The following is a 54933-nucleotide window of genomic DNA, read 5'->3' on the forward strand; positions in this document are numbered from 1 at the left end:
ACCAAGCTCGGCGGCCACCCGCGCGACGTTGATGCCGCCGCCGCCGGGATCGGCGCTTGGCGTGTCACAGCGCAGCTTCGGCCCGGCCACCACGCGATCCGTGGTGGTCGACAGATCGAGCGCGGGATTGAGCGTGACCGTCAGAATGTCTCTCATATGGCGGAGAATACACGGCTTGGACACCGCGCCAAGGGCCGCGAACTGGACAAACCGCCGCGCTTGTGAAATTGCCAGCCGCGTATGCAGGAGGCTAGCATGACCACCACCCGTTTCGCACCGTCGCCCACCGGTCACATCCATGTGGGCAACCTCCGCACCGCGCTGTTCAACTACCTGATCGCGCGCAAGGCCGGCGGCACCTTCATCCTGCGCATCGATGACACCGATGCCGAGCGCAGCAAGGAAGAATACGTCGACGGCATCAAGCGCGACCTCGAATGGCTCGGTCTGCACTGGGACAAGACGGAGCGACAGAGCGCGCGGCTGGACCGCTACCATGCCGCCGCCGACGAGCTGCGCGCCCTGGGCCGTTTCTACGAGGCCTTCGAGACGCCGACCGAGCTGGACCTGAAGCGCAAGAAACAGCTCAACATGGGCAAGCCGCCGGTCTACGACCGCGCCGCGCTGGAGCTGTCCGAGGCCGAGAAGGACGCCCTGCGTGCCGAGCGCGGCAACGGCGTCTGGCGGTTCAAGCTGGACCAGCAGCGCATCGACTGGACCGACGGCATCCTCGGCGACATCTCGATCGACGCCGCCTCGGTGTCGGACCCGGTGCTGATCCGCGGCGACGGGCAGATCCTCTACACGCTGGCCTCGGTGGTCGACGACATGGACATGGGCGTCACCAACATCGTGCGCGGCTCGGACCACGTCACCAACACCGCGACGCAGATCCAGATCATCGAGGCGCTCGGCGGCACGCCCCCCGGCTTCGCGCACCATTCGCTGCTCACCGGCCCGCAGGGCGAGTCGCTGTCCAAGCGCCTCGGCGTGCTGTCGATCCGCGACCTGCGTGAGGCGGGTGTCGAGCCCGAGGCGCTGCTGTCGCTGATGGCGCGTCTGGGCTCGAGCCAGCCGGTCGAACTGCGCCTGTCGCTGGACGAGATCGCCGAAGGCTTCGAGCTGAGCCAGTTCGGCGCCGCCCCGACCAAGTTCGACGAGCAGGATCTCTACCCGCTGACCGCCCGCAAGCTGCACCAGCTGCCACTCGAGGCGGTTGCACCCCAGCTCACCGAGATCGGCGTGCCCGAGGGCAAGCAGGCGGCCTTCTGGAACGTGGCGCGCGAGAACATCGTGACCCGCAAGGAGATCGCCGGCTGGTGGGAGCTGTTCCGCGACGGCGCCGAGCCGCTGATCGCCGACGAGGATCGCGACTTCATTGCCGAGGCGATGGCGCTGCTGCCCGAAGGCCCCCACACCACCGAGACCTGGGGCGAATGGACCAAGGCGGTGAAGGAAGCCACGGGCCGCAAGGGCAAGGGCCTGTTCATGCCGCTGCGCAAGGCCCTGACCGGGCTCGAGCGCGGGCCGGAGATGGCGGACGTGCTGCCGCTGCTCGAGAAGATACCGGCAAGAGACCTGGCGAAGTAAGCGCCGGGCTATCGAGATGCGAAAGGCGGACCCCCGGTCCCGCCTTTTTCATGTTTGCTTCGTCGCGCAAGCCCGCCCCTCTCGCGCTGCACGCTTAGAAGCCGCCTCAGACTTCCTGCCGCTTCGCCTCCAGCCAGCGCCGGTCCGCCTCGACTGTCAGCGCCGCCTCGGCATGGGCAAAGGTGTAGTCGCGGGTGATCTCGGCCGCCACGGCCAGCGCGGGCCACTCCGCGCGGCCCAGCACCTTCATCGCCGCGAGTACGCTGGCGATCACCTCGGGCCGCGCCGCGCCGTCGCGGATCAGCGGGTAGAAGCCGTCCTCCAGCAGGTGCGCGGGATTGAGCGGCGCCATCTGCACGTGCGGAAAGTCCGGCGGCGCGTGCTCCGGGCGGCCAAGCTTCATCAGCATTCGCTCCAGCCGCTGGACCACGTCGATCGCCGTGCCCGGATCGTTCACCGCGGGCGAGAGGGCGCGGATGGCGATCTCGTTCATCACCATCACCCCGTAGCGCGCGTCCTGCTCCATGGTACGCGCCGCGCCGACAGTGAAACACTCGGCGATCTCCTCGGGGGCCACATGGCCGCCCGCGACCAGTCCCAGCGGCATGCCTGGCACCAGATGGGCTCCCGGATGGGCGATCACCCGGAACATTGCTTCGGAGGCCGCCAGCTTCTCCTCCAGCGCCTCGAGGTTGATGTATTGCACGTAGCCGGCGGCTTTCGCCGGCACCTCGATTGCGTCCGACGGCAGCGCATGCTCGGGACGGGCGGCGCCCAGCGAAGGGCGCGCCATCGCCCGCTCCAGCGGGGGCAGCGCGCTTTCCACGACCCGCTCGAGCGTGTGGTCCATGCTGCCCATGACGCTCAGGTGGCCGATCCAGCGCAGCATGGCGAGGATCACGGCGACGATGCAGGCAATGGTCAGGAAGAAGATCACCACCGCCGATTCTTCCGAATAGAGCCCGGCGTTGAACAGCACGAGCGCGGTCAGAGAGAAAAGAAAGGTGCCGGTGAAGGCGGCCAGCGCGGTCTGCGCGGTGGTGTCCTGCAGATGCAGCCGGTAGGCGCGCGGTGTCGCCTGGCTCGCCGCCGACTGGAAGGCCTGCACCATGACCGAGAGCGAGAAGGTGGTGACAGTCAGCATTGTCGTGGCAAGGATCGACAGGATCGGCGTCACCGCGTCCGCGCCGAAACGGTCCTTCATCCAGTCCGGTATCAGCGACTGGAAAAGCGGCGCCACCGCCACTGCCAGCAAAGCCAAAACAGCTCCGAGCAGCACCCTCACCCCGAGCCGCTTCGAAATACGGTAAAGCAGCAGCAGCCAGCGTGGGGTCATCTGGCGAGCACCCGCGCGCCGAGCCCCGAGAGCGCCGCATCGACAAAGGCGCGCTCATCGTCCGTCAGGCTTTGCGCCCGCGGGTATTGCGGCGCGGCGCGGTCATTGAGGATAGGCGCTTCCCAATTGGCGGTGGTGGCAAGGAAGCGCTCGGCGCCCGCCGCACCGAACTCACCGAGATAGCCCTGCAGCACCACGTCGAGGTAGCTCAGCAGGACCGGGTGCGCGGCATCGGGGGGCAGGCGGTCGCGCTCGGGAACGACGTAAATCGCCAGTTCCTCCACCCGTTCGGCGGGGTGGCGCACATCCTGCAATGCATCGGTCCGGTCGTAACAGGCCTCGCGCAGGTCAAGCGCGGCCCAGCCCGCGTCATCGACGGGGGCGATCAGACCCTCGATCTCGCAGGAGGGATCGCGCACCACAGTCAACAGCGACACTGGCCGTCCCGGCACCTGCGCCCAGACCCTGCGCCAGCCCGAGGCCGTGGCCCGGTGCGCCGGGTCGAACCCATGCGTGCGGCGATTGACGAGAGACCCATACCCGAAGAAATAAGATGTGCTCATTCCGCGCTTTTTCTCAGACCCAATTGATATGTGTCAATTCAACCTTTGCCCGAACCCTGTACTTAACCCGCCAATCATTCAAAGCGAGGATATTTCCCGTGCGTGTGACGAAGAGAACGAATATCGCGATCCGTGTCCTGATGCACTGCGCGGCAAACAGCGGGCGTCTGGTCACCAAATCCGAGATCGCCAGATGCTGCAATGCCTCTGAAAACCATCTGGCACAGGTCATCAACCAATTGGCACAGCTCGGGTATCTCAGCACACACCGCGGCCGGAACGGCGGGCTGGAGCTTGCGCGCCCAGCCAGCCAGATTCAGATTGGCGAAGTGTTCCGGACGCTCGAATCCCCGGTGCCGCTGGCCGAATGCTTCGCCGATGCCGACAACACCTGCCCGCTTACCGAGGCCTGTCGGCTGCGTCTCGCGCTGTCCGAGGCGGCGAATGCCTTCTACGCCACGCTCGATCCGATCACGCTTGACGCGCTTGTCTGCGACAACGCCCCGTTGATCGACATCCTCGTGCCGGGCAGGGCCTGCTCGATCCCGCGCGGCACGGCCACGCTTGCGGCGGCTGCGCAAGTATAATAGTTTCCGGCCCAGCGCGATGGGAGAACCGGCTTGCCGGTGCCGAAGGAGCAACCGCCCCGGAAACTCTCAGGCCACAGGACCTTCGCGGCAGTTGAAAACTCTGGAGAGAGGCGCGCGAAGCGCCCGCCGAAGGGATAACGATCTCAGGCGAAAGGACAGAGGGGGCATTTCGGGCACGGGCGGGATCCGTGCGGGGAATGTCCGGGGGCTCTGCGCCATTCCGGGCCGAGAGGATCGGGGAGCGCATGGACGAGCTGAAACGCACGCCTTTACACGATTTGCACGTCGAGCTGGGCGCCAAGATGGTGCCCTTTGCCGGTTACGAGATGCCGGTGCAGTACAAGCTCGGGGTGCTCAAGGAACATCTTCACACGCGCGAGAAGGCCGGGCTGTTCGACGTCAGCCACATGGGGCAGGTCATCCTGTCCGGCGAGAGCGTGGAGAGCATCGCGCTGGCGCTGGAATCGCTGGTGCCGGTGAACATCGCCGGGCTGGCCGAGAACCGTCAGCGCTATGGCTTCTTCACCAATGACGCGGGCGGCATCGCGGACGACCTGATGATCGCCAACCGTGGCGATCACCTCTTCGTCGTGGTCAACGCCGCCTGCAAGACCCAGGACATGGCCCATATGCGCGCCGGGCTCGAGCCCAAGGGCGTGACGCCCCGGCTGCTCGGCGACCGCGCGCTGCTGGCGCTGCAGGGTCCGGCGGCCGAGGAGGCTCTGGCCACGCTCAACCCCGCGGTGCGCGAGATGCGCTTCATGGATGTGGCGACGGTCGTGCTTGTCGGTGCCGACTGCTGGATCTCGCGCTCGGGCTACACCGGCGAGGACGGCTTCGAGATCTCGGTGCCCGAGGACAAGGCGGTCGAGCTTGCCCGCGCCCTGCTGGCGCATGAGGATGTGGAGCCCATCGGCCTTGGCGCGCGCGACTCGCTGCGGCTGGAAGCCGGCCTCTGCCTCTATGGCCACGACATCGACAGCACCACCACCCCCGTCGAGGCGGCGCTGACATGGGCAATCCAGAAGATCCGTCGCAGCGGCGGAGCCCGCGAGGGCGGCTTCCCCGGTGCCGAGAAGATCCTCGCCGAGTTCGACGGCGGCGCCCGCCGCGCCCGCGTTGGTCTGCGCCCCGAGGGGCGGGCCCCGATGCGCGAAGGCGTGGAGATCTTTGCACAAGAAGAGGGCGGCGCCCCGATCGGCCGCGTCACCTCGGGCGGATTCGGGCCGACCACCGGCGCTCCGATCGCCATGGGCTATGTCGATATTGACCACGCCGCCCAAGGCACCCAGCTTTTCGGCGAGGTCCGCGGCAAGCGCCTCGCCGTCGAAGTGGCTGAGATGCCCTTCGTCACCCAGACCTACAAACGCTGACACAGACAGGGACAGCACGATGAAATTTACCGAAGAGCACGAATGGCTCCGCGTCGAGGGCGATCTGGTCGTCGTCGGCATCACCACCCACGCCGCCGAGCAACTCGGGGACGTCGTCTTCGTGGAACTGCCGGAAGAGGGCACCACGGTCAGCAAGGACGACGAGGTGGTGGTGATCGAGTCGGTCAAGGCCGCCTCCGACATTCTCGCCCCGCTCGACGGCGAGATCGTCGAGGTGAACAGCCCGCTCGCTGACGAGCCGTCGAAGGTCAACGACGACCCCGAGGGCGAGGCCTGGTTCTTCAAGATGAAGATCGAGGACCTCTCGGCGCTCGACGACTACATGGACGAAGCCGCCTACAAGAAGTTCATCGGCTGATGTCCCCGTGCCCTGCCCCGCCGCGCCGCGCGGCGGTGCCGCAGGGGCGGAGCACATTTGAAGAAAGATGAAAGGGGCAGGGCCTTACCTTGCCCCCAAGCCCTGCTGAATCTGCTGTTTTGGGACAGAACCTCATGGCCTTCACGCCCACAGACTACCTGCCGTATGATTTCGCCAACCGTCGCCACATCGGGCCGTCGCCCAAGGAGATGGCGCAGATGTTCGAGGTGCTTGGGGTCAAGGACCTCGACGCGCTGATCAAGCAGACCGTCCCCGCCGGCATCCGCCAGGCCGAGGCGCTGGAGCTTGGCAAGCCCATGTCCGAGCGCGAGATGCTCTGGCACATGCGCGAGGTCGCATCGAAGAACAAGGTTCTGACCTCGCTGATCGGCCAAGGCTACCACGGCACCGTCACCCCGCCGGCGATCCAGCGCAACATCTTCGAGAACCCCGCCTGGTACACCGCCTACACACCCTACCAGCCCGAGATCAGCCAAGGCCGCCTCGAGGCGCTGCTGAACTACCAGACCATGGTCTCGGATCTGACCGGGCTCGAGATCGCCAACGCATCCTTGCTCGACGAGGCCACCGCCTGCGCCGAAGCGATGACCATGGCGCAGCGCGTGGCGAAGTCGAAGGCCACCGCCTTCTTCGTCGACGAGAACTGCCACCCGCAGAACATCGCGGTAATGAAGACCCGCGCCGCGCCGCTCGGCATCGAGATCATCGTCGCCAGCCCGGACGCTCTCGAGGCCGAAAAGGTTTTCGGCGCGATCTTCCAGTACCCCGGCACCCACGGCCACGTCCGTGACCTCTCCGCCGAGATGGAGGCGCTGCACGCAGCCAAGGCGATCGGCATCGTTGCCGCCGATCCTATGGCGCTCTGCCTGCTGAAAGAGCCCGGCGCGATGGGCGCCGATATTGCCGTGGGCTCCACGCAGCGCTTCGGCGTGCCGCTCGGCTACGGCGGCCCGCACGCCGCCTACATGGCCACCCGCGATGCCTACAAACGCTCCATGCCCGGGCGCATCGTCGGCGTCTCGATCGACAGCCACGGCAACCGCGCCTACCGGCTTGCCCTGCAGACCCGCGAGCAGCACATCCGCCGTGAGAAGGCCACCTCGAACGTCTGCACCGCGCAGGCGCTGCTGGCGGTGATGGCGGGCTTCTATGCGGTGTTCCACGGCCCCGAGGGTCTGAAGGCCATCGCGCAGCGCATCCACCGCAAGACCGAGCGGCTGGCGCGCGGTCTGGAAGAGGCCGGCTTCAAGGTCGAGCCCGAAACCTTCTTTGACACGATCACCGTGGATGTCGGCCTGCTGCAGCAGGGCGTGCTGCGCGCCGCCGTCAAGGAGGGCGTCAACCTGCGCAAGGTCGGCGAGACCCGCGTCGGCATCACGCTTGACGAGACCACCCGCCCGGCCACCATCGAGGCGGTCTGGCGCGCCTTCGGCCTGCTGCGCAAGGACGAGGATTTCGCCCCGCGCTACCGTCTGCCCGAGGCGTCGATCCGCACGAGCAGCTACCTCACCCACGAGGTCTTCCACATGAACCGGGCCGAGACCGAGATGATGCGCTACATGCGCCGCCTCGCGGACCGCGACCTGGCGCTCGACCGGGCGATGATCCCGCTCGGATCGTGCACCATGAAGCTCAATGCCGCCGCCGAGATGATGCCGGTGAGCTGGCCCGAGTTCGCCGGTCTGCACCCCTATGTGCCGCAGGATCAGGCGCTCGGCTACAAGCAGATGATCGACGATCTGTCGGACAAGCTCTGCAAGGTCACCGGCTATGACGCCTTCACGATGCAGCCGAACTCCGGCGCGCAGGGCGAATATGCCGGGCTGCTCACCATCGCCTCGTGGCAGCGCGAGCGCGGCGAGGGCCAGCGCAATGTCTGCCTGATCCCGGTCAACGCCCATGGGACCAACCCCGCCTCGGCGCAGATGGTCGGCTGGAAGGTGGTGCCGGTCAAATGCGACGAGAAGGGCTCGATCGACCTCGCGGACTTCCGCGCCAAGGCCGAGCAGTACTCTGATACGCTGGCGGCCTGCATGATCACCTATCCCTCGACCCACGGTGTCTTCGAGGAGACGGTGCGCGACGTCTGCGCGATCACCCATGAGCATGGCGGGCAGGTCTACATCGACGGCGCCAACATGAACGCCATGGTGGGCCTGTCGCGCCCCGGCGATCTGGGCGGCGACGTCAGCCATCTGAACCTGCACAAGACCTTCTGCATCCCGCATGGCGGCGGCGGACCCGGCATGGGGCCGATCGGCGTCAAGGAGCACCTGGTGCCGCACCTTCCTGCGCACCCGCTCGAGGATGGCATCGCCGGGCCGGTCTCGGCCGCGCCCTACGGCTCGCCCTCGCTGCTGCCGATCTCCTGGGGCTATATCCAGATGATGGGCGGCGAGGGGCTGACGCAGGCGACGCGCGTGGCGATCCTCAATGCCAACTACATCGCGACCCGCCTCGCGGGGGCGTACGAGGTGCTCTACACCGGCCACGAGGGCCGCGTGGCGCATGAGTGCATCATCGACATCCGCCCCTTCGCCGACAGCTGCGGCATCACCGTGGACGATGTGGCCAAGCGGCTCATCGACTGCGGCTTCCACGCACCGACCATGAGCTTCCCGGTCGCGGGCACACTTATGATCGAGCCGACGGAGTCGGAGACCAAGGCCGAGCTCGACCGTTTCTGCGACGCCATGCTGGCGATCCGCGAGGAGATCCGTGCGGTGGAAGAGGGTAAGGCCGATCCCGAGAACAACCCGCTGAAACACGCGCCGCACACCATGGAAGACCTCGTGCGCGACTGGGACCGGCCCTACAGCCGCGAACAGGGCTGTTTCCCGCCGGGCGCCTTCCGGGTGGACAAGTACTGGCCGCCGGTCAACCGGGTCGACAACGCCTGGGGCGACCGCAACCTGACCTGCACTTGCCCGCCGATGAGCGACTACGCCGAGGCAGCAGAGTAAGCCGGAAAAAGCGAGGGGCGCGGTCCATCGGGCCCGGACCGATTGCGGCGCACGTCACGACCCCCGCGCGCAGCGGGGGGTTTTCGCACCGGAGCCAAGCCGAAGGCTGCAACGCAAAAGGGCGGGACCTCGGTCCCGCCCTTTCTTGTGTCGCCGCGCGGCCTCAGCTTGCGGAGGGCGCCTCGAGCAGGAAGGCGAAGGCGTCGCGGATGCGCTCCCAGGTCTCCTTGTTGGAGGCACAGAGCAGGACCCCGTCGCGCAGCTTGGCGTTGTACTCGGAGCCGTCCAGCATCGCCACATGACCGCCCGCGCACCGCGCGATCAGCGCGCCCGCGGCGTGGTCCCAAGGGGTGAGCCGGGCCGAAAAGTGGAAATCCACCGAACCTTGCGCGAAAAGGCGGAACTCATGCGCCGAGCAGCGCAGCGTATGGCTGCGCTCGAAGAGCGGCAGCACGGCGCCGACCTCGGGCCGCTTGTCCTCGGGCATCAGGTAGAAGGGAATGAAGCCCTGAAGGTCCGACAGCTGCCCGCCCGGCGAAACGCCAAGGCGGCGCGTCAGGCGGCGCTTGGGCAGGAACATCTCCGCCGGGCCTCCGGTCTCGGCGATCACCACGTCGTCCATGATCGGATCGTAGATCATCCCGAAAACCGGCACGCCGAAGCGTGTCGCCGAGAGGATGATCCCGAAGGTCGCCAACCCATGCGCGTAGTTCCAGGTGCCATCCACCGGGTCGATGGTGAAGGCCAGCTCCGCATCGCCGATGCGGTCGCGGATCTCGGGGTGCTCGGCCACGGCCTCCTCGCCGACGATGAGCGCGTGCGGATACATGCGCTGCAGGCCTCGCGCGATCATCGCCTCGGCACCCTTGTCGGCGGCGGTCACCAGATCCTGCCGACCGGTCTTTTCCGAGATTTCCGACGGGTCGAGCGCCCGGAAGCGCGGCAGGATCTCGGCCCGCGCTGCGCGGCGCAGCAGGTTGAGGATGCTGGTCCTTTGCGCCGGGGTGATCGGGGCCGAGATCGGCATAGGCAGGGAATCGGTCATGGGGCAAGTCCGTTCGTTTCAGCCAGGGGTCGGCACTGACCTGCCAGCCCCTGCCCCGAGGTTCAAGCCGCTTACTCGCGCGCGCGCAGAACCCGCGCAGGTCTTGCCGACAGCGGCCGCCAGGCGAAGGCGAGGCCGGCCAGCAATGTCGCCAGCGCGCCACCGAGGATGATCGCGATGGCCGAGCCCCACATGATGCTGAACTCGGTCTCCATCAGGAAATGACTCACCGCCCAGCCTCCGAGAATACCGGCGACCAATGCGACACCGCCCGCCGCCGCCCCGAGCAGCGCCGAGCGCAAGGCGAAGCTCTGCAGAATGCGCGCGCGTGAGGCGCCGAGCGTCTTCAGCACGGCCGCCTCGTAGCTGCGCGCCGCCTCGCCGGCCGAGGCCGCGCCGATGAGCACCAGGAAGCCGGTCAGCAGCGTCGCCGCCGCGCCCCAGCGGATCGCCCCCGCCACGCCTTCGAGCAGCTCCGAGACCCGGTCGATGGCGTCGCGCACCCGGATCGCGGTGATATTGGGATAGGCATCTGCCAGGTCGCGCAGAATTGCCGCCTCTGCCTGCGGCTCGGCGTAGACCGTCGAGATCCAGGTGTGCGGCGCGCCGGCCACCGCCGAGGGGTTGAGTGACATCACAAAGCCGATCCCGGCGGTCGAGAAATCCACCTCGCGGAAGCTGGTGATCGTGGCGGTGATGTCGCGGCCGAGGATGTTGAGGGTGATCTGGTCGCCGAGCTTGAGGCCAATCTCCTCGGCCTCCTCGGCGGCGAAGCTCACCTGCGGCGGGCCGGCGTAATCCTCGGGCCACCATGCGCCCGCCGTCACCTTGGTGCGCTCGTCCGGCTGTGCGGCGTAGGTAAGGCCCCGGTCTCCACGCACGACCCAGTGGCCACCCGCCACCTCGCGCGCGTCCCGCCCGTTGATCTGGGTGAGCACCCCGCGCAGCATCGGCGCCGTGTCAACGCGGCTGACGGCGGGGTCGTCCGCGAGCCGCTCCGTGAAGCCGTCGATCTGATCGGGCTGGATGTCGACGAAGAAGTACGAAGGTGCGACCGCGGGCAGGTCGCGCGATATCGAGGCGCGCAGGTTGCCGTCGATCTGGCCAATGGCGGCCAGCACCGTCAGCCCGAGCCCCAGCGAAAGCACCACCGAGGCAGCTGTCTCGCGCGGGCCGCCGATGGCCGAGAGCGCCCACCGCAGCGCCGGGCGGCCGCGGGACAGCGGTGCGGCGCGATGCGCCAACCAGCGGATGCTACCGGCGGCAAGCGCCAGGATGACCAGTGCCGCCATCAGGCCGGCCGCCGTCCAGAGGGTGATCTTGCGGTCCCCCGAGAAGAGCGTCGCGGCGCCGACCAGCAGAGCCAGCAGTACCAGCGTGGCGATCACGTAGCGCGGTGCGGGCAGCCCCCGGGCGCTGTCGAGCGCGTCGCGAAAGAGCGTTGCGGCGCGCACCTCCTCGGTCCGGGCCAGCGGCCAGAGGGTGAAGAGCAGCGCTGTCAGCACGCCGTAGAGCGCGGCCTCGGCCAGCGGGCCCGGGTAGATGGTGAAGAGCACCGGCACCGGCAGCGCGCTGGCGATGAGCGGGCCGAAGAGCAGCGGGATCCCGGCCCCGAGGACCAGCCCCAGCGCGATGCCCACCAGCGACAGCGCCCCGATCTGCAGGAAGTAAGTGAGGAATATGGTGTTGCGCGAGGCCCCCAACGTGCGCAGCGTCGCGATCACCGAGGTCTTGCGCGCGAGATAGGCGCGCACCGCCGCCGATACGCCGATACCGCCAACCGCCAGCCCCGACAGGCCGACCAGCACGAGGAAGCGCCCGAGCCGCTCGACAAAGCGCGCGATGCCCGGCGCCCCGTTGCGCGAGTCGCGCCAGCGGATGCCACCTTCGCGGTAGCGCTCCGCCGCCTCGGTCTTCAGCGCCTCGAGATCGCTGCCGGGCGGCAGCCGCAGCCGGTATTGGCTTTCGTAGAGCGAGCCAGGGGCGAGGAGTCCGCTTCCCTCCAGATCGCCCGTGCGCACCAGCGTGCGCGGGCCGAGCCCGAAGCCGTCCCCCGCGTCATCGGGCTCTCGCAGGATCACCGCCGAGAGGGTGAAGGCCTGCGTGCCCAGCTTGAAACTGTCGCCCGGCGCAAGCCCCAGCCGGTCCGCCAGCACCGGCGCCATGACGGCCCCCGGCAGCGCGCCTCCGTCCAGCGCCTGCGAGAGCGGCATCGGCGGGTCGAGCACCATCTCGCCCAGAAGCGGGTAGGCGTCGTCCACGGATTTGACCTGCGTCAGGCCCCTCTCGGTCTCGCCATCCCGTGTGACCGTGGCCATGGACCGGAAATCGGTGACGACCGAGATGTCGGTCGAGATGCCCTCGAGCCAGCTCAGCTCCTCGTCGCTGGCGAAGCGATAGGTGAACTCGGCCTGCGCATCGCCGCCAAGCAGCACCGCGCCCTGATCGGCGAGCCCCGCCTCGATGGCGGTGCGCACCGAGCCGACCCCGGCGATGGCGGCGACACCGAGTGCGAGGCAGGCGATGAAGATGCGGAAGCCATGCACGCCGCCGCGCAGCTCGCGGCGGGCGAAACGGGCAGCGGTGGCCAGACTCATCGCGCCGCCCTCATTCGGCGGCCCGGGCGCGCGCGGCCGCGGGGTCGATCCGGCCGTCGGTGAGCCGCACCACGCGGTCGCAGCGCTCGGCCAGCCGGTTGGAGTGGGTGACCAGCACCAGCGTCGCACCGTGATCGTCGCGCAGCCCGAAGAGCAGGTCCATGATCGCCTGCCCGGTGCTGCCGTCGAGATTGCCGGTCGGCTCATCCGCCAGGAGGATCTGCGGCCTTGGCGCCGAGGCGCGGGCCAGCGCCACGCGCTGCTGCTCGCCCCCCGACATCTGCGAGGGGTAATGCCCGGCGCGATGCCCAAGGTTGACCCGCTCCAGCTCGGCCTCGGCCCGGGCAAAGGCATCCTTGTGTCCGGCCAGCTCGAGCGGGGTCGCGACATTCTCCAGCGCGGTCATCGTCGGGATGAGGTTGAACGATTGGAACACCACGCCCATGTGGTCGCGCCGAAACCGCGCCATGCGGTCTTCGTCCATGCCGGTGAATTCCTGTCCCAACACCGACACCCGCCCCGTCGTCGCGCTTTCCAGACCTCCCATGATCATCAGCAGCGAGCTTTTCCCCGAGCCGGACGGCCCGATCAGCCCCAATGTCTCGCCCCGTGCGACCTCCATCGAGATTCCGTGAAGGATTTCGACCGGTCCGGCATTGCCCCTGAGGCTGAGGGTGACATCATGCAGGGCAATCACGGGATCGGGCATCGAAAGGGCCTTTCGGGAAAATGGCACGTTCACTGACATATGGGGGCTTTGCCCCGCTCAGCAAGGCTGCGGCCTGCCTTGCCTTTCTGCTCGCCCCCCTGCCCGCCTCGGCGATGGAGATCCTGGCCTTGGGCGACAGCCTGACTCAGGGTTACGGGCTGCCGGCGTCCGACGGGCTGGTGCCGCAGCTTCAGAGCTGGCTGCAGGCGCGGGGCCACGAGGTGACGGTGGTCAACGGCGGCGTGTCCGGCGACACCACGGCGGGTGGGCTATCGCGGGTCGCCTGGTCGCTCACCCCCGAAATCGACGCGATGATCGTGATGCTGGGCGGCAACGACATGATGCGCGGGATCGATCCGGCCACCTCGCGCAGCAACCTCGATGGCATCCTCAAGGAGGCGCAGGCCCGCGATCTGCCGGTGCTGCTGGTGGGGATGACGGCGCCCGGCAACTTCGGACCAGAGTACAAGGCGCAGTTCGATTCGATCTACCCCGAGCTGGCCGAAACCTATGACGCGCTGTTCTACGCGGATTTCTTTTCCGGGTTGCGCGAAGGCGGCGCGGCGCCGGCGAACCTTGGCGCGGTGATGCAGCCAGATGGCATTCATCCAAATGCCGAAGGGGTGAAACGGGTGGTTGCGGCGCTTGGCCCGAGCGTCGAGGCGCTGATCGCCGAAGCCGAGGACAGATAGCCCGGCAGCCGGACACCCGTGTCTTTCGGTAGTTGTCTTGCGGCCGTCGCAGGCCCTACCGGTGAAGGCAGCGCGCGCGGGTCACGCGCAACGGCGTCATGCAAGCGCGCGGCTCAAGAGCGGACGATCACCGCCTCGTCAGACCCGGCGTCTCCGCCGCGCAGAGACGCACAGAGGATCGGAAGCAGCCCCGAAACGAGGCTGACAGAGAAGTAGAGACCCAATGCGCTCAGCGCAGAGGTATCAAGGAACAACCATGCAAAAAGGCCGCAGAAGGCACCCAGGGTGCTGCCGGCCAAGAGAGCCACAATCGCCATAGACTTACCCTTCGAATTCTTTTGATTGCAGGGGTCCCGGACGTCCGGGCCGCTGATTATGGTCTGATCTTGCTGGCGGATTCGGGCCTGAATATGGCATCCCGCGCGTCAAACCGCGAAAATTTCCGTTCAAATCAATATGCTAAAAGTGCATCTGACTATTCTTTGGGTGACGGTCCCTGCCGGGACCGCCTCCTGTTTCGGGCCACGCGCTGCCGCGTGGCGAGCGCTCAAATCACCGTCACCTTCGTGCCGACGGGAACCCGCTGGTAGAGATCGATGACGTGCTCGTTGATCATCCGGATGCAGCCGTTCGACACCGAGCGGCCGATGGTGCCGGGCTGCGTCGTGCCATGGATGCGGAAGAACGTATCGCGCCCGTTCTGGAACAGGTAGAGCGCGCGCGCGCCCAGCGGGTTGCCGGGGCCGCCGGGCTCTACATAATCGTTGTCCTTGAACTTGGCGTAAGTCTGTGGCTCGCGCTCGATCATCTCGTTGGTCGGGCGCCATGTCGGCCATTCCTTCTTGACCTGGATGACCGCCTCGCCGGTGAACTCCAGCCCCGCCTTGCCCACGCCGACGCCGTAGCGCAGCGCCTCGCCTGGCGCGGTGATGAAATAAAGGAAATGGGCGCGCGGCATGATCAGAATCTGCCCCGGCTGCATGTCGCTGCGCATGCGGACGGGCTGCGGCGCGAATTTCGGATCGAGCGCGAAGGCGGACGTCGGACCTGCGGCGGCCAGAAGCGCCCCTGCGCTGGCCGTGGCGACGAATTTGCGACGGGTGATCATGGGCACCTCTCCAGTTTGGTCGTAAGGCATAAGGATTCTGTTTCCGCTGCGCATAAAATCAATGGGAAACGGTCAGGGGGATTGTCACAATTGCGCGGAGAACACATATCAGTTGAAATGAATGTATGGAGATCGAGAAATGGTCAAGCTTGTCTGCCTTGAGTGTGGTCAGACCAACCGGGTTCCGCAAGAGCGTCTCGACGCCGGCCCCAAATGCGGCACCTGCGGCGCCGCGCTGATGGACGGAAAGGCGCACGAGATCGACGCCGATACGCTGGCCAAGGCGATCCGCACCGACGAAGCGCCGCTGGTGGTGGACTTCTGGGCGCCCTGGTGCGGCCCCTGCCGGATGATGGCGCCGGAATTCTCCAAGGCCGCCACCGCGCTGAAGGGCAAGGCCCGGTTGGTCAAGTTGAACACCGAGCAGCACCAGAAGGCCGCGGCGCAATTCGGCATCCGCGGCATCCCCACGCTCATCGCTTTCGGCAAGGGGCGCGAGGCCGCGCGGCAATCCGGTGCGCTGCCCGCCGCGAAGATCGAGGCCTTTACACTGCGCTCTCCGGAAGGGCGCTGAGCGCCAAGACCCCGCGCGCCGCGGCTAGTTCTTCGGCGCGTTGGCGTTTCGTCCTGCCAGCATGACACTGATCGTATAGGCAGCCTGCGGGTCCATTCCGGAAAGAATCGCGGCCGCGGCATCCGGGCGCATCCGCCCGAGGAACCCGGCGGCGAAGTCAGGCTCCATCTGCGAAAAAACCGCCGCCGCTTCGCGCGGCTTCATGTTGGCATAGACCTGCGTGAGCTGGGCGACGTCATCCTCGGCAGCGGTCTCTGCCATGGCCAGGGTGGCGCGCAGGCGCTGCTCGGTTTCTTCCATCGCGGCCAGCTTCTGATCGATGGTGCTTTCGGCCAGCTGCAGCGCCTGCTGCCGGCTGCGCAGGTCGGTCTCGCGCTGTGCAACATCGGCTTCGCGCGCCCGAAGCGCCGCAAGCGCCGGGGCGAGGTCTTCCTCGCCCATACAGGTCCCAATTGGGTCGGACCCGGCTGCCGGCCCTGACATGTCCCCCCTGCCAGCCATGACGTCCTGCTCCGCCGCCCCGTCCTGCGGCAGGTTGTCCAGCGCCTGCGCCGCACCGGCACCAAGCCGCAAGATGGCCGACACGATCATCAAGGCGCTGATGATCCCCAGGGCACCGCGCCCGCGACCAGGGATCAACTTGCGAAAGACGGCGGCCATCGTCACGCGGCGCCGCTGCGCGAGTGGCGCAGGAACACCGGCTCTGCGAAGCCCGAGTCAGCCTCCGGCTCAGGGGATTTGACCCTGCCCGAGGCAGCGTCACCCGCAGCCCCGCCCGAACTTCCGGCCACCTCCGGGAGGTCATGCATCGAGGCGATCAGCAGCTCCAGCCGATGCGCCACCTGCTCACCCCGTTCGGTCAGGTCACTCAGGGTCTCGCCGGATTTTCCCGCCGCCTGCTGCGCCGCCTCCAGCGTCCGGGTGAGATCATCGACCTGCGCCGAAAGCACCGCCACCGCCCCGCCGACGCCCTTCTCCAGGTCGGTGAAACGGGTGAGCCGCCGCGACAGGACAAAACAGTAGAATCCGGCGCCAAACGCCCCGGCCGCCAGCAGGATATCGGCAATCATCTCCATGAGGCCCTCTCAATTCAGCACAAATTCTGTCACCAGCAGATCGCGGACCCTCTCGTCTCCGGCGACCATCTGGATGCGGCGCAGCATCTGGGCACGCAGACGGATGAGCGCGCCCTGCGCCTCAACGTCGCCCGACTCGAGCGCGCGCAGATAGGTGTTCAGCACGTCGAGGATCCGCGGCATGAGCGCTTCGACCGCGGCGCGCTGATCCGGTGCCACCTCGAGCTGCGCGGTGAAGCGCAGGTGGTGCAAGGAGGTCACCGGCCCAAGCGAGGCGACGATCTGCGGCAACGCGATAAATGCGGTGGCCCCGGCGGCCTCGCCCCGTCCGTCGCCCTTCGCCTCCGTCCCCCCATGCCCCGTTTCCGCCTCCTCCCCATGGCGCTCGGCCCCGCCGATCGCAGCAGCGCCACCAAACGGAAGCATCCCCGAGAAAGCCGCGTAGAAGCCGCCACCAGCCCCGAGCAGAGCAAGCAGAAGCCCGATCAGAAGCGGAAGTTTCGTTGCTTTCTTCGGCGGCGGGTCATCCTCGCCGGCCGCGTCGGCGGTGGCGTCGGTCATGGGGCACCTCGTGTCTGGCAGGCCGCTTATAGGCGCACAGAGGCTAACCGATTATTAAGTCGGATCGGCCAAACATGCATTCATCTGACGTTCCCCGGGGCTGGCCTCCGGGGCATCCCGGCCCTCCGGCCGGAGCCGAGACGGAGGACCACTTGCAGCAGCTCGCGACAGTCTGGAACACGCTCACCCCGCGCCGCCGCGCCGTGGCCCTCGGGGCCGCGCTGGCGATGATACTGGCGGTTTTCGGGCTTGCCCGCGTTGCCAGTGCGCCGCCCATGTCGCTGCTCTACGCCGGGCTCGAGAACGGCGCCGCTGGCGAGGTGGTCGAAGCGCTGGAATCGCGCGGCATTACCTTCGAGGTGCGCGGCGGCGCGATCTTCGTACCCGACGCGCAGCGCGATGCGCTGCGTATGACCCTCGCCAGCGAGGGGCTGCCGGCGAACAGCACCCAAGGCTACGAGCTGCTTGATACCCTGTCCGGGTTCGGCACCACCTCGCAGATGTTCGATGCCGCCTACTGGCGCGCCAAGGAGGGGGAACTGGCGCGCACCATCGTCGCCAGCCCGCTCATCGCCGCAGCCCGTGTACACATCGCGAATTCCAGCGCGAATCCCTTCCAGCGGGAGGTCACGCCCTCCGCCTCGATCTCGGTCACCGTCGCTGGGCCGGCGATCACCCCGGCACAGGCGCGCGCGCTGAAATATCTCGTCGCCTCGGCCGTTCCCGGGCTCGTGCCCGAGGAGGTGGCGGTGATCGACAGCCTCGCCGGTCTCATCGGCAGCGAAGACGAGCCCGGCAGCGGCCGCAGCGCCGAAGACCGTGCGCTGGCGCTGCGCGACCGGGTGCAGCGCCTGATGGAGGCGCGGGTCGGCACCGGGAACGCCGTGGTCGAGGTCAGCGTCGACACGGTGACCGAGAGCGAGTCGATCCGAGAACGGCGCTTCGACCCCGAAGGCCGCGTCGCGATCTCGACCGACACCGAAGAAGAGAGCAACAGCGACCAGAACAGCGGCAGCCCGAATGTAACCGTCGCCTCGAACCTTCCGGACGGGGAGGCCGGAGGCAACCAGTCCTCCTCGAGCCAGAGCAGCGAGACGCGCGAACGGGTGAACTACGAGGTATCTGAAACTCTCCGCGAGATCACCCGCGTGCCCGGCGCGGTGCGCCGCTTGACCGTCGCGGTGCTGGTCAATGGCCGGTTCGAGACCGCGGCCGACGGCGCGCAGACCTTCGTGCCCCTGCCCGACGCGGAGCTCGCGGCGCTGCGCGATCTGGTCGCCTCCGCCGTCGGCTTCGACGAGGCGCGTGGCGACGAGATCACCCTGCGGTCCTTGCCTTTCGAGCGACCCGAGGGCCTGGGGACCGGCCCCATAGAGCCGAGCTGGGTCTCCATGCCGCTCGACCCGATGACGTTGATCCAGCTCGGCGTGCTCGCCAGCGTCGCGCTCATCCTCGGGCTCTTCGTGGTGCGCCCGATTCTCGCCGGGAAGGGCACTGCCGCGCCGCTTGCGCTTCCCGGCGCGGGCTCCGCACCTGAAGCGCTGAGCGGCGAAATCGAGGAGGACGACGGCTTCGCCCCGCTCACCTCGCTGGGCAGCGGACCCGATTTCGGCGGGCTCGGCATGGTCGATTTCGATTCTCCCGCCGAGGAGGATCCTGTGGACCGCCTGCGCGCCCTCATCGAAGAGCGCAAGACCGAAACGGTAGAGATCCTGCGCAGCTGGCTCGATGAGAAGGAAGAGGCGAAGTGAGCGACCTGCGCAATTTTCTCGAAGATTTCTCGCGCCGCCCCCCGAGGCCCGAGGTGACGGCGGCCGAATCGGGCACGGAGCAGGTCGACGCGCTGAAACTGGAGGCCTTCGATTCCGGCTACCGCGCAGGCTGGGACGACGCGATCAAGGCGCAATCCGAGGAATCCGGCCGGATCGCCAGCGATTTTTCGCAGAATCTCCAGGATCTCTCCTTCACCTACAACGAGGCCTACCGGCAGATGCTCGACGCGGTGACACCGCTGCTCGAGGAAATGCTACGGGCGTTGCTGCCCCGGCTGCTTCACGAGACCCTCGGGCTGCACCTGCGCGAACAGCTGAGCACCATGGCGCAGGAGATCGCGCGGCGCGAGGTGCTGATCGCCGTGGCCCCGGGCACCTCGGCACGGGTCGCCCCGCTACTTGACCAGGATTTCGGCTTTCCGCTGCGGCTCGAGGAGGACGAGACCTTGGCCGAAGGGCAGGCCGACCTGCGCTTCGGCGAGACCGAGCGACAGATCGACATGACCGGCCTTCTCGAGGAAGTGACCCGTGCGGTCGAGGGATTCGCCCATGACACCCGGAGGAGTGCAGCACATGGATGAGAGAGCCGAAGATGGCAGCCCCGCCGGGGGTGGCGCGCGCAGCACCGCCTTCACCTCTGTGCCGATCGAGATCACCGTTTCGGTCGGGCGTGCCCGCCCGCTTGTACGCGAGCTTCTGAAGCTTGGCGAAGGCTCGGTGCTGACCCTCGATCGCCGGCTCGAGGACCCGGTCGAGCTCTACGTTGGCGACAAGCTGATTGGCACCGGCGCGCTGGAGGTCACCGGGGAGGGCGAAACCGCGCAGCTCGCAGTGCGTCTGCTCGAGGTGATGGACATCCAGAGCCCGGGCTGACCATGTCCAGCCGCCGCCACGTCTGCCGTCTCGCCGCGCACCGCCTTGGGAGAGCGGGTCTAGGCGCGGGTCTGGCGTTGCTCAACCTGCTGCCGGGCGCCGCGGCGGCGCAGCAGGTCTCGGTCGATTTCGGCGCGGGTGGCTCTGTCGCCGCGGTCAGCCTGCAACTGATCGCGCTGGTCACCCTGCTCAGCCTGGCGCCCGGAATCGCGGTGATGGTGACCTGTTTTCCCTTCATCGTCACCGTACTGGCGATCCTGCGTCAGGCCCTGGGGCTGCAGCAGTCGCCGCCGAACATGCTGATCGTCAGCCTCGCGCTGTTTCTCACATTTTTCGTCATGGAGCCCACCTTCACCACCGCATGGGAGCAGGGAATCGAGCCGTTGCTCGACGAGCGCATCGAACTGGCCGAGGCGACCGAGCGCACGCTCATTCCGTTCCGCGGCTTCATGGCGGCGCGCTGCGATCCGGCGACCTTCGAGACCATGGCCGAGCTGCGACCGGAAACGTCGGGCACGTCGCTCGCACCCGACGCCCCGCTGTCGCTGCTGGTGCCGAGCTTCATGCTTTCGGAGATCGCCCGCGCCTTCCAGGTGGGCTTCCTGATCTTCCTGCCCTTCCTGATCATCGACCTTGTGGTGGCGGCGGTGCTGATGTCGATGGGCATGATGATGGTCCCCCCGGCCATCGTCTCACTCCCCTTCAAGCTCGCCTTCTTCGTCATCGCCGACGGCTGGTCGCTGCTCTCGGGCGCCTTGGTGCGAAGCTATTTCTGAAGACACCCGGCGCGCGGTCCGCGCGATCTGGCTACCGAGAGAATGACGCACACCCCGCGCCACCCCGGCGGCCCCAAAAGAAAATCCCGCGGACAGGCACCGCGGGACTAATTGGGAGGCCGGCAAGGCGGAGCAGATTACAGCCCTTCGCCCGGCGTATCTGCGTGCAGGTGGCGCTCACCGCGCGCCTTGGCGAGGGCGATCTGCTTCTGCCGCTCGCGGAAGCGCGCCTTGTCCTCGTCCGAGGTCTCGGCAACGCACTGGTGGCACGAGACGCCCTCTTCGTACTCGGGACGGGCCCGGTCCTCGGGCAGGATCGGCCGGCGGCAGGCATGGCAGAGCTCGTGCGGGCCTTCACGCAGCCCGTGCTCGACCGAGACGCGGCCGTCGAAGACGAAGCAGCTGCCCTGCCAGCTGCTGTCCTCCTCGGGCACCTCCTCGAGGTATTTCAGGATACCGCCCTTGAGGTGGTAGACCTCCTCAACGCCCTGGCTCAGCAGGTAATTCGTCGACTTCTCGCAGCGGATCCCGCCGGTACAGAACATAGCGATGCGCTTGTTGTGGAAGCGGTCTTTGTTCTGCGCCCACCACTCGGGGAACTCGCGGAACGTGGCGGTCTGCGGATCGACCGCCCCCTCGAAAGTGCCGATGGCGATCTCGTAGTCGTTGCGCGTATCGATCACCGCCACGTCGGGCGAGCGGATCAGATCGTTCCAGTCGGCCGGCGCCACGTAATGGCCGACGTTGGCGCGCGGATCGACACCGGGCTGACCCATGGTGACGATTTCCTTCTTCAGCCGCACCTTCATGCGGGCGAAGGGGCGCTCGGCGGCCTCGGAGACCTTCCATTCCAGATCGGCGCAGCCGGGCAGCGCGCGGATATGCGCGAGCACCGCATCGACCCCGGCGCGCGGGCCGGCGATGGTGCCGTTGATCCCCTCGCCGGCCAGCAACAGCGTGCCGGTGACCGAATTGGCGAGGCACAGGTCCAGAAGCGGTCCGCGCAGGACAGCGGGATCGTCGAAGCGGGTGAAGTGGTAGAGGGCGCAGACTGTGAACATGCGGGCGCATTTACGCTCAAGGGTCGAGTCGGGCAAGCGACCGGATTGCCGCAGCATTGACGCGCGCGCGGCGCGGCGCGTAAGCCTTTGGAAAATGCCCGGAGGCCCAGAGACATGCACGCGCTCATCGTCATCGACGTCCAGACCGATTTTTGCCCCGGCGGGGCGCTAGCCGTGCCCGGCGGCGACGAGATCGTCGCCCCGATCAACGCGCTGATGGACGAGGCCGACGCGGTGGTGCTGACCCAGGACTGGCACCCGGCCGGGCATTCGTCCTTTGCCAGCGCCCACCCGGGCAAGGCGCCCTATGACCTGACCGAGATGCCTTATGGCGCGCAGGTGCTCTGGCCCGACCATTGCGTCATCGGCAGCCCTGGCGCGGCGTTTCACCCGGCGCTGAACACCGACCGCGCCGATCTTATCATCCGCAAGGGCTACAACCCGGCGATCGACAGCTACTCGGCCTTTTTCGAGAACGACCGCCGCACGCCCACCGGGCTCGAGGGCTACCTGCGGACGCGGGGAGTCGAGCGGCTGACGCTCGTCGGCCTCGCCACGGATTTCTGCGTGACCTACTCGGCTCTGGATGCGGCGAAACTCGATTTCGCTGTAACCGTGCGCGAGGATCTCTGCCGTGCCATCGACCTCGACGGCTCGCTTTCGGCCGCCCGAGCGGGCATGAACGGCGCCGGCGTGAAGCTCTCGCGCGCCGCCTGAGCCAGCGGACGGGAACAATCGGTCCCGCAAGCCGTTGCCGGAAAGGCAGAAAGCGCTTGGCCCTCCCTGTCACATTCGCGTAACAGGGGCCCCGACTGCCCGTGAGGAGTGTGCGCCGTGGAAATCGCGACCCGAGTCTGGAACCACCGCTGGAAGATCGACCCGATTGTCCGGTCGCTGATCGATACCGATTTCTACAAGCTGCTGATGTGCCAGTCGGTCTTTCACAACCGGCGTGACACCCAAGTCACCTTCAGCCTGATCAACCGCTCCAGCAACGTGCCGCTGGCCAAGCTGATCGACGAGGGCGAGCTGCGCGAACAGCTCGACCACATCCGCTCGCTCAGCCTGTCACGCGGGGAAAGCACCTGGCTGCGCGGCAACACCTTCTACGGCAAGCGGCAGATGTTCCGTTCCGACTTCATGGAGTGGTTCGAGAGCCTGCGCCTGCCGCCCTATTTCCTCGAACGCGTCGGCGACCAGTACGAGCTGACCTTCGAGGGCAGCTGGCCCGAGGTCATGTTGTGGGAGATCCCGGCGCTCGCCGTGCTGATGGAGTTGCGCGGCCGCGCCGTGCTCAACCACATGGGCAAGTTCGAGCTGCAGGTGCTCTATGCCCGCGCCGCCACCAAGCTCTGGGAGAAGATCGAGCGGCTGCGGCAGCAGCCCGGCCTCAAGATCGCCGATTTCGGCACCCGCCGCCGCCACAGCTTCCTGTGGCAGGACTGGTGCGTGCAGGCGATGGTCGAGGGTCTGGGCGACGGGTTCACCGGCACCTCCAACTGCCTGATCGCCAAGAACCGCGATCTCGAGGCCATCGGCACCAATGCCCACGAGCTGCCCATGGTCTACGCCGCGCTGGCCGAGGATGACGCGGCGCTGGCCCGCGCGCCCTATGATGTTTTGGCCGACTGGCACCGCGAGCACGACGGCAACCTCCGGATGATCCTGCCCGACACCTATGGCACCGAAGGCTTCCTGAGGAATGCCCCGGACTGGCTGGCTGGCTGGACCGGCATCCGGATCGACAGCGGCGATCCCGAGACCGGCGCCGAGATCGCCATCCGCTGGTGGCAGGAGCGCGGCGAAGACCCGCGCGAAAAGCTGGTGATCTTCTCGGACGGACTCGACGAAGAAAAGATCCTCGAACTCTACCACAAGTTCGCGGGCCGGGTGCGGGTCTCCTTCGGCTGGGGCACGCTGCTGACCAACGATTTCCGCGGCCTCACGCCCGACGACCGGCTGGCGCCCTTCAGCCTCGTCTGCAAGGCAATCAGCGCCAACGGCAGGCCAACGGTGAAGCTCTCGGACAACCCCAACAAGGCGATGGGTCCGGCGGATGAGATCGCCCGCTACAAACGGGTCTTCGAGGTCGGTGAGCAGGAGCGCCACGAGGTCGTCGTCTAGGGCCACCTGCCCATTCCCGAGACTGGCATGTGCCGCGGCGTCGCGCTATGCAGGCGCGGCACTCTTAGTCTCAGGGAAGACCGCATATGGCTGGCATCGAACCGCAACCCGGCATCATGGACATCGAGCTCTACGTGGGTGGTGCGTCGCATGTGGCGGGCGTCTCGAACGTCATCAAGCTCAGCTCCAACGAGAACCCTTTCGGCCCCTCCCCGGCGGCGCAGGAGGCGGTCCGGCGCGTGGTGCACGAAATGCATCGCTATCCTTCCTCGGACCACACCGCCCTGCGCGAGGCCATCGGCGAGACCTGGGGGCTCGACCCGCAGCGGATCATCTGCGGCGCCGGCTCGGACGAGATCATCGCCTTCCTCTGCCAGGCCTATGCCGGGCCGGGGACCGAGGTGATCCACACCGAGCACGGCTTTGCCATGCACAAGATCTCGGCCATGGCCGCCGGCGCGACCCCCGTCGAGGTGGCCGAGCAGGATCGCGTGGTCAGCGTCGACAACATCCTCGCCGCCTGCACCGAGCGCACCCGGCTGGTGTTCGTCGCCAACCCCGCCAACCCCACCGGCACGATGATCGGCCTCGCCGAGCTCGAACGGCTGGCGAACGGCATCCCCGAGACCGCGCTTCTGGTGATCGACAGCGCCTATGCGGAATACGTCGAGGGCTACGATGGCGGCGCCAAGCTCGCCACTGACCGGCCCAACGTCTTCATGACCCGCACCTTCTCGAAACTGTACGGGCTGGGCGGCATGCGCATCGGCTGGGGTTACGGCCCGCAGGCGGTCATCGACGTTCTGAACCGTATCCGCGGCCCGTTCAACGTCGCCGCCCTGACGCTGACCGCTGCCGAGGCCTCGATCCGCGACACCGCCTACGTCGAGAAGTGCCGCGCGGAAAACGCCCGCATGCGCGCTTGGCTGAGCGAGGCGCTGGCCGAACACGGCGTGTCGTCGGATGCGTCCACCGCGAACTTCATCCTCGCCCGCTTCGGCTCGCAGGCCGAGGCCGAGGCCTGCGACGCCTACCTGCAGTCGCAGGGCGTTCTGGTGCGCCGCACCACCGGCTACGGGCTGCCGCAGGCGCTGCGTATCACCGTGGGCGACGAGGCGTCGTGCCGACGCGTGGCGCATCTGGTGGGGCAGTTCAAGGCCGGCGCCCGATGAGCGAGACGCAGACCTACGGAAAGGTGGCGCTGATCGGCCTCGGCCTCATCGCCTCGTCGATCTTCTGGGCGATGAAGCGGGCCGGCATGGAGAGCCATGTCACCGGCTACGCGCGCTCGGCAGAAACGCGCGAGACCGCAAAGCGCCTTGGCCTCTGCCACGAGGTCGTGGACAGCGCCGAAGCTGCGGTGAAAGACGCCGATCTGGTGATCCTTGCGGTGCCGGTCGGCGCCATGGGCCCGATCGCCGAGGAAATCGCGCCGCATCTCAAGCCCGGCTGCACCGTCAGCGACGTGGGCTCGGTGAAGAAGGAGATCATCGAGGCGGTGCGCCCGCACCTGCCCGAGGGGGTGAACTTCGTGCCGACCCACCCGATGGCGGGCACCGAGCATTCCGGCCCGGGCGCCGGCTTCGCCTCGCTCTATGACAATCGCTGGTGCCTGATCGTGCCGGACGGTGCCTCCGAGGAGGCCACGGCGAAGGTCGAGGCCTTCTGGCAGGCGCTCGGCGCCAAGACCGAGCAGATGGAGGTCGAACACCACGACCTCGTCTGCGCGGTGGTGAGCCACGTGCCGCACCTCATCGCCTACACGATGGTGGGCGTCGCCGACGACCTGCGGCGGGTCTCGGACCAGGAGGTGATCAAGTTCTCGGCCGCGGGTTTCCGCGATTTCACCCGCATCGCGGCCTCGGACCCGACCATGTGGCGCGACGTCTTCATGACCAACAAGCAGGCCACGCTGGAGATCCTCGGGCGCTTCACCGAAGAGCTCTTTGCGCTGCAACGCGCCATCCGCACCGGCGACGGGCAATTGCTCTTTGACTACTTCACCCGGACGCGGGAAATTCGTCGTGGCATCCTTCAGGCCGGTCAGGACACGGATGCGCCGGATTTCGGACGGGTGAAGGTGGAAAAATGATCTCTCGGGCAGCGGCACTGGCGGCAATGATGTTCTTCGCATCTCCGCTTTCTGCCGCGCCCGAAACCGCCCCCGATGCCTCGCTGCGTCCGGTCGCGCGCGCGCTCCTCGAGGCGCCGCAACCTGCCTCCGTCACCGTCACCGCCTCCGGCACGCTCGAACGGCCGAAAGCCAGGCCCGCACCGCTCGGCACAACGCTCGGCGATCCCGACCCTCCCGTAGGTGCCCCGGCCCTCGGTCACGGGCCCGACCCCCGCGACATCGCCCTGCGCACGGCGTTCGCCGCGCGCTCGCCGCAGGCGATCCCCAGATCGCTCCGCCCCAGCCCGCGCAGCCCCGCCATCGTCGAACAGGCGCTGGCGGTCCGCCGAGAGCGCGCCCGCGGCGCCGTCTGCGGCGATCCCGACCTGCAGGGCAGCATCATCGGGGCCGTTCCCGGGCGCATCTCGGGGTGTGGCATCGACGAGGCGATCAAGCTGCGCACGGTCTCGGGCGTCGCGCTCAGCACCCGCGCCACCATCGACTGCCCCACCGCCCGCGCCCTGAAGACCTGGGTCGAGCGCGCGCTGAAACCCGCGGTGGGTTCGACCGGGGGCGGCGTCTCAGGGCTGCGCATTGCTGGCAGCTACGCCTGCCGCTCGCGCAACAACCAGCCCGGTGCCAAGATCAGCGAGCACGCCCGGGGCCGCGCCATCGACATCGCTGCGATCCGCCTGAACGATGGCAGCGAGATCTCCGTGCTGAAGGACTGGGGCCGGAGCACCAAGGGTCGCATCCTGCGCAAGCTGCACAGCGGCGCCTGCGGTCCGTTCGGCACAGTGCTTGGCCCCGAGTCAGATCCGTTCCACAAGGACCACCTGCATTTCGACACCGCCCGCTACCGCTCCGGCAGCTACTGCCGCTGACAGGGAAATCCGGCGAAATCAGGGCAAGCATCCTCACTCCGGCGGGAGCGATTCGGAGGCAGCCGCACGAATCCGGAAACACTCCTCCGTCTTCCGCGCACATTGTCACCGGATCACCCCGAAATAAGGCCCACTTTGCGGCGAAAATTTGATAAATCGCCGTATCTTCCGCACCCTTGATGGGTGTTCCCTGCTGCTCGGGGAACCGCCTAGGAGGAGCGCACTGCCATGCGTCTTTTTTTCTATGCCGTTCTGGCGTCGCTGGCGGCCGCGCCAGTGCACGCCGACATCGCGATGGAGACCGCGCGGCTCGCACCGGGCTCGCTGCTGGTGATGCAGGACGATCAGGGCCATGTGGTCAGCCATCTCGCCCGGGGTGAGGTGGAGGGGCTGTACCGTTTCGATCTCTACGACGGGGCCACGGGGGATGCGCTCTACGCCGGGCGCTATTACACCGACACGCGCGGCGAAGTGCTGCTGAGCGTCACTGCGCAGGGCAATGTGACGCGCTTTGAACCCTATAGCTGCGCCCGCACGCTCGGCGCCTGCGAATACGACATCGTCCACGCGGACGGCCGGCGCGAAACCCGCCAGCGCGAGACCCGCGAAACCGAGGACGGGCTGGCGTGGACGGAATGGGACCGCAAGGGGCCTGTCGCCATCGGCGGCACCACGCTCGACGACCTCGGCGCGCCGCGCGAAAGCTGGCGCCGCGACCTGCGCAGCGGCGATCGCTCACGGGCCATCAGAATATCGTTGGCATTGAAATAGAAACTTAACGAATTTTCGAGAGTTTTGCAGGACGCGCTGGTCTCGCGGAGCTCAATGGCCGGAGGCGCCTTTGTTGTAACGGGTTTGGCGCGAGATCGGTCTGGCGGCGCGCACCTGCTGTCAGCCCGGAGAATGTGTAACCAGTGACGCAGGGCGGGGGAGACCCCGCCCTGTTTTTCTTGCAGGCTCAGCCTTCCTCGCCGCCGATCGCCGCGGCAAGCACCGCCCTTGCATTCTCGGAAGACCAATCGACGTCGCCGGTGATGCGTGCGACTTCCTGCCCCTCGGGGTTGATCAGCACCGTGACCGGCAGGCCCAGCACCGCCATCTGGCGCGCCAGCGCCGATTTCGGGTCGCGGTGGAGCGGAAGGTTGTCGACGCCGATCTCCTCGAAGAAGGTCTGCATCGCCGGCGGCGGGTTGCGGCCGGTGGCGATGGTCACCACCTCGAAGTCGGCGCCGCCCATATCCGCCTGCAACGCCGAGAGCGCCGGCATCTCCTCGCGGCAGGGGGCGCACCATGTGGCCCAGAAGTTCACCAGCGCCCATTTGCCCTGCAGGTCCGCCAGAGCCATGGGCGCGCCGTCGAAGTCGGTGAAGCCCGCGCTCCCCACCGGCTTTGGCGCCGCATGGAAGACCAGCTTCTTCATTTCGCCTTCCCTAAGGGCGCTTGCGGCCTCGGTATCGGCCAGCGCCGGATTTGCAAGCGCAACACCGGCGGTATAGAGGATCGCCAAGGCCAGTTTTTTCATCTTCCCTCCGGAAAGGCAGAGCATGTCGGACAAGACCTCGAACCAGATGTGGGGCGGCCGTTTCGCCGCTGGACCCGATGCCATCATGGAGGCGATCAACGCCTCGATCGGCTTCGACAAGCGGTTGGCGGCGCAGGATATTGCCGGCTCGAGGGCCCATGCGGCCATGCTCGCCGCCACAGGCATCGTGAAGACTAGCGACGCCGAGGCCATCCGGGAAGGTCTGCTCACGGTCTTGTCAGAGATCGAAGGAGGTGACTTCGCGTATTCCACTGCGCTCGAAGACATCCACATGAACGTCGAGGCCCGGCTGAAAGAGATCATCGGCGAGCCCGCCGGCCGCCTGCACACCGCGCGCTCGCGCAACGATCAGGTGGCGACCGACTTCCGTCTGTGGGTGCGCGACCAGTGCGACGCTGCCGAGGGCGGCATCCTCGCGCTGATGAAGGCGCTGCTGGGTCAGGCCGAGGCGGGCGCCGACTGGGTCATGCCGGGCTTTACGCACCTGCAGACCGCGCAGCCGGTGACTTGGGGCCACCACATGATGGCCTATGTCGAGATGTTCGCCCGCGATCTGTCGCGCATGCGCGATGCCCGCAAGCGGATGAACGAATCCCCGCTCGGCGCGGCTGCGCTGGCCGGCACCGGCTTCCCGATCGACCGCCAGATGACCGCCGAGGCGCTCGGCTTCGACCGGCCGATGGCCAACTCACTCGACGCCGTCTCTGACCGCGATTTCGCGCTGGAATTCCTGAGCGTCGGCTCGATTTGCGCCATGCACCTGTCGCGCTTCGCCGAAGAGTTGGTGATCTGGTCCTCGGCCCAGTTTCGCTTCGTGACCCTGTCGGACCGCTTCTCGACCGGCTCGTCGATCATGCCGCAGAAGAAGAACCCCGACGCCGCCGAGCTGATCCGCGCCAAGATCGGCCGCATCTTCGGCGCCAACGTTGCGCTGCTGATGGTGATGAAGGGTCTGCCGCTGGCCTATTCCAAGGACATGCAGGAAGACAAGGAACAGGTCTTCGACGCCGCCGACAACCTGATGCTGGCGCTGGCCGCGATGGAAGGCATGGTCCGCGACATGACCGCCAACGTCGCCAATCTCGAGACAGCGGCCGCTTCGGGCTTCTCCACCGCGACCGATCTGGCCGACTGGCTGGTGCGCGAGACCGGCCTGCCGTTCCGCGATGCCCACCATGTCACCGGCGCGCTTGTGGCCATGGCCGAAAAGAAGGGCTGCGATCTGAGCGATCTTTCGCTCGAAGAGATGCAATCGGTCAACGGGACCATCACCGAGGGTATCTTCGACGTCCTCGGCGTGCATAATTCGGTGGCAAGTCGAATGAGCTATGGTGGAACCGCCCCGGCCCGCGTGCGCGAGCAGGTGGCCCGTTGGAAGGAAATCCTCGGATGAGACGACTCGCCGGACTGTCCCTGATCGCCGTGACCATGCTTCTCGCTGCCTGCGAGGATCCGAACCGCGGCCCGAGGGTTCATACCGGCGTGTCCATCGGCCCCGGCGGCGTCCACCCTTCGGTGGGCGTCTCGGCGGGGCGCGGTCCTGTCCGCGTCGGCGTCGGCACCTGAGGCGCCGCGCCTTCTCTTCTCGCCTGACTTGTCGCGCCCAGCATCCTGGGCGATGGTGAACGCGCCCGCTGCTCAGGGGCGCGCAACGACCTAGAGGACGACCATGATCACCCGCAGCGTTTTGGCTCTCGGCCTCGTCGCACTGCTCGCCGCCTGCGGTGCCGACGGCCCGCCGACCCGCCCCGAACCCAAAGAGCGCCCCGCCGCATCGGGCGTCAGCGTCCATGGCACCGTGAAAATGGGCGTCGCCTATCCATGAGGCTGCGCCACCTCTGGCTTGGGCTCGCGCTCTGGGGCGCGGTTCGTCCGATGGTCTACCTGCTCGGCTGGCTCTCGCAGAACGGCTGGTCGCTGAACGGCCTCTTCGCCGCTTGGCAGGCAAATGCGGCGGTGACCGGGCTTAGCTGGGATCTGGTGATCGCCGCCGTCACGCTCACGCTCTGGATCCTCGCCGAGGTCGCCGTGCGCCGCAACTGGTCCGCGCTGCTGGCGATCCCCGCCACTTTCCTCATTGGCGTGAGCTGCGGGCTGCCGCTCTATCTATGGTTCCGCTCGCGCCCGATCTGAGCCCGGACGGCCCCTGTTCCCTTCCCACGGGTTATCCTTTATCCCGGCGCTGAAGCCCTAGGGCGGCAACAGTTATCCGGGGACCGAAATGGACCATTTCCTCTATCGCAACGGCATTCTCCACGCCGAGGACGTGCCCCTTCCAGAGATCGTTTCGCAAGTGGGCAGCCCGGTCTATGTCTACTCCACCGCGACCCTGTTGCGGCACTTCCTGCTGTTCGACGAGGCGCTGAACTGGGGGCCCCACCTCGTGTGCTACGCGATGAAGGCCGCCTCCAACCAGGCGATCCTCAAGACCCTCGCCAAGGCCGGCGCGGGCATGGATGTGGTCTCGGGCGGTGAATACGCCCGCGCCAAGGCCGCCGGCGTGCCGGGCGAGCGCATCGTCTTCTCCGGCGTTGGCAAGACCCGCGCCGAAATCCGCACCGCGCTGACAGGCGGCATCCGCCAGTTCAACATCGAAAGCGAGCCCGAGATGGAGGTGATCTCGGAGGTCGCCGTCACCCTTGGGCTGACCGCCCCGGTGACCATCCGGGTGAACCCCGACGTCGACGCCAAGACCCACGCCAAGATCGCCACCGGCAAATCCGAGAACAAGTTCGGCATCCCGATCGCCCGCGCCCGCGAGGTCTATGCCCGCGCCGCCGATCTGCCGGGGCTGAAGGTGGTCGGCATCGACGTGCACATCGGCTCGCAGCTGACCGATCTCGAGCCTTTCCGCCTCGCCTATCGCAAGGTGGCCGATCTGACCCACGCCCTGCGCGAAGATGGCCATGACATCCAGCGGCTCGACCTCGGCGGCGGCCTCGGCATCCCCTACACCCGCAGCAACGAGGCCCCGCCGCTGCCCACCGACTACGGCCAGATGATCCGCGAGGAACTCGGCGATCTGGGCTGCGAGATCGAGATCGAGCCGGGCCGCCTCATCGCCGGCAACGCCGGCATCCTCGTGTCGGAGGTGATCTACCTCAAGCAGGGCGAAGGGCGCGATTTCCTGATCCTCGACGCGGCGATGAACGACCTGATCCGCCCGGCGATGTACGACGCGCATCACGACATCGTCCCGGTGATCGAGCCCGCCCCCGCCACCGAGCAAAGCACCTATGACATCGTCGGCCCGGTCTGCGAAAGCGGCGACACGTTCGCCAAGGGCCGCACCATGCCCCCGGTCGCCCCCGGCGAGCTGGTGGCCTTCCGCTCGGCGGGTGCCTACGGCGCGGTCATGTCCTCGGAGTACAATACGCGGGCACTGGTCCCCGAGGTGCTGGTGAATGGCGATCAATTCGCTGTCATTCGCCGGAGACCGAGCTTTGAGGAAATCATAAACCGCGATACGCTCCCCGAGTGGTTGTAAGCTCTCGTTCCTGACGGGCCCCCTGCGACCACCGGACCGCAGGAGAGACCTCAGGAGACACCGATGGCCTCAAGGGACCGCGCGCCCGAAGACGTCCTGAAGCCTGTAAGATGGCAAATCCGCCTGACCCTCTGGGGCATGGCGGCGGAACGGGTCGTGCGCGCCTTCTGGCCGCTGTGGTCAGTGGTCTTCGTCGTTCTGGCCGCCCTGATGCTCGGCCTGCAGGATCTGGTGGACGTGGAATGGGTCTGGGCGGCCGGCGTGCTGGCACTGGGCGGCACCGGCTGGGCGCTCTGGCGCGGGATTCGGCGGATGCGCTGGCCGCGCCGCGAAGAGGCGATGCTGCGGCTTGACGGCACCCTGCGCGGCAGCCCGATCCTCGCCGCCCTCGACACCCCCGCCATCGGCGCCACGGACCCCGGCTCGCAGGCTCTGTGGAAGGCGCACCAAGAGCGCATGCGCACCCGCATGCTCGAGGCCCACGCGGTGCAGCCCGACCTGCGCGTCGCCCGCGCCGACCCTTTCGCCCTGCGCTACGTGGCGCTGCTGGCGCTCTTCGTCGCGCTGATCTTCGGGTCGCTGCTGCAGATGCGCTCGGTCACCGCCATGGGCCCCTCGGGCAACGGCCTCGCGTCCGGCCCGACCTGGGAAGGCTGGATGGAACCGCCGGCCTACACTCGCCTGCCGTCGGTCTACCTCAATGACATCACCGCGGCCTCGCTGGACGTGCCCGAGGGCGCACGCATCACCCTTCGGCTCTACGGCGAAGTCGGTGCACTCGATGTGACCGAGACCGTTTCGGGACGCGCGCCCGATCCGGCAGCCGAATCCGAGGCCCCTGCCGAAACGGCGCAGGATTTCGAGGTCATCCAATCAGGCGAGCTTGCCATCGACGGCCCCGGCGGCCGGTCGTGGCAGATTGCGGTCATTCCCGACACCCAGCCAACCGTTGCGCAGCAGGGCGAGATCGAGTCGAGCTACGAGGGCGACGCGCAAATTCCCTTCGCCGCCAGTGACGATTACGGTGTGGTCTCCGGCACCGCCCGCGTCGAGCTGGCGCTGGACGAGGTCGACCGCCGCTACGGGCTCGCGATCGAGCCCGAGCAACGCGCACAGATCGAGCTGCCCCTGCCGATGCCCATCGCCGGCAGCCGCACCGAGTTCACCGAGACGCTGATCGAGAACTTTTCGACACACCCCTGGGCCAACCTTCCGGTGCGCATCTCCTTCGAGGTCGCCGACGAGGCGGGCCAGACCGGCAGTGCCGCACCGCAGATCATCACCCTGCCGGGGCGCCGCTTCTTCGATCCGCTTGCCGCGGCGCTGATCGAGCAGCGCCGCGCGCTGCTCTGGTCGCGCGACAATGCCCGCGACGTGGGCCAGATCCTCCGCGCCGTCAGCTACAAGCCAGACGACATCTTCCGCTCGGCGGTGCCCTACCTGCGGCTGCGCACCATCCAGCGCCGCCTCGACGCCTTTGCCACCGACGGCATGAGCCCCGAGCAGCAGGACGAGATCGCGGGCGCGCTGTGGGACCTCGCGCTGCTGCTCGAGGAAGGTGACTTGTCCGACGCGCTGGAACGGCTGCAGCGCGCGCAGGACCGGCTGAACGAGGCGATGAAGAACGGCGCGAGCGATCAGGAGATCGCCGAGCTGATGCAGGAGCTGCGCGACGCGACCGACGACTATCTTCGCCAGCTCTCGCGGCAGGCGCAGCAGAACTCCGACCAGAACCAGCAGCAGATGGCCCAGGATCAGAACATGGTCGAGATGAGCCAGAACGACCTGCAACGCATGATGGACCGCATCCAGGAGCTGATGGAGCAGGGCCGCATGGCCGAGGCGCAGGAAGCCTTGCGCCAGCTTCAGCAGATGATGGAGAACATGCAGGTCACCCAAGGCCAGCCCGGCCAGGGACAGACCCCCGGCGAGCAGGCTATGGAGGGGTTGGGCGAGACGCTGCGCGACCAGCAGGGGCTCTCGGACGAGGCCTTCCGCCAACTTCAGGACCAGTTCAACCCCGGCCAGCAGGGGCAACAGGGCCAGCAGGGCCAGCAGCCGGGCCAGCCCGGACAGGGTCAACCCGGCGAGCAGCCCGGGCAGGGCGATGGACAGGCGCAGGGCCAGGGTCAGGGCGGGGACCAGCAGGGCGATGGCGGCACGCTCGAGGAAAACCTCGCCGATCGTCAGCAGGCGCTGCGCGACGAGTTGAACCGCCAGCGCCAGAACCTGCCCGGCGCGGGCACCGAGGCCGGAGAGGCCGCCCGCGATGCGCTGCGCCGCGCCGACGACGCCATGGACGGCGCCGAGGACGCGCTGCGGCAGGATGATTTTGCCGAGGCGCTGGACCAGCAGTCGCAGGCCATGGAGGCGCTACGCGAAGGCATGCGCAACCTTGGCGAGGCGCTGGCTCAGCAGCAACAGCAGGGTCAGGGCCAGCAAGGCATGGCGCAGGGCGGTGATCCCGGCCAGCAGCGCGATCCGCTCGGCCGCAACGCCGGCAGCAACGGCCAGCTCGGCACCGACGAGACCATGCTGCAGGGCGAGGACGTCTACCGCCGCGCCCGCGAACTGCTCGACGAGATTCGCCGCCGCACCGGCGAGGGCGAACGTCCGCAGGAAGAACTCGACTACCTGGAAAGGCTGCTGGAGCGGTTCTGACACGCTCCAGCGGCGCGCCGCCTCAGCCCTGCCCCAGCTTCGGCGAGGGCCGTGCCGACGCCAGCGGGGTCTCCGACAGGCGGATGGGGGTGCGGATGCCCGGCACGCCGTCGGCCTCGACCCGCATCCCCCGCGCGATCACCTGCGGGTTCTCGAAGACCTGATCGACCGAGTTGATCGGCCCAGCGGGCACCGTCGCCTTCTCCAGCGCGGCCAGCAGCTCACCCCGGTCCCAGCGTGCCAGCGCCGCGACCAGCGCGGGGCGCAGCAGGTCGCGATGCGCCACCCGCGCCTCGTTGGTGGCAAAGCGTCCGTCCTCGGCCAGCGTCAGCCCCAGCACGTCGCAGAGCCGGGCAAACTGCCCGTCGTTGCCCACGGCGAGGATCAGATCGCCCGAGCCGGTCGGCAGCACCTCGTAGGGCGCGATATTGGGATGCGCGTTGCCAAGCCGCCGCGGCGCCTTGCCGGTGGCAAGGTAGTTCATCCCCTGATTGGCCAGCACGCCGACGGCACAATCGAGCAGCGCCATATCGACAAGCTGCCCCTGCCCCGTGCGTTCCCGCGCCGCCAGCGCCGCCTGAATGCCGATCACCGAGTAGAGCCCGGTGAAAATGTCGGCAAAGGCCACGCCCACCTTCTGCGGCTCGCCCTCGGGGCTGCCGGTCAGGTCCATCCAGCCCGCCATGCCCTGGATGAGGAAGTCATAGCCCGCCCGCTCGGCATAGGGCCCGTCCTGCCCGAAACCGGTGATCGAGCAGTAGACCAGCCGGGGGTTCACCTCGCGCAGGCTCTCGTAGTCGAGCCCATACTTCCGTAGCCCGCCGAGCTTGAAGTTCTCGATCACCACGTCGGCATCCGCAACCAGCTCGCGCACCAGTGCCTGCCCCTCGGCGGTGCGGAAATCCGCGACCACCGAGCGTTTGCCGCGGTTCGTGGCGTGGAAATAGGCGGCTGACCGATCTCCGTCACGCTCGATGAACGGCGGGCCCCAGCGCCGGGTGTCGTCGCCCTCGGGCGCCTCGACTTTGATCACCTCGGCCCCGAGGTCGGCCAGCACCTGCCCGGCCCAGGGCCCGGCGAGGATGCGCGCCAGTTCGATGACGCGCACCCCGTGCATCGGCGGCAGCGGGGGAACCTGCATCAGAAGAACGCCTGGATGCCGGTCTGCGCCCGCCCGAGGATCAGCGCGTGCACGTCATGGGTACCCTCGTAGGTGTTCACCGTCTCGAGGTTGGCGGCATGGCGCATCACGCCGTATTCGATCTGGATGCCGTTGCCGCCGTGCATGTCGCGGGCCATGCGGGCGATATCCAGCGCCTTGCCGCAGTTGTTGCGCTTGATCAGCGAGACCATTTCGGGCGCGGCGCGGCCCTCGTCCATCAGCCGCCCGGTGCGCAGGCAAACCTGCAACCCCAGCGCGATCTCGGTCTGCATGTCTGCGAGCTTCTTCTGGAAGAGCTGCGTGCCCGCCAGCGGCTTGCCGAACTGCTTGCGGTCGAGGCCGTATTGGCGCGCCTGGTGCCAGCAGAACTCGGCGGCGCCCATGACGCCCCAGGCGATGCCGTAGCGCGCGCGGTTGAGACAGCCGAACGGCCCCTTCAGACCCTCGACATTGGGCAGCAGAGCGTCCTCGCCGACCTCGACGTCCTCCATGACGATCTCGCCGGTGATGCTGGCCCGCAGGCTGAGCTTGCCGCCGATCTTCGGCGCGCTCAGACCCTTCATGCCCTTCTCGAGCACGAAGCCGCGGATCTTGCCGCCATGCGCCTCGGACTTGGCCCAGACCACGAAGACATCGGCGATCGGCGCGTTCGAGATCCACATCTTCGAGCCCTTGAGCACGTAGCCGCCCTCGGTCTTCACCGCGCGCGTTTTCATGCCCGCCGGGTCAGAGCCCGCGTCCGGCTCGGTCAGGCCGAAGCAGCCGATCCACTCGCCGCTGGCGAGCTTCGGCAAGTACTTGTTGCGCTGCTCTTCCGAGCCATAGGCATAGATCGGGTACATGACGAGCGAGGATTGCACCGACATCATCGACCGATAGCCGCTGTCGACCCGCTCCACCTCGCGCGCGACGAGGCCATAGGCCACATAGCCCGCGCCGATGCCCCCATAGGCCTCGGGGATGGTCGAGCCGAGAAGGCCAAGCTCACCCATCTCGCGGAAGATCTCGGGGTCGGTGTGCTCGTCGAGATAGGCATGCTCGACGCGCGGCAGCAGCTTGTCCTGCGCGAAGGCATGGGCGGTGTCGCTGATCATCCGCTCTTCCTCGGTCAGCTGCTCACTGAACAGGAACGGGTCCTCCCAGTTGAACGAGGCAAGGGCGGGCTGTTCCTTGGGCTTGAGGTGGGACAGGTCGGTCATCGGGAGGCTCCTTCGGAAGGATCATGCGTTTGGCGCGCAGACTAGCGCCGCCGCGTCCCTCTGGAAAACGATTTGATTTGCTCAAGTCATGAACAAAACTCATAAGCTGCGCATGCAAGGAGGTCTCGATGCGCAAACCCTACATGCCCAGCGTCGGCGAGCTGGAAGCCTTTGTCGCCTGTGCCCGGCGCGGCACCACGACCATGGCCGCCGAGAGCCTGAACCTCACCCAGAGCGCCATCTCCCGCTCGCTCGCCGCCCTGGAAGATCGTCTCGGCGTCGCGCTTTTCCTGCGGGTGCGGCAAAGGCTGGTGCTTTCCCCGGCGGGTCAGGCCTTTTTGCTACAGGCCGAGAAGGTGCTGGGCGAGCTCGACGGCGCCGCCATGGGGGTCATGGCCTTTGGCGGGCAATCCACCGTGCTGCGTCTTGCCGTACTGCCGAGCTTTGCCCGCACCTGGCTGATCCCGCGCCTTTCCAGCTTTGCCCGCGAAGCCCCCGGCATCACGCTCGACCTCAGCGCGCGACTGCAGCCAGTGGAGTTCGCCCGCGACCCCTTCGACCTCGCGCTTATGCGCAGCCAGCATGAAACCCCCGGCACGAGTGCCGAAACCGTCGCCCGCGAGGAAATGGTGGTGGTCGCAGCCCCCGCGCTTCTCGCAGGCCGCACGGAACTCTCGGACGCCGAACTGCTCGAACTGCCGCTCTTGCAGCAATCCACCCGCCCGACGCTCTGGCTCGACTGGTTCCGCGGCAGCGACACCGACGCCCGGCGCATCCTGCGCGGCGCGCGCTTTGACCATTTCGACATGATCCTCGACGCGGCGACTGCCGGTCTCGGCGTCGGCATCGTGCCCGAGATCATCGCCCGCCCGGCACTCTCCAGCGGGCATCTGACACTTGCCGCCCCACGCCGCTTCGACACTGGCGAGAGCTACGCGCTGATCCTGCCCGAGCGCACCGCAGGCAGCGCCGAAGTCCGGGTTTTCAGGAGCTGGTTGCTGCGCGAAATCTCGGCGTGAGGCGCGGCGAGGCGCGGCAAAGAGCAACAGCCGCTTGAGCTGCGGTGCCATTCGGCACAGGCTCGCCGGGCGGCTCCGGACGTTCCCGTGGGCCATCCCCTTTCTTCAGCACGGCAGACCACCAGAAAGACAGCATGGCCCAGGAACTCACCCGCAACGCAGACACCGACGAGGCCTTCACGCTTGTCCTCAACGCGCAGGCCGTCCCCGGCTCGTTGTGGACCGAAGGCCAGAACGCCATTCTCAGCGACGCTGGCTTCGCACAAGCCGCGAACACCATCCGCGCCTGGCCCGGCTATGCCGAGACGCCCCTCGTCACGCTGCCGGCACTGGCGGCGGAGATCGGCGTCGCGGCTCTTCACTACAAGGACGAGAGCCCCCGCTTCTGCCTCGGCAGCTTCAAGGCGCTCGGCGGCGCCTACGCAGTGGCGCGGCTGCTTCAGAAGGAGCTCTCGACCCTGCTCGGCCGCGCGGTGACCATGGAGGAGATCACCGCCCGCGCGATCCCCGAGGCCGCGCGGATCACCGTCTGCTGCGCCACCGACGGCAACCATGGCCGCTCGGTCGCCTGGGGCGCGCAGAGCTTCGGCTGCGGCTGCGTGATCTTCATCCATGCAACCGTCTCCGAGGGCCGCAAGGCCGCCATCGAATCCTTCGGCGCCGAGGTCCGCCGCACCCCGGGCAACTACGACGACTCCGTGCGCGAGGCGCAGGAGGTGGCCAGCCAGGAAGGATGGTTCGTGGTCTCCGACACCTCTTATCCAGGCTACATGGACGTGCCGCGCGACGTCATGCAAGGCTACGAGCTCATGGCCGCCGAGGCGTTCGACGCCCTGCCCGCGCCGCCCAGCCACATCTTCGTGCAGACAGGGGTCGGCGGCATGGCCGCGGCGGTCACCGCCCAGGCGGTGCGCCGCTACGGCGCGGACCGCCCGAAGGTCGTGCTCTGCGATCCCGACCGGGCCGCCTGTTTCCTCGCGTCCTACCGGAGCGGCGCGCGCACCGCGGTGCACGGCGATCTGGACACGCTCATGGCCGGGCTTGCCTGCGGCGAGGTCTCGGCCCTCGCTTGGGAGATCCTGCAGGATCACGGCGATGCGGTGATCGTGCTCACCGATGCCGCCGCCATCGACGCCATGCGCCGCCTCGCCTTCCCCGAGGGGGGTGATCCGGCACTGGTCGCGGGCGAGTCGGCCGTCGCCGGCGTCGCCGGGCTGCGCCTCGCCATGACCGACCCCGAGGCCCGCGCCCTGCTGGGTCTCGACGAAGCCTCCCGCATTCTCACCTTCGGCACCGAGGGGGACACCGATCCCGAGCTCTACGCCGAGCTCGTCGGTGCCCCGGCCGCACAGATCCGCGCCCAGCAAAGGACCACGCCATGAGCCGCAAGTTCACCGTCGCCGCCGCCCAGCTCGGCCCCATCGCCCGGGACGAGCCGCGCAGCTCGGCCGTCGCCCGGCTCTGCGCGATGATGCGCGCGGCCAAGGCGCGGGGCGCCAGCCTCGTGGTCTTTCCCGAGCTTGCGCTCACCACCTTCTTTCCGCGCTGGTACATCGAGTCCGGAGCCGAACTAGACCAGTGGTTCGAGACCGAGATGCCGAGTGCCGCCACCGCACCACTCTTTGCGCTGGCCCGCGACTTGCGGATCGCCTTCCATCTCGGCTACGCCGAGCTGACCCCGGAAGGACGCCGCTTCAACACGGCCATCCTCGTTTCGCCCAGGGGTGAAATCCTGGGCAAGTATCGCAAGATCCACCTCCCCGGCCACCGGGAGAACGAGCCCTGGCGCCCCTTCCAGCACCTTGAAAAGCGGTACTTCGAAAAGGGCGACCTCGGCTGGCCGACCTTCGACATGCTTGGTGGCAAGCTTGGGATGTGCATCTGCAACGACCGCCGCTGGCCAGAGACCTGGCGCGTTCTGGGTCTCGGCGGCGCCGAGCTGGTCTGCCTGGGCTACAACACCCCGATCCATTTCGCTCCGGCACCCGAGCATGACCACCTGCAGTATTTCCACAACGAGCTGTCGGTCCAGGCGGGCTGCTACCAGAACGGCACCTGGGGCGTTGCCGTGGCCAAGGCGGGGCTCGAGGAATGCTCGGTGCTGATCGGCGGCAGCCTCATCGTTGCCCCCACCGGCGAAATAGTCGCCAGGGCTACGACCTCGGGCGATGAGGTGATCACGGCAGAGGTGGACCTCGATCGCTGCGCCGAGATTCGCGCCAATGTCTTCAACTTCGAAGAGCACCGCGAACCGCAGGACTACCTGCCGATCACCGCGCCCAAGCCAGACCGCCGCGCGGCGGAATAGCGCGGCTCCGAAGGGGCGTTCTAGAAATGAGAAGACGCGGAAGGCGCGCGCGCCCCCGCGTCTTCTAGGTCGAAGTATGCCGGGGGAGAAGCGCCCAGCGCCTCGGCGGCGAAACCCCCGTGGTCGTCGTCTGCGCGAGCGAGGCTCAGTAGCCGTAGAAGAACCCGGCGTTGTTCGCGAGGATGATGCGGATCGCGTAGATCCCGATAAGCGTCACCAGCGGCGCGAGGTCGAGCCCGCCCATCGGCGGCAGCACCCGGCGGATGGTGGAGTAGATCGGCTCGAGCAGCCGGTTCAGCCCGTCCCAGATCTGCGCGACCAGCGGCTGGCGCAGGTTCAGCACCTGGAAGTTGATGAGCCAGCTCATGATCACGTGCGCGATGATGATGAACCAGATCACGTCGAGGATCAGCATCAGGATCTGGAACAGCGATTGCATACGGGTGCGCCCTTTGTGAGTAAAACCGACCCCAGACCTAGGCAGCCTGGGCGCAAAGCTCAAGAGTGCCGCGAGGTCGTGGTTGACGCTGGCGTCACCCTGCGACCCCTTTGCCCCGAAAGGAGCGCCCATGTACCCGTTTCTGCGCCTCGCCAAGCAACAGTTCCTTGTTCGGAACGCCCCGCCGCTCGCCACCGGAGAGACCAGCGTGACCCGCCATATCTGCTGGCCCTGGGATCTCGACATGTTCGCCGAGCTCAACAATGGCCGGGTCCTGACGCTCTATGACCTCGGCCGGATGCCCATCGCGAAGCGCAGCGGCCTTCTGGCGCTGCTGAAGCGCGAGCGCTGGGGGTTTGCCGTCGCCGGCGCGACGGTGCGCTATCGCCGGCGGGTCAAGCTCTTCGACCGCATCGAAATGCGCAGCCGGGTGATCGGCTGGGACCGGCGGTTCATCTACATCGAGCAGGGCATGTGGAAGCGCAACGGCGAGTGCGCCAGCCACGCGGTGTTTCGCACCGCGGTGACTTCGGGCGCCGGGATGATCGCGCCCGAGCGCGTGATGGAGCTCCTGGGCCTCGAGACCGCCTCGCCGCCGCTGCCACTCTGGGTCGCCTCGTGGATCGAGGCAGAGGACCAGCGCCCCTGGCCGCCGATGCAGGAGTTGGTGCCCGCGCCGCTGCCGCTGGCCGCCACCGGGGAAGACGCCGCCTGAGCCCGGCCGCGCCGGGAGTGCCTTGCCTTGTGCGCCCGCCGCCTGTTCTATCGCCGCGAGGGCAATGACAGGGCAGATCGGGGCGAAACGGGCATGACGACGGACGGGACAGCGCAAAAGGCGCTCCGCAGGCGTATCTGGGGATGGTTCTTCTTCGACTGGGCCAGCCAGCCCTACAACACGCTACTGATCACCTTCATCTTTGCCCCCTACGTGAAGGAAATAATGGGCGACGGCAGCGCGGCCCAGGCAGCCTGGGGTTTCGGCATCGGCGCGGCGGGCCTCGTCATCGCCCTGCTCGCGCCGCTGCTCGGAGCAGTGGCCGACAGCGGCGGCCACCGGCTGCGCTGGATTTGGCTGTTCTCGGCGCTCTACATGGTCGGGTCCGGGATGCTCTGGTTCGCCGCACCAAGCGATTTCAACCTCAGCGTCACGCTGTTTTTCTTCGCGCTCGGCCTGGTGGGCATGGAGTTCGCCACGATCTTCACCAACGCCATGCTGCCGGACCTCGGCCCGCGCGAAGAGATCGGCCGGATCTCGGGCAACGGCTGGGCCTTCGGCTACCTCGGTGGGCTGATTGCACTGGCGTTGATGCTGGCGCTCTTCGCCGAGAGCGCCGCCACCGGAAGAACCTTGCTCGGGATCGACCCGATCTTCGGCCTCGACGCCGCCCAGCGCGAGGGCACCCGCGCTGTCGGCCCGCTCACCGCGCTGTGGTACGCGGTCTTCATGATCCCCTTCTTCCTCTGGGTGAAGGAGCCCAAAACCACCCCCCGGAAAGGGGCCGTGCGTCGGGGTTTGGCGCAACTCAAGGACACGCTGTCACGGCTGCCTCGCCGCCCCTCGCTTTTCGCCTATCTCGCCTCGTCGATGTTCTACCGCGACGCGCTCAACGGCATGTACGCCTTTGGCGGCATCTATGCCGCGGGGGTGCTGGGCTGGTCGGTGGTCGACACCGGGGTCTTCGGCATCCTTGCGATCATTTCCGGCGCGCTCTTCGCCTGGCTCGGCGGCAAGGCCGACGCCAAGCTTGGACCAAAACCGGTGATCACCGGGATGATCGTCCTGCTGACGCTGGTGGCCATCGCCATCGTGCTGGTCGATCGGGACCGCATCTTCGGCCTGGCCGTCGCCGACGGCTCGAAGCTGCCCGACCTCGCCTTCTACCTTTTCGGCGTGCTGATCGGCGCCGGTGGCGGCGTGCTGCAATCGGCCTCGCGCAGCATGATGGTGCGGCAGGCGGATCCGGCGCGCATGACCGAGGCCTTCGGGCTCTACGCGCTCTCGGGCAAGGCCACCTCCTTCCTCGCGCCTCTGCTCATCGGAACGGTCACCGCGTTGAGCGGATCGCAGAGGATCGGCGTCACGCCGCTGATCGTCCTTTTCGTTCTGGGTCTGTGTCTGTTACGCTGGGTTAAACCAGACGGAGATCGAGCAGAATGATCCGCACCCTGACCCGCCTCACCCTGGCCTCCACGCTTGCCCTGGCCTTGGCCTCGTGCAGCGATGACAGGCCCGCCCCGCGTGCAACCAGCACCGACCAATTGCCCAAGGTCACCGGCGTCATCTCATCAAAGAGCGCCAAGCAGCTCTTTGGCGCGCAGGACGTGTCCGCACGGCTTGCCCCGGCTGCCTACGGCTCCTATTCCAAGGGCTGCGTCGCCGGTGCCCAGCAGCTGCCCGAGACCGGGCCCACCTGGCAGGCCATGCGCCTGTCGCGCAACCGCAACTGGGGACACCCCGAGCTGATCGGTTTCGTCAAGGACCTGTCGCGCAAGGCCGCGCAGCTCCCCGGCTGGAACGGGCTCTATGTCGGCGACATGAGCCAGCCGCGCGGCGGGCCGATGACCTCGGGCCACGCCAGCCACCAGATGGGCCTCGACGCCGATATCTGGATGCGCCCCACCGACAGCCTGCAACTGACCCGCCAGCAGCGCGAGGATCTGTCGTCGATCTCCATGCAGCGCGCCTCGGGCGCCTATGTGAACGACAAGTGGACGCCGCAGCACCACGCGCTGTTGAAAGCCGCGGCGCAGGATCCGCGGGTCGCGCGGATCTTCGTCTTCCCCGGCGCCAAGGTGCAGATGTGCAAGGACGAGACGGGCGACCGCGCTTGGCTGCGCAAGATCCGCCCCTGGTACGGGCATCACTATCATTTCCACGTGCGCCTGAACTGCCCGCGCGGCGACGCCAGCTGCGTCGAGCAGACCCCGCCCCCCGCGGGCGACGGCTGCGCTGACGCACAGGCCTGGGTGAACAACATTCTCAACCCCCCGAAACCCGATCCCAACGCGCCGAAGGTGACCCCCAAGCCCAAGCGCGACCTAGTGATGGGAGACCTGCCGGCCCAATGCGCCTCTGTCCTCGCCGCGCGCTGAGCGCTGCGCACATCGCGGCGCTCACAAGCGTCCTGGCAGTCTCGGCCTGCGCCGAAACGCCAGAGACCGCGCCCGGGGCGCGCTATGTCGGCGCCCACACCTGGCACAATTCCCATGACCGCTTCGGCGGTTTCTCGGGGCTCGAGGTCAGCGAGGACGGCCGGCAGTTCACCGCGATCAGCGACCGCGGCAGCATCGTCATGGGACGCTTCGAGCGCGCCGGAGGCCTGGCAGACGGCGCGATCACCGGGCTTGCGGCGACACCGGTGGAGAAGCTGCTCGACGAGACCGGCACGCGCATGCACCCCGATATAGACGATGCCGAGGGGCTGGCCATCGGGACGGACGGGCGCCTCTACGTCTCCTTCGAAGGCCCGCCGAGGGTCCACGCCTCCGAGCGCTACGACCGCCCGGCGACCGTGCTGCCGAAGGGGCCGTTCTACCGGCAGCTGCAGATGAACTCGGGCATGGAGGCGCTGGCCATCGACGCACGGGGCCGGCTGCTGACCCTGCCCGAGCGCTCCGGCCAGCTCACCCGCCCCTTCCCGGTCTGGCGGCTCGAGGAGGGCGCCTGGAGCCATGTCTTCGACCTGCCACGCCGCGGCGGCTTTCTCGCCGTGGGGGCCGACATCGGGCCGGACGGGCGCTTCTACCTGCTCGAGCGCGAGTTCACCGGCTATGCCTTCCGCAGCCGGGTGCGCCGCTTCGACATTGCGGGCGACGAGGTACGCAACGAGCAAACCCTCTTCGAGAGCGCCCCGCTGCAGTTCGACAACCTCGAGGGGATCGCGGTCTGGAGCCCGGCGCCGGGGCGGATCCGACTGACGATGATCTCGGACGACAACTTCAAGTTCTTCCAGAAGACGCAGTTCGTCGAATACGACCTGCCGGAATCTCTTGATCGCGCGGACCTGAGCCAGTAAAGACCCGTCCGTCCGCCGGGCTGGCGGGCCGAGTTCCCCGCCACCTTGTAAAACGGGTCACCCTCATGACACGCTCCTACCTTCCCGGCATCCTTGCCATGGCCGCCACCGTGCTGGCCTCGAACATCCTCGTGCAGATCCTCTTCGGCCAATGGCTGACCTGGGGCGCCTTCACCTATCCCGTCGCCTTTCTTGTCACCGACCTGATGAATCGCCTCTACGGTGTAAGGGCCGCGCGCAAGGTGGTGCTGGCGGGCTTTGTCACCGGGGTGATCTGTTCGCTGATCGGCACGCAGGTGATGCTGCAGGGCGACGGCTACAGCTATCCTGCCGTGACACTGCGCGTTGCCATCGGATCGGGCGCCGCCTTCCTCGCGGCGCAGCTGGTGGACGTGAGCATATTCGACAAGCTGCGCGGCGGCGCCTGGTGGCGCGCGCCGCTGGCGTCGACCCTGGTCGGCAGCTCGCTCGACACGGCCATCTTCTTCTCGGTGGCCTTCGCCGGCTCGCTGAGCTTCCTCGAGCCGGGCAACGACGTGTCCTGGGCCAACGAGGCGCTGCCGCTGCTCGGCGCTGGCCCCGTCGTCCCGCTCTGGGTCTCGCTGGGGCTCGCCGACTGGATGGTGAAGCTGTCGCTGGCGATCCTCGCCCTAGTGCCCTTCCGGATGATCGTTTCGAAGGCACTTTCTTCCAGGGCAATTGCCTGAGTCTGTAAAAACGCTTTGCGGATGCGCGTTTCCGTGGCACGCTGAACTTGCGTTTTTCAAACAGCTGAAAGGAGGTGATCCAGTGTCTAGAGTCACATTGGAGAAAGGTGTCGGAACAGTTCGGAGGGCAGTGCGCTAGGGCAATCCCTGGCGTGAAGGAACCCGAATTGGCGCGACCTAACCGGCCCGCCTCCTTGACGTCTCGAATGGGTCACGCGACAGGCCGCGTGGCCCATTTCCATCCAGAAACGACCTTTCACAAACGGCCCGCGCCCCTCCGGCGCGGGCCGTTTGTGTCTCAGGCGACGAAGCTACCGGCTTGCGCGGCCCCGGCGCCGCGCTAATGTCCGCCGCATGTTGCGCATCACCGACACCATACACATCGAGGACTGGGAACTGACCGAGCAGTTCATCCGGTCCTCCGGCCCCGGCGGGCAAAACGTCAACAAGGTCTCCACTGCCGTCGAGCTGCGCTTCGAGGCCGAGCGCTCGCCGAACCTGCCCGCCCCGGTGAAAGCCCGGCTGAAACGTCTCTCCGGGCGGCGCTGGACGAAAGAGGGCGCGCTGGTGCTGCAGGTCGAGGACACGCGAAGCCAGGCCCGCAACCGCGAGATCGCCCGCGAACGCCTCGCCGAGCTGATCCGCAAGGCGCTGGAAAAGCCGCGCCGCCGCATTGCCACCAAACCAACGCTCGGGTCCAAGAACCGCAGGATCAAGGCCAAGAAGGAACGCGGCGCGGTCAAGGCCATGCGCGGCAAGGTCGATCCGGACTGAGACCCGGCAAGGGGTCGCTGCCGCTGGAACGTGGGCAAGACGGCGCCCAGTGTATTCTCTTTCCAAATACGCAAACCCGCCGCCCATCACAGCGAACCACGCTGCGGATGGGGCGCAGGGCCTTGTTCACCGAATCTTAGTGTGAGAGTCTGCGTTGTAGAGCAGTCACACATAATCAGGCCCCAGCCCATGCCACGCGACACCGCGCCCGCCGAGGCGCTGCTGAAGGATATTTTCGGCTATGACGCCTTCCGCCCGGGACAGGGCGAGATCGTCGGGGCCGTGGCGGCGGGGCACAACGTTTTGGCCATCATGCCCACCGGGGGCGGCAAATCGCTCTGCTACCAGTTGCCGGCGCTGCTGCGCGGCGGGCTGACGGTGGTGATCTCGCCGCTGATCGCTCTGATGCGCGACCAGGTGCGCGGGCTGCGCGAGGCCGGGGTGGCCGCCGGGGCACTGACCTCCGGCAACACCCAGGACGAGACCGACGCCGTCTGGCAGGGGCTCGAGGACGGCTCGCTGCGGCTGCTGTACCTCGCGCCGGAACGGCTCGCCTCCACCGGCACGCAGCGTATGCTGGCGCAGGCGGGCGTCGGGCTCATCGCGGTCGATGAGGCGCATTGTGTCAGCCAATGGGGGCATGACTTCCGCCCCGACTATCTGCGTATCGGCGAGCTGCGCCGGGCACTGAACGTGCCCATCGCCGCCTTCACCGCCACCGCCGACCAGGAGACCCAGGCCGAGATCGTCACGCGCCTGTTCGATGGCCAGCAGCCCGAGACCTTTCTGCGCGGCTTCGACCGGCCCAACATCCACCTCGCCTTTGCCCCCAAGGACAGCCCGCGCGCGCAGATCCTGCGCTTTGCCGCCGCCCGCCGGGGCCGCTCGGGCATCGTCTACTGTGGCACCCGCGCCAAGACCGAAGCGCTGTCGAAAGCGCTTGGTGACGAGGGGCACCCGACCTGCTTCTACCATGGCGGCATGGAGGCCGAGGCCCGCCGCGCCGTCGAGGAGCGCTTCGCCACCGAGGACGGGCTGATCGTCTGCGCCACGGTCGCCTTCGGCATGGGGGTCGACAAGCCTGACATCCGCTGGGTTGCCCACGCCGACCTGCCGAAAAGCATCGAGGCCTATTACCAGGAGATCGGCCGCGCCGGGCGCGACGGCGCGCCTGCCGAGACGCTCACCCTTTACGGCGCCGACGATATCCGCCTGCGCCGCGCCCAGATCGACGAGGGCATGGCGCCGCCCGAGCGCCGGACGGCCGACCACGGAAGGCTCAACGCGCTGCTGGGGCTGGCCGAGGCGCTGGGATGCCGCCGCCAGGCCCTTCTGCGCTACTTCGGAGAAGAGTCCGCGCCCTGCGGCAACTGCGATCTCTGCGACAGCCCACCCGAGGTCTTCGACGGAACCGAGGCGGTGCGCAAGGCGCTTTCCGCCGCGCTGCGCACCGGCGAGAATTTCGGCGCGGGCCACCTGATCGACATCCTTCTGGGCAATGAGACCGACAAGGTGCGCCAGCGCGGCCACGATGGCTTGCCGACTTTCGGAGTGGGCAAGGACCTCAAGAAGGGGCAATGGCAGGCCGTCTTTCGGCAGATGATGGGGCGCGATCTGGTGCGCCCCGACCCCGAGCGCCACGGCGCACTGGTGATGACCGAGGCCGCCCGCCCGATCCTGCGCGGCGAAGAGAGTATCGAGCTGCGCCGCGACGTGATCGACAAGGCCGCCGAGCGCCGCCCGCAGGTCAAGACGCTGGTGTCGGAGGAAGACGCGCCGCTGATGTCGGCGCTGAAAGCCAAGCGCCGCGCGCTGGCCGAGGCGGCCTCGCTGCCGGCCTACATGATCTTCCCCGACCGCACGCTGATCGAGATGGCCGAGCGGCGCCCCGAAACGCTCGACCAGATGGGCGCGATCAGCGGTGTCGGCGCCAAGAAGCTGGAGCGCTACGGCGCCGAGTTCCTCTCGGTGATCACCGGCGGCGCGCCGGAGGAAACCCACCCGCTGCGCATGCGCGCCGCGGCGCGCGGCGCCGGCGATCTCTACGACCGGCTGATGAGCGCCCAGGCCGAGCTGGTGCGCGGGATAGACGGCACCGAAAAACCTCTCTCCTGCTCCGCCTCGCTGCTCGCCAAGATCGCCGGGCTGCGTGATCCCGCGCCCGAGGATCTGGAGCGGATCCTCGGCGACCGGCGGTTCGAGCGTTTCGGTCCGGCCTTTATGGACCTTCTCGCCGAAGCTGGTTAGACCCATTCCAAGTTCTGGATCTGTTCAAGGAGTGACCGCGCAATGCTCGTGGTGATTTCGCCCGCGAAGAAGCTGGATTGGGCCCCCCGTGAGACCGAGATGACGGAGCCCGATTTCGGAGAGGACGCGCTGCGCCTGGTGGAGACCGCCCGGGGCCTGACGCATGGTGAGCTGAAGAAACTGATGCACCTGTCCGACAAGCTCGCCGAGCTCAACCATGAGCGCTTCCGCGACTATGCCGAAGAGCCCGAGATCGAGGCGCTGCGCCCCGCCGCGCTGGCCTTTGCCGGCGACACCTACCAAGGGCTCGACGCCAGCTCGCTCGATCCCGAAGAGATGGATTACGCGCAGGACCACTTGCGGATCCTGTCGGGCCTCTACGGCGTGCTGCGTCCGCGCGACGCGATCCAGCCTTACCGGCTGGAGATGGGCTCGCGGCTGAAAACCAGCCGCGGCAAATCGCTCTACGATTACTGGGGAGACCAGCTGTCGAAAGCGCTGAACGCGCAGGGCGAGAGCACCGGCGCCGAGGTTCTGGTGAACTGCGCCAGCCAGGAGTATTTCGGCGCGGTCGATCCCAAGGCGCTGAAACTGCGGGTCATCACGCCGCAGTTCCTCGAGGACAAGGACGGCGCCCCCAAGGTGGTGAGCTTCTACGCCAAGCGCGCCCGCGGCGCGATGGCGCGCTACATCGTCACCCGCCGGATCACCGACCCCGAGGGGCTGCGCGATTTCGACCTCGGCGGCTATGCCTATGACGAGGACCGCTCGACCGAGGACCAACCGGTGTTCATCCGCCCCTATTCCAACGCCGCCTGATCCGCCGGCAGCTCTGGATCTGCGTCCGGTGCGGCCCGCGAGGTCGCACTCGACGCCCCCCAACGCGCGATCAGCCGGGCCAGCTCGGCCTTGCGCAACGGCTTGGTGAGATAGTCGTCGAGCCCCGCCGCGAGCAGCGCCTCGCGATCGCCGCTCATCGCATGGGCGGTGACCGCGATGATCGGCACCCGGGGCCCGTCTCCCTCCAGCGCGCGGATGCGCTGCGTCGCCTCCTTGCCGTCCATCCCGGGCATCGAGATGTCCATGAACACCAGGTCCGGTCGCCGCCACTCAAAGGCGCTCACGGCCTCGGCGCCATCGCAAGCGAAGCGCAGCGCGAGATCACACCCCAGCGCCTCGGCCATCTTGCGAAAGACAAGCTGGTTGGTGCGGTTGTCCTCGGCCAAGAGCACGTCGAGCCCCGGCGGGGCGGTCGGAGACACCGCGGTCTCCGGCACCTCGGGCTCTGCCGCGCCCCCGGCGACCGGCAGTGGCAGATTCAGCCCGAAGACCGCCCCGGTGCCCGGTTCCGAGGAGACCTGCAGCGCACCGCCCATCATCCCCACAAGCCGCCGGGTGATGGCGAGCCCGAGCCCGGTGCCTTCGAAACTGCGGTTGCGCGCATCCTCAACCTGGTTGAACTCGCCGAAGATGTGCTCGAGCTTGTCCGGGGCGATGCCGATGCCTGTGTCCTCGACACGAATGTCGAGCTGCGCAACGCCCCCCTCGAGCGTCCCCGAGACTAAGATCGCCACATGCCCCTCGGCGGTGAACTTCACAGCATTGCCGACGAGATTGGTAAGGATCTGCCGGATCCGCCCGGCATCGCCGATGAAACTCCGCGGCAGCTCCCGCGGATAGTCCACCCGCAGAGCGACGCCCTTCTCCTGCGCGGCGGGCATCAGCAACCGCGCCACTTCGTCGATGGCGTGGCCAAGGTCGAAGGGCTCGGCGGCAATCACCATGCGCTCGGCCTCGATCTTGGAATAGTCGAGGATGTCGTTGATGATCAGCAAGAGCGCCTCCCCCGAGCTGCGGATGGTCTCGGCATAGAGCCGCTGCTCGGCGTCGAGCGTGCCTTCCATCAGCAGCTCGGCCATGCCGACGACGCCGTTCATCGGCGTGCGGATCTCGTGGCTCATGTTGGCGAGGAAGGTGGATTTCGCGTGACTGGCGATCTCGGCCCGGCGCCGCGCCTCCTCGAGTTCCTGCTGGATGCGCTTGGCCTCGGTGATATCGATGCGCAGTCCGACCCGCCCGCCGTCCGACAGCGGCCGCTCATAGACCCGCAGCCAGCGGCCGTCCCCGAGCTGCTGCTCGAGCTCGCGCCCGGTGCTGCGATGCGCCGCGATCCGTTCGGCCAGCCACTCCTCCTCGCGGCCCGCCGCCTCGCGGTACTGGCCGTGCTCGAGCCCGTAGCGCAGGATGTCCTCGAAGCTTGCGCCGGGGTGGATTGCCGGGGCGCTCAGCCGGTAGATGGCGCGGTAGGTCTCGTTGCACATCAGCAGACGGTCGTCGGCGTCGTAGATGACGAAGCCGTCCGGCAGCTCCTCGAGCGCCGACCACATGCGCATCAGCTCGGTGATGTCGAAGCTGAGCGTCACCACCCCGCCGTCGGGCAGGTGCCGGTCCTGCAGCTGCAGGAACTGACCGGTATAGATGCGGATGGTTTCGGTGGGGATCGGGTCCGCGTCCCAGCGGGCGGCCATGCGGGCGCGCCAGTCGTCGCCATGCTCGCCCTGCAGATCGACGATCCCCTCCTCGACCATCATGTCGAGCACATGCGCATAGCCCGCGCCGGGGCGGATCGTGTCGAGCCCGTCGAAGAGCGCCAGCCAGGCGGGGTTCGCAATCTCCATCCGCCGCTCGGCGTTGAAGCTGGCCAGCCCGTCGCGCATGCAGGCCAGCGCGGTCCAAAGCTGGCCCTCGACCATCTCGATCTTCTGGTGCGCCGCGCCGAGCTGGGTCTTCACCCGCAGGTTCTCATCGCGCACGGTGGCGACCTCGGCCCGGGTCTCGGTGATCTCGTGGCTGAGCTGGCGCGCGTGGGAGTTCAGCTTGCGGTTGGCGGCAAAAAGTTCCGCCTGCTTCAGCTCCAGCAGCCGTTCCGCCGCCAGCCGCGCGCGCCGTTCCTCGGCCAGCCGTGCCGCGACATCCATGCTCCAGGCCCCATGCTCCAAGCCCTCTGCGCCCCGGACAGAATGGCCGCGGCAAGGTGAAGATCGTCTTAAGAAAAACGATGCAAAACGCCCGCTTGCCTTTACGTATGGGCAGGGGCACCATGGTAAAGCCGACTTTGAGAGGAGTTGGACATGCCCCATTTCATCCAGGGTGCCCTCGGTCGCCCCAACGCCCGTCGCGCAACCAGCCCCGCCACCTGCCTCGGTGCAGCCGCATGAGCGAGACGCTGGCCACCATCCACTGGCGCGCCCTCGATCGCGACGGCGAGGACAAATGCCGCCTCGCCCGGCACGAAGATGGCTACATGCTGGTCGGCCACGCACGCTTCCGCGATGGCACCGGCTGGGCCGCGCTCGACTATGTGGTGCGCTGCGGGCCAGACTGGCTGACGCGCAGCGCCGATGTCACCGGGAGCGTCGGCGGCCAGGAGGTGCGCACGCAGCTCACCCGGCAGAACGGCGCCTGGCTGCTAAATGGCGACGTGCAGCCGGAGCTCGCCAAGTGCACGGACGTGGATTTCGCTTTCACACCGGCGACCAACCTGATGCCGCTGCGCCGGCTGCCCGAAGTCGGACGGCTGAGCGTGTGCGCCGCCTGGATGCGCCTGCCCGGCCCGAGGCTCGACCCCCTCGACCAGAGCTACATTCGCGAACGCGGCGGGCTGGTCGGCTACGAGTCCCGGCAGACCGGACACAGCACGCAGATCACCGTCGATCCGCAGGGCTTTCCGACGCTCTATCCGGGCCTGTGGCAACGCGTCGATCTTTGAGCGCCACCCCTCTTTCTTCCAGATCCAATATCATCCAGGTCCAAATATCCCGGGGGTCCGCGTAGCGGACGGGGGTCAGCGCCCCCTTTGCCCCCCGGTGTCTCAGACCCGCTCGATCGCCAGCGCGATGCCCTGCCCGCCGCCGATGCACATGGTGACAAGCGCCTTGCGGCCGCCGATGCGCTCGAGCTCGTAAAGCGCCTTGACCGTGAGGATCGCGCCGGTGGCGCCGATCGGATGGCCGAGCGCGATGGCGCCGCCATTGGGGTTCACCTTCGCCGGGTCGAGCCCCAGCCCCTTGTTCACCGCCAGCGCCTGCGCGGCAAAGGCCTCGTTGCTCTCGATCACGTCGAAGTCCGAGAGCGAAAGACCGGTGCGCGCCAGCAGGTTTTCCACCGCCGGGACCGGGCCGATCCCCATGACCTCGGGGCGCACCCCGGCGTGGGCATAGCCCAGCACCCGCGCCTTGGGCGTCAGCCCTGCCGTCGCGGCGGCCCCGCCGCGCGCCAGCACCAGCGCCGCCGCGCCATCGTTCAGCCCCGAGGCATTGCCCGCGGTGACCGAGCCCTCGCGGTCGAAGGCCGGGCGCAGGCCCGAGAGCTTCTCCAACGAGGTCGCCTTGGGGTGCTCATCGGTGTCGAAGATCACGGTCTCGCGGCGCGAGGCGATCTCCACAGGCACGATCTGTTCCTTGAAGTGGCCCGCCTCGATGGCCTTGGCCGCCCGCTGCTGGCTCTCCAGCGCAAAGGCGTCCTGCGCCTCGCGCGAGATGTCGTTCTCCTTGGCCACGTTCTCGGCGGTGATACCCATATGGCCGGTGCCGAAGGGGCAGTTGAGCGCGCCGAGCATCATGTCGACTGTGCGGATGTCGCCCATCTTCTGGCCCCAGCGCTGGTCGGGGATGATATAGGGTGCGCGGCTCATGCTCTCGGCGCCGCCGACCAGCGCGAACTCCGCGTCACCCAGCATCAGCGCCTGCACGCCCGAGACAACGGCCTGCGCGCCCGAGCCGCAGAGCCGGTTGACGTTCATCGCCGGCGTGGTGTCGGGAATGCCCGCCTGCATCGCCGCGACCCGCGACAGGTACATGTCGCGTGGTTCGGTGTTGAGCACATGGCCGAAGACCACATGGCCGATCTGGCCGCCCTCGACGCCAGCCCGCTCCAGCGCCGCCTTGGCCGCCGTGGTGCCAAGCTCGATCGGCGGCACGGATTTCAGCGCTCCGCCGAAAGTGCCGATGGCGGTGCGCGCCGCGCCGAGGATGACAATGTCGTCAGAAAATTCGAAGGACATGACGGCTCTCCCTTTCCGCTGCGTCTGCAAGTCGCGCGGACCATGCCGCAGCGCGGCAGGGCTGTCAGCCGGGACGTTCCGTCACCTCGTCATCGGGTGCCTCCGCACGCGCGGGCGCCGGGTCCGCGCCCAGCATCCGCACCTCGCGCTGCGGGAAGGGAATCGAGATGCCGTTCTGCTTGAACGCATCCCAGAGTGCCAGGAACACGTTGCCCCGGATGTTGGTCAGCCCCTGCGACGGATCGATGATCCAAAACCGCAGGATGTAATCGACCGAACTGTCACCGAAGCCGATGATGTGGCACACCGGCGGTCGGCTGGTCAGCACCCGGTCCACGCTTTCCGTCGCCTCGATCGCGACCTTGCGCACCAGGTGCGGATCGTCGCCGTAGGCGGTGCCGAAATGGATGTCCACGCGCACCAACTCGTTTGAATGCGACCAGTTGACCACCTGCCCGGTGATCATGTCCTCGTTGGGGATGAGGTATTCCTTACCGTCGCGCGTTGTGATCGACACGTAGCGCGCGCCCAGCGCATTGATCCAGCCAAAGGTCTCGCCGATCGAGATCACGTCGCCCGGCTTGATCGACTTGTCGAGCAGGATGATGATCCCCGACACGAGGTTCGAGACCACCTTCTGCAAGCCGAACCCAAGGCCGACACCGATGGCCCCCGAGAGCACCGCCAGCCCGGTCAAGTCGACCCCGGCCAGCTTCAGCGCAAAGAAGAAGGCCGCCCCGTAAAGCGCCACCTGCAGGAATTTCACCGCCAGCACCTGCATCGAGGGGCTGATCCCCTCGTTGCGCCGGATGCTCGCCGCCCCCGCCGTGGTCAGGAAGCGCGCCAGCGAAACCAGCGCGACGAGGATCACCACCGCCTGCAGGATCAGCCAAAGCGAGAGCTTGGAGTCCCCGAAGCTGATCGCCGCGCTCTCCAGCAGCGCCTGCGCCTCGTCGGTCAACCCGAGGATCCAGATCGTCACGTAGCCCCAGGCGCCGTAGCGGATCAGCGAGCGCAGCGCCGGGTTGCCGATGAGGCGCGTGATCAGCGCGATCACGAGCCAGGCGCTGGACAGCTGGGCAATGATTTCCAGAAGATAGGTGCGCGAGGGCCAGGTGATCTGCTGCATCACGCTGATCACGAGCCAAAGGAGCGCGACGAAGATGATCATCCGCAGCCGCCGGTGCAGAACGACCAGCAGCCGGATGCGCCATTTCGGCCAGCCCTCGCGGGCCCGCATCCACTCGTAGATCCTGGGTCCAATCAGCGCCCGCAACAGATGCGCCAGCAGGAAAAGCCCCAGCGCAATCCCGACCTGGTAGAACATCCAGGGCCGCAGCACGATTGCGAGGAAGGTGTCGATCTGCCCCAGCAGCGTCAGCCCGGTCTGCTGAAGCGCCTCGAAGGGCGTCAGATCGGTTTGCGGCAGGTCTGTTTCCGGGTTCATGCGCTCGCGGGTCTCCTCACCCGGGCAGGGTGGCACCACGATCGTTTAGGCTCAAGGGCCTGACGGCCCTTGGCCAAGAGCA

Annotated in this window: 54 protein-coding genes and 1 riboswitch (1 of these 55 running past the window's edge); of the genes, 35 read left to right on the forward strand and 19 right to left on the reverse strand. The window is 67.7% G+C overall.

The window, feature by feature from the left end; genetic code table 11:
* Positions 1–156, reverse strand: the start of a protein-coding gene (locus G0Q01_RS21705; RefSeq protein ID WP_164197670.1) for a 1-phosphofructokinase family hexose kinase. It extends 798 nt beyond the left edge of the window; the window shows 156 of its 954 coding nt (coding positions 1–156); it begins with the start codon at positions 154–156; its stop codon lies off the left edge, out of view.
* Positions 157–255: 99 nt separating this feature from the next.
* Between G0Q01_RS21705 and gltX the strand changes: the two genes are divergently transcribed.
* The gene (gltX, locus tag G0Q01_RS21710) at positions 256–1590 is read left to right on the forward strand and encodes a glutamate--tRNA ligase (protein WP_164197671.1); all 1335 of its coding nucleotides are present in this window, start codon (positions 256–258) and stop codon (positions 1588–1590) included.
* Between the two features lie 106 nt (positions 1591–1696).
* Here the strand turns inward: gltX and G0Q01_RS21715 are convergent, their stop codons facing one another.
* The gene (locus G0Q01_RS21715) at positions 1697–2926 is read right to left on the reverse strand and encodes a DUF2254 domain-containing protein (protein ID WP_164213853.1); all 1230 of its coding nucleotides are present in this window, start codon (positions 2924–2926) and stop codon (positions 1697–1699) included.
* The gene (locus tag G0Q01_RS21720) at positions 2923–3489 is read right to left on the reverse strand and encodes a gamma-glutamylcyclotransferase family protein (protein ID WP_164197673.1); all 567 of its coding nucleotides are present in this window, start codon (positions 3487–3489) and stop codon (positions 2923–2925) included. The genes G0Q01_RS21715 and G0Q01_RS21720 overlap by 4 nt, the downstream gene beginning before the upstream one ends.
* 98 nt (positions 3490–3587) lie before the next feature.
* Between G0Q01_RS21720 and G0Q01_RS21725 the strand changes: the two genes are divergently transcribed.
* From G0Q01_RS21725 to gcvP, 4 genes are all read left to right on the forward strand, one after another.
* The gene (locus G0Q01_RS21725) at positions 3588–4076 is read left to right on the forward strand and encodes an Rrf2 family transcriptional regulator (RefSeq protein WP_370457330.1); all 489 of its coding nucleotides are present in this window, start codon (positions 3588–3590) and stop codon (positions 4074–4076) included.
* Between the two features lie 10 nt (positions 4077–4086).
* A riboswitch (glycine riboswitch) is annotated at positions 4087–4171 on the forward strand.
* A 153-nt stretch (positions 4172–4324) separates the two neighbouring features.
* Complete coding sequence (gene gcvT, locus G0Q01_RS21730; RefSeq protein ID WP_164197675.1) at positions 4325–5452, forward strand: glycine cleavage system aminomethyltransferase GcvT; 1128 nt, start codon at positions 4325–4327, stop codon at positions 5450–5452.
* A 19-nt stretch (positions 5453–5471) separates the two neighbouring features.
* Positions 5472–5831, forward strand: coding sequence for a glycine cleavage system protein GcvH (gene gcvH / locus G0Q01_RS21735; RefSeq protein ID WP_108964326.1), 360 nt, complete (start codon positions 5472–5474; stop codon positions 5829–5831).
* Between the two features lie 134 nt (positions 5832–5965).
* Positions 5966–8815, forward strand: coding sequence for an aminomethyl-transferring glycine dehydrogenase (gene gcvP / locus G0Q01_RS21740; RefSeq protein ID WP_164197676.1), 2850 nt, complete (start codon positions 5966–5968; stop codon positions 8813–8815).
* Positions 8816–8978: 163 nt separating this feature from the next.
* On the opposite strand, the gene G0Q01_RS21745 is transcribed toward gcvP, so the two are convergent.
* From G0Q01_RS21745 to G0Q01_RS21755, 3 genes are all read right to left on the reverse strand, one after another.
* Complete coding sequence (locus tag G0Q01_RS21745) at positions 8979–9860, reverse strand: inositol monophosphatase (protein WP_164197677.1); 882 nt, start codon at positions 9858–9860, stop codon at positions 8979–8981.
* A gap of 71 nt (positions 9861–9931) precedes the next feature.
* Positions 9932–12457 carry an ABC transporter permease gene (locus G0Q01_RS21750; protein ID WP_164197678.1) on the reverse strand — a complete coding sequence of 842 codons (2526 nt, stop codon included), beginning with the start codon at positions 12455–12457 and terminating at the stop codon, positions 9932–9934.
* 10 nt (positions 12458–12467) lie between these two features.
* Positions 12468–13166 (reverse strand): ABC transporter ATP-binding protein, encoded by a 699-nt coding sequence (locus tag G0Q01_RS21755; RefSeq protein WP_108964323.1) that lies wholly within the window; start codon positions 13164–13166, stop codon positions 12468–12470.
* A gap of 20 nt (positions 13167–13186) precedes the next feature.
* On the opposite strand from G0Q01_RS21755, the gene G0Q01_RS21760 reads away from it, so the two are divergent.
* Positions 13187–13858 (forward strand): arylesterase, encoded by a 672-nt coding sequence (locus tag G0Q01_RS21760; protein WP_164213854.1) that lies wholly within the window; start codon positions 13187–13189, stop codon positions 13856–13858.
* 113 nt (positions 13859–13971) lie between these two features.
* Here the strand turns inward: G0Q01_RS21760 and G0Q01_RS21765 are convergent, their stop codons facing one another.
* Positions 13972–14175 (reverse strand): hypothetical protein, encoded by a 204-nt coding sequence (locus tag G0Q01_RS21765; RefSeq protein WP_108964321.1) that lies wholly within the window; start codon positions 14173–14175, stop codon positions 13972–13974.
* Between the two features lie 230 nt (positions 14176–14405).
* Complete coding sequence (locus tag G0Q01_RS21770) at positions 14406–14966, reverse strand: L,D-transpeptidase (protein WP_164213855.1); 561 nt, start codon at positions 14964–14966, stop codon at positions 14406–14408.
* A 139-nt stretch (positions 14967–15105) separates the two neighbouring features.
* Between G0Q01_RS21770 and trxC the strand changes: the two genes are divergently transcribed.
* On the forward strand, positions 15106–15540 hold the full coding sequence (gene trxC / locus G0Q01_RS21775) for a thioredoxin TrxC (protein WP_164197680.1): 435 nt from the start codon (positions 15106–15108) through the stop codon (positions 15538–15540).
* A gap of 24 nt (positions 15541–15564) precedes the next feature.
* Here trxC and G0Q01_RS21780 read toward each other — a convergent pair whose 3' ends face one another.
* Genes G0Q01_RS21780 through fliL form a run of 3 tightly spaced genes read right to left on the reverse strand, consistent with a single transcriptional unit; the run spans position 15565 to position 17177 of the window.
* Entirely contained in the window at positions 15565–16200 is a 636-nt protein-coding gene (locus G0Q01_RS21780; RefSeq protein ID WP_164197681.1) for a MotE family protein, read from the reverse strand.
* A 2-nt stretch (positions 16201–16202) separates the two neighbouring features.
* Positions 16203–16616, reverse strand: coding sequence for a hypothetical protein (locus tag G0Q01_RS21785; protein ID WP_164197682.1), 414 nt, complete (start codon positions 16614–16616; stop codon positions 16203–16205).
* A gap of 9 nt (positions 16617–16625) precedes the next feature.
* Positions 16626–17177, reverse strand: a complete 552-nt coding sequence (fliL, locus tag G0Q01_RS21790; RefSeq protein ID WP_164197683.1) for a flagellar basal body-associated protein FliL — start codon at positions 17175–17177, stop codon at positions 16626–16628.
* A 152-nt stretch (positions 17178–17329) separates the two neighbouring features.
* Between fliL and fliF the strand changes: the two genes are divergently transcribed.
* From fliF to fliP, 4 genes are read left to right on the forward strand one after another with little or no spacing between them, the layout of a single operon-like run.
* Entirely contained in the window at positions 17330–18928 is a 1599-nt protein-coding gene (fliF, locus tag G0Q01_RS21795; protein ID WP_164213856.1) for a flagellar basal-body MS-ring/collar protein FliF, read from the forward strand.
* Positions 18925–19530: an ABC transporter ATP-binding protein gene (locus tag G0Q01_RS21800; protein ID WP_164197685.1), complete on the forward strand. Its 606-nt coding sequence runs from the start codon at positions 18925–18927 to the stop codon at positions 19528–19530. Before fliF ends, G0Q01_RS21800 begins: the two co-directional genes overlap by 4 nt.
* On the forward strand, positions 19523–19822 hold the full coding sequence (locus G0Q01_RS21805) for a FliM/FliN family flagellar motor switch protein (RefSeq protein ID WP_108964314.1): 300 nt from the start codon (positions 19523–19525) through the stop codon (positions 19820–19822). Before G0Q01_RS21800 ends, G0Q01_RS21805 begins: the two co-directional genes overlap by 8 nt.
* A 2-nt stretch (positions 19823–19824) precedes the next feature.
* Positions 19825–20598 (forward strand): flagellar type III secretion system pore protein FliP, encoded by a 774-nt coding sequence (gene fliP / locus G0Q01_RS21810; protein ID WP_164197686.1) that lies wholly within the window; start codon positions 19825–19827, stop codon positions 20596–20598.
* A gap of 137 nt (positions 20599–20735) precedes the next feature.
* Here fliP and G0Q01_RS21815 read toward each other — a convergent pair whose 3' ends face one another.
* The gene (locus G0Q01_RS21815) at positions 20736–21659 is read right to left on the reverse strand and encodes a rhodanese-related sulfurtransferase (protein WP_164197687.1); all 924 of its coding nucleotides are present in this window, start codon (positions 21657–21659) and stop codon (positions 20736–20738) included.
* 114 nt (positions 21660–21773) lie between these two features.
* On the opposite strand from G0Q01_RS21815, the gene pncA reads away from it, so the two are divergent.
* The 6 genes from pncA to G0Q01_RS21845 all read left to right on the forward strand — a co-directional run bounded on the left by pncA (position 21774) and on the right by G0Q01_RS21845 (position 27551).
* Positions 21774–22376: a bifunctional nicotinamidase/pyrazinamidase gene (gene pncA, locus G0Q01_RS21820; RefSeq protein WP_164197688.1), complete on the forward strand. Its 603-nt coding sequence runs from the start codon at positions 21774–21776 to the stop codon at positions 22374–22376.
* 117 nt (positions 22377–22493) lie between these two features.
* On the forward strand, positions 22494–23783 hold the full coding sequence (pncB, locus tag G0Q01_RS21825; protein ID WP_164197689.1) for a nicotinate phosphoribosyltransferase: 1290 nt from the start codon (positions 22494–22496) through the stop codon (positions 23781–23783).
* A gap of 86 nt (positions 23784–23869) precedes the next feature.
* Positions 23870–24955, forward strand: a complete 1086-nt coding sequence (gene hisC, locus G0Q01_RS21830) for a histidinol-phosphate transaminase (protein WP_164197690.1) — start codon at positions 23870–23872, stop codon at positions 24953–24955.
* Entirely contained in the window at positions 24952–25875 is a 924-nt protein-coding gene (locus G0Q01_RS21835) for a prephenate/arogenate dehydrogenase family protein (RefSeq protein WP_164197691.1), read from the forward strand. Before hisC ends, G0Q01_RS21835 begins: the two co-directional genes overlap by 4 nt.
* Entirely contained in the window at positions 25872–26780 is a 909-nt protein-coding gene (locus tag G0Q01_RS21840) for an extensin family protein (RefSeq protein WP_164197692.1), read from the forward strand. Before G0Q01_RS21835 ends, G0Q01_RS21840 begins: the two co-directional genes overlap by 4 nt.
* 228 nt (positions 26781–27008) lie before the next feature.
* Positions 27009–27551 (forward strand): hypothetical protein, encoded by a 543-nt coding sequence (locus G0Q01_RS21845; protein ID WP_164197693.1) that lies wholly within the window; start codon positions 27009–27011, stop codon positions 27549–27551.
* 187 nt (positions 27552–27738) lie between these two features.
* Here G0Q01_RS21845 and G0Q01_RS21850 read toward each other — a convergent pair whose 3' ends face one another.
* A complete protein-coding gene (locus G0Q01_RS21850; protein WP_164213857.1) occupies positions 27739–28302 on the reverse strand; it encodes a TlpA disulfide reductase family protein in 564 nt (187 codons plus the stop codon).
* 22 nt (positions 28303–28324) lie between these two features.
* Here G0Q01_RS21850 and argH point away from each other — a divergent pair, with 22 nt between their 5' ends.
* The 6 genes from argH (at position 28325) to G0Q01_RS21880 (ending at position 34471) form a co-directional block, all read left to right on the forward strand.
* Positions 28325–29716: an argininosuccinate lyase gene (gene argH, locus G0Q01_RS21855; RefSeq protein ID WP_164197695.1), complete on the forward strand. Its 1392-nt coding sequence runs from the start codon at positions 28325–28327 to the stop codon at positions 29714–29716.
* Positions 29713–29889, forward strand: a complete 177-nt coding sequence (locus G0Q01_RS21860; protein WP_159099527.1) for a hypothetical protein — start codon at positions 29713–29715, stop codon at positions 29887–29889. The genes argH and G0Q01_RS21860 overlap by 4 nt, the downstream gene beginning before the upstream one ends.
* A 103-nt stretch (positions 29890–29992) precedes the next feature.
* The gene (locus tag G0Q01_RS21865) at positions 29993–30148 is read left to right on the forward strand and encodes an argininosuccinate lyase (protein ID WP_193989045.1); all 156 of its coding nucleotides are present in this window, start codon (positions 29993–29995) and stop codon (positions 30146–30148) included.
* Positions 30145–30456 carry a DUF2834 domain-containing protein gene (locus tag G0Q01_RS21870; protein WP_164197696.1) on the forward strand — a complete coding sequence of 104 codons (312 nt, stop codon included), beginning with the start codon at positions 30145–30147 and terminating at the stop codon, positions 30454–30456. The genes G0Q01_RS21865 and G0Q01_RS21870 overlap by 4 nt, the downstream gene beginning before the upstream one ends.
* Positions 30457–30544: 88 nt before the next feature.
* Positions 30545–31810, forward strand: a complete 1266-nt coding sequence (gene lysA, locus G0Q01_RS21875) for a diaminopimelate decarboxylase (protein ID WP_164197697.1) — start codon at positions 30545–30547, stop codon at positions 31808–31810.
* 63 nt (positions 31811–31873) lie between these two features.
* Positions 31874–34471 (forward strand): TIGR02302 family protein, encoded by a 2598-nt coding sequence (locus G0Q01_RS21880; RefSeq protein WP_164197698.1) that lies wholly within the window; start codon positions 31874–31876, stop codon positions 34469–34471.
* A 22-nt stretch (positions 34472–34493) separates the two neighbouring features.
* Here G0Q01_RS21880 and G0Q01_RS21885 read toward each other — a convergent pair whose 3' ends face one another.
* The gene (locus G0Q01_RS21885) at positions 34494–35612 is read right to left on the reverse strand and encodes a CaiB/BaiF CoA-transferase family protein (protein WP_164197699.1); all 1119 of its coding nucleotides are present in this window, start codon (positions 35610–35612) and stop codon (positions 34494–34496) included.
* Positions 35612–36832 (reverse strand): acyl-CoA dehydrogenase, encoded by a 1221-nt coding sequence (locus tag G0Q01_RS21890; RefSeq protein ID WP_108964299.1) that lies wholly within the window; start codon positions 36830–36832, stop codon positions 35612–35614. The genes G0Q01_RS21885 and G0Q01_RS21890 overlap by 1 nt, the downstream gene beginning before the upstream one ends.
* 128 nt (positions 36833–36960) lie before the next feature.
* Here G0Q01_RS21890 and G0Q01_RS21895 point away from each other — a divergent pair, with 128 nt between their 5' ends.
* From G0Q01_RS21895 to G0Q01_RS21905, 3 genes are all read left to right on the forward strand, one after another.
* Positions 36961–37851 carry a LysR substrate-binding domain-containing protein gene (locus G0Q01_RS21895; protein WP_164197700.1) on the forward strand — a complete coding sequence of 297 codons (891 nt, stop codon included), beginning with the start codon at positions 36961–36963 and terminating at the stop codon, positions 37849–37851.
* A 134-nt stretch (positions 37852–37985) separates the two neighbouring features.
* On the forward strand, positions 37986–39233 hold the full coding sequence (locus G0Q01_RS21900) for a diaminopropionate ammonia-lyase (protein WP_164197701.1): 1248 nt from the start codon (positions 37986–37988) through the stop codon (positions 39231–39233).
* The gene (locus G0Q01_RS21905; RefSeq protein WP_164197702.1) at positions 39230–40159 is read left to right on the forward strand and encodes an N-carbamoyl-D-amino-acid hydrolase; all 930 of its coding nucleotides are present in this window, start codon (positions 39230–39232) and stop codon (positions 40157–40159) included. The genes G0Q01_RS21900 and G0Q01_RS21905 overlap by 4 nt, the downstream gene beginning before the upstream one ends.
* 145 nt (positions 40160–40304) lie before the next feature.
* On the opposite strand, the gene G0Q01_RS21910 is transcribed toward G0Q01_RS21905, so the two are convergent.
* The gene (locus tag G0Q01_RS21910) at positions 40305–40598 is read right to left on the reverse strand and encodes a YggT family protein (RefSeq protein WP_095883109.1); all 294 of its coding nucleotides are present in this window, start codon (positions 40596–40598) and stop codon (positions 40305–40307) included.
* A 130-nt stretch (positions 40599–40728) separates the two neighbouring features.
* On the opposite strand from G0Q01_RS21910, the gene G0Q01_RS21915 reads away from it, so the two are divergent.
* From G0Q01_RS21915 to yaaA, 8 genes are all read left to right on the forward strand, one after another.
* Positions 40729–41313, forward strand: a complete 585-nt coding sequence (locus G0Q01_RS21915) for an acyl-CoA thioesterase (protein WP_164197703.1) — start codon at positions 40729–40731, stop codon at positions 41311–41313.
* 42 nt (positions 41314–41355) lie between these two features.
* Entirely contained in the window at positions 41356–42756 is a 1401-nt protein-coding gene (locus G0Q01_RS21920) for an MFS transporter (protein WP_164213859.1), read from the forward strand.
* Positions 42753–43691, forward strand: a complete 939-nt coding sequence (gene mepA, locus G0Q01_RS21925; protein WP_164197704.1) for a penicillin-insensitive murein endopeptidase — start codon at positions 42753–42755, stop codon at positions 43689–43691. The genes G0Q01_RS21920 and mepA overlap by 4 nt, the downstream gene beginning before the upstream one ends.
* Entirely contained in the window at positions 43664–44614 is a 951-nt protein-coding gene (locus G0Q01_RS21930; RefSeq protein ID WP_164197705.1) for an esterase-like activity of phytase family protein, read from the forward strand. Before mepA ends, G0Q01_RS21930 begins: the two co-directional genes overlap by 28 nt.
* Before the next feature lie 65 nt (positions 44615–44679).
* Positions 44680–45321: a queuosine precursor transporter gene (locus G0Q01_RS21935; RefSeq protein ID WP_164197706.1), complete on the forward strand. Its 642-nt coding sequence runs from the start codon at positions 44680–44682 to the stop codon at positions 45319–45321.
* Positions 45322–45675: 354 nt separating this feature from the next.
* Positions 45676–46095, forward strand: a complete 420-nt coding sequence (gene arfB / locus G0Q01_RS21940) for an alternative ribosome rescue aminoacyl-tRNA hydrolase ArfB (protein WP_164197707.1) — start codon at positions 45676–45678, stop codon at positions 46093–46095.
* 189 nt (positions 46096–46284) lie between these two features.
* Positions 46285–48342, forward strand: a complete 2058-nt coding sequence (gene recQ, locus G0Q01_RS21945; protein ID WP_164197708.1) for a DNA helicase RecQ — start codon at positions 46285–46287, stop codon at positions 48340–48342.
* Positions 48343–48384: 42 nt separating this feature from the next.
* Positions 48385–49161, forward strand: a complete 777-nt coding sequence (gene yaaA / locus G0Q01_RS21950; RefSeq protein ID WP_164197709.1) for a peroxide stress protein YaaA — start codon at positions 48385–48387, stop codon at positions 49159–49161.
* Here yaaA and G0Q01_RS21955 read toward each other — a convergent pair.
* Positions 49143–51320: a PAS-domain containing protein gene (locus G0Q01_RS21955; protein WP_164197710.1), complete on the reverse strand. Its 2178-nt coding sequence runs from the start codon at positions 51318–51320 to the stop codon at positions 49143–49145. The two genes, yaaA and G0Q01_RS21955, sit on opposite strands and share 19 nt — an antisense overlap.
* A gap of 236 nt (positions 51321–51556) precedes the next feature.
* Between G0Q01_RS21955 and G0Q01_RS21960 the strand changes: the two genes are divergently transcribed.
* Positions 51557–52111: a putative glycolipid-binding domain-containing protein gene (locus G0Q01_RS21960; protein WP_164197711.1), complete on the forward strand. Its 555-nt coding sequence runs from the start codon at positions 51557–51559 to the stop codon at positions 52109–52111.
* Positions 52112–52213: 102 nt separating this feature from the next.
* On the opposite strand, the gene G0Q01_RS21965 is transcribed toward G0Q01_RS21960, so the two are convergent.
* Positions 52214–53404, reverse strand: a complete 1191-nt coding sequence (locus G0Q01_RS21965) for an acetyl-CoA C-acyltransferase family protein (RefSeq protein WP_164197712.1) — start codon at positions 53402–53404, stop codon at positions 52214–52216.
* A 64-nt stretch (positions 53405–53468) separates the two neighbouring features.
* A complete protein-coding gene (locus G0Q01_RS21970; protein ID WP_164197713.1) occupies positions 53469–54851 on the reverse strand; it encodes a mechanosensitive ion channel family protein in 1383 nt (460 codons plus the stop codon).
* Positions 54852–54933: the final 82 nt, after the last annotated feature.

The sequence above is a fragment of the Salipiger sp. PrR007 genome (assembly GCF_010499845.1).
GTDB classification, from domain to species: domain Bacteria; phylum Pseudomonadota; class Alphaproteobacteria; order Rhodobacterales; family Rhodobacteraceae; genus Salipiger; species Salipiger pacificus_A.

Coding starts and splice junctions, on each gene's coding strand:
- G0Q01_RS21860 (WP_159099527.1), top strand. CDS start 29,713: ATGAGACGACTCGCCGGACTGTCCCTGATCGCCGTGACCATGCTTCTC.
- G0Q01_RS21850 (WP_164213857.1), bottom strand. CDS start 28,302: ATGAAAAAACTGGCCTTGGCGATCCTCTATACCGCCGGTGTTGCGCTT.
- G0Q01_RS21900 (WP_164197701.1), top strand. CDS start 37,986: ATGGCCCAGGAACTCACCCGCAACGCAGACACCGACGAGGCCTTCACG.
- G0Q01_RS21915 (WP_164197703.1), top strand. CDS start 40,729: ATGTACCCGTTTCTGCGCCTCGCCAAGCAACAGTTCCTTGTTCGGAAC.
- G0Q01_RS21720 (WP_164197673.1), bottom strand. CDS start 3,489: ATGAGCACATCTTATTTCTTCGGGTATGGGTCTCTCGTCAATCGCCGC.
- lysA (WP_164197697.1), top strand. CDS start 30,545: ATGGACCATTTCCTCTATCGCAACGGCATTCTCCACGCCGAGGACGTG.
- G0Q01_RS21965 (WP_164197712.1), bottom strand. CDS start 53,404: ATGTCCTTCGAATTTTCTGACGACATTGTCATCCTCGGCGCGGCGCGC.
- G0Q01_RS21815 (WP_164197687.1), bottom strand. CDS start 21,659: ATGTTCACAGTCTGCGCCCTCTACCACTTCACCCGCTTCGACGATCCC.
- G0Q01_RS21885 (WP_164197699.1), bottom strand. CDS start 35,612: ATGCAGGTTCCCCCGCTGCCGCCGATGCACGGGGTGCGCGTCATCGAA.
- G0Q01_RS21755 (WP_108964323.1), bottom strand. CDS start 13,166: ATGCCCGATCCCGTGATTGCCCTGCATGATGTCACCCTCAGCCTCAGG.
- G0Q01_RS21760 (WP_164213854.1), top strand. CDS start 13,187: ATGGCACGTTCACTGACATATGGGGGCTTTGCCCCGCTCAGCAAGGCT.
- G0Q01_RS21865 (WP_193989045.1), top strand. CDS start 29,993: ATGATCACCCGCAGCGTTTTGGCTCTCGGCCTCGTCGCACTGCTCGCC.
- G0Q01_RS21955 (WP_164197710.1), bottom strand. CDS start 51,320: ATGGATGTCGCGGCACGGCTGGCCGAGGAACGGCGCGCGCGGCTGGCG.
- G0Q01_RS21840 (WP_164197692.1), top strand. CDS start 25,872: ATGATCTCTCGGGCAGCGGCACTGGCGGCAATGATGTTCTTCGCATCT.
- fliL (WP_164197683.1), bottom strand. CDS start 17,177: ATGACCGACGCCACCGCCGACGCGGCCGGCGAGGATGACCCGCCGCCG.
- recQ (WP_164197708.1), top strand. CDS start 46,285: ATGCCACGCGACACCGCGCCCGCCGAGGCGCTGCTGAAGGATATTTTC.
- G0Q01_RS21880 (WP_164197698.1), top strand. CDS start 31,874: ATGGCCTCAAGGGACCGCGCGCCCGAAGACGTCCTGAAGCCTGTAAGA.
- hisC (WP_164197690.1), top strand. CDS start 23,870: ATGGCTGGCATCGAACCGCAACCCGGCATCATGGACATCGAGCTCTAC.
- gltX (WP_164197671.1), top strand. CDS start 256: ATGACCACCACCCGTTTCGCACCGTCGCCCACCGGTCACATCCATGTG.
- G0Q01_RS21870 (WP_164197696.1), top strand. CDS start 30,145: ATGAGGCTGCGCCACCTCTGGCTTGGGCTCGCGCTCTGGGGCGCGGTT.
- gcvP (WP_164197676.1), top strand. CDS start 5,966: ATGGCCTTCACGCCCACAGACTACCTGCCGTATGATTTCGCCAACCGT.
- G0Q01_RS21890 (WP_108964299.1), bottom strand. CDS start 36,832: ATGACCGACCTGTCCCACCTCAAGCCCAAGGAACAGCCCGCCCTTGCC.
- G0Q01_RS21765 (WP_108964321.1), bottom strand. CDS start 14,175: ATGGCGATTGTGGCTCTCTTGGCCGGCAGCACCCTGGGTGCCTTCTGC.
- G0Q01_RS21805 (WP_108964314.1), top strand. CDS start 19,523: ATGGATGAGAGAGCCGAAGATGGCAGCCCCGCCGGGGGTGGCGCGCGC.
- trxC (WP_164197680.1), top strand. CDS start 15,106: ATGGTCAAGCTTGTCTGCCTTGAGTGTGGTCAGACCAACCGGGTTCCG.
- G0Q01_RS21910 (WP_095883109.1), bottom strand. CDS start 40,598: ATGCAATCGCTGTTCCAGATCCTGATGCTGATCCTCGACGTGATCTGG.
- G0Q01_RS21835 (WP_164197691.1), top strand. CDS start 24,952: ATGAGCGAGACGCAGACCTACGGAAAGGTGGCGCTGATCGGCCTCGGC.
- G0Q01_RS21780 (WP_164197681.1), bottom strand. CDS start 16,200: ATGGCCGCCGTCTTTCGCAAGTTGATCCCTGGTCGCGGGCGCGGTGCC.
- G0Q01_RS21895 (WP_164197700.1), top strand. CDS start 36,961: ATGCGCAAACCCTACATGCCCAGCGTCGGCGAGCTGGAAGCCTTTGTC.
- yaaA (WP_164197709.1), top strand. CDS start 48,385: ATGCTCGTGGTGATTTCGCCCGCGAAGAAGCTGGATTGGGCCCCCCGT.
- G0Q01_RS21785 (WP_164197682.1), bottom strand. CDS start 16,616: ATGGAGATGATTGCCGATATCCTGCTGGCGGCCGGGGCGTTTGGCGCC.
- G0Q01_RS21960 (WP_164197711.1), top strand. CDS start 51,557: ATGAGCGAGACGCTGGCCACCATCCACTGGCGCGCCCTCGATCGCGAC.
- fliP (WP_164197686.1), top strand. CDS start 19,825: ATGTCCAGCCGCCGCCACGTCTGCCGTCTCGCCGCGCACCGCCTTGGG.
- G0Q01_RS21770 (WP_164213855.1), bottom strand. CDS start 14,966: ATGATCACCCGTCGCAAATTCGTCGCCACGGCCAGCGCAGGGGCGCTT.
- G0Q01_RS21750 (WP_164197678.1), bottom strand. CDS start 12,457: ATGAGTCTGGCCACCGCTGCCCGTTTCGCCCGCCGCGAGCTGCGCGGC.
- G0Q01_RS21745 (WP_164197677.1), bottom strand. CDS start 9,860: ATGACCGATTCCCTGCCTATGCCGATCTCGGCCCCGATCACCCCGGCG.
- gcvH (WP_108964326.1), top strand. CDS start 5,472: ATGAAATTTACCGAAGAGCACGAATGGCTCCGCGTCGAGGGCGATCTG.
- pncA (WP_164197688.1), top strand. CDS start 21,774: ATGCACGCGCTCATCGTCATCGACGTCCAGACCGATTTTTGCCCCGGC.
- gcvT (WP_164197675.1), top strand. CDS start 4,325: ATGGACGAGCTGAAACGCACGCCTTTACACGATTTGCACGTCGAGCTG.
- G0Q01_RS21715 (WP_164213853.1), bottom strand. CDS start 2,926: ATGACCCCACGCTGGCTGCTGCTGCTTTACCGTATTTCGAAGCGGCTC.
- argH (WP_164197695.1), top strand. CDS start 28,325: ATGTCGGACAAGACCTCGAACCAGATGTGGGGCGGCCGTTTCGCCGCT.
- G0Q01_RS21970 (WP_164197713.1), bottom strand. CDS start 54,851: ATGAACCCGGAAACAGACCTGCCGCAAACCGATCTGACGCCCTTCGAG.
- G0Q01_RS21845 (WP_164197693.1), top strand. CDS start 27,009: ATGCGTCTTTTTTTCTATGCCGTTCTGGCGTCGCTGGCGGCCGCGCCA.
- mepA (WP_164197704.1), top strand. CDS start 42,753: ATGATCCGCACCCTGACCCGCCTCACCCTGGCCTCCACGCTTGCCCTG.
- G0Q01_RS21905 (WP_164197702.1), top strand. CDS start 39,230: ATGAGCCGCAAGTTCACCGTCGCCGCCGCCCAGCTCGGCCCCATCGCC.
- G0Q01_RS21935 (WP_164197706.1), top strand. CDS start 44,680: ATGACACGCTCCTACCTTCCCGGCATCCTTGCCATGGCCGCCACCGTG.
- G0Q01_RS21930 (WP_164197705.1), top strand. CDS start 43,664: ATGCGCCTCTGTCCTCGCCGCGCGCTGAGCGCTGCGCACATCGCGGCG.
- arfB (WP_164197707.1), top strand. CDS start 45,676: ATGTTGCGCATCACCGACACCATACACATCGAGGACTGGGAACTGACC.